The sequence below is a fragment of the Isoptericola sp. BMS4 genome (genome assembly GCF_011634835.1).
Taxonomy (GTDB): domain Bacteria; phylum Actinomycetota; class Actinomycetes; order Actinomycetales; family Cellulomonadaceae; genus Isoptericola.
Genome location: NZ_SIRP01000001.1, coordinates 512,729 through 569,397, shown reverse-complemented (window position 1 = coordinate 569,397; position 56,669 = coordinate 512,729). Strand labels below are relative to the sequence as shown.

Here is a 56,669-nt window from a genome sequence, read left to right as displayed (position 1 = left end):
GCAGGGCCTCCAACCGGTCCGCGACCTGGGCCGCGCAGCCCGCCAGGTCACGGGCGATCTCGACGCTCAGCCCCAGATAGCGTGCCGGGTCGAGCAGCTCGGCCAGCTCCCGGTCGTCGAACGCCGCGCCCACCACGTCGTCCTGGCGCAGCAGCTCCACGAACGGTCGGCCGCTCGTCGCCGCCGCCTGCGCCACCTCGAACACCACGTCGTGCGAGCGCTGCCGCCCGACCTTCTCCCCCAGCGCGAGCATGAGGGACTCCGAGCCGATCATGCCCTCCGAGAGCCGGATGTTCGCCCGCATGCGCTCGGGATCGACCTCCAGGCCGTCGACCACGACCTCCAGCCGGGCCAGCATGTCGCCGGCCAGCACCGCCGCCGACGCCGAGACGTCCTCGAGCAGCGCCGTCATCGCCCCGTTGGCCTCCTGGTCGTGCAGCATCGACTCGAGCGCCGGCGCCGCGAGCGCGCGCAGCTCCGCCGACATCGTCATCATGTCCAGGGCGAGCTGCGGGTTGCGCTTGTGCGGCATCGTCGAGCTCCCGACCGTGCCCTCGGGCACCGGCTCGAACGCCTCGGCGAACTCGGGCTGCATCAGCGCGTACACGTCCTTGCCGATCTTGCCGATCGTGCCCGCGAGCTGCGCCAGCACGAGCACCAGCTCGACGATGCCGTCGTTGACCGACCTGGACGGCACCCGCATCGGGTGCAGGCCCAGACGGCGGGCGACACCCGCCTCGACGGCCCGCCCCGCATCCCCGAACGACGCGAACGTGCCCGCCGCCCCGCCCATGAGCACGCAGAACAGGCGGTCGTCGAGGCGCTCGAGCCGCTCCGCGTGCGCGACCAGCTGGTCGATCCACACGGCCGCCTTGAACCCGAACGTCACCGGCACGGCGTGCTGGGAGTGGGTACGGCCCGCCATCGGCAGCTCCGCCGCCGCGTCCGCGAGCCGGCCCGCCGCTCGCAGGACGCTGCCCAGCCGCCGCAGGAGTGCCCGGTGCGCGTCCCGCAGCACCAGCACGTCCGCCGTCTGGGTGATGTTCTGCGTGGTGGCACCCCAGTGCACCCAGCCGCCGTGCTTCGACCCGACGGCCCGGGCGAACTCCTCGATGAGCGGCACCAGCGGATGGCTCGCCTCCGCCGTCGCCGACATGACGCGCTTGATGTCGAGCTTCTCGATCCGCGCCGTGAGGGCGATGGCTCGTGCCGACTCCTTCGGGATGAGCCCGGCGTCCGCCTCCGCCAGCGCGAGGGCGGCCTCGACGTCGAGCCTGGCCTGCCAGCGGTTCTCACGCGTGAACAGTCGGGCGACACCCGGGTCGGGCACCCGCCCCTCGGTGAACCTGCCGAACGGTGCGACGATCATGACTGCTCCCGGGGCTCGACGGCGGTGTGCAGCATGATCGCCCCGCACCGGCCCCGGTGTACACCGCCGCCGGTGCGGGTGTCGGTGGCCGGTCAGGGCGAGACCTTCGCCGACCCGGCAGGCCACCCGTTCTGCCTCTGCCGGTTCTGAGCACGGGCAGGGGTGCGCCCGCGGTCAGCCCGGCAGCACCAGCGCCGGGCGGTCCGGGTGGTCGACGCGCACGACCACGTCCGCCCTCCGCTCGGGGCGCACCTCCCGGCGGTACCGGCTGTACGCGGCCAGCGTCCACGCGTCGTCGAGCGGCGTGTTCCGTGTCTCCGTGGCGGGCCGCAGCGCCAGGTGCACCGCAAGGTCGACCTCGAGCCCGCGGCCCATCGCCAACGACCCGTCCAGGACGACGACGGTGCCGGGCGGCGCGTCCTCGTAGCCCGCGCGCGTCGAACGGCCGGTGTCCGGGTCGCGCAGGCTCGGCAGGTACCGCCCGCGCTCGACGACGGACCGCAGCACCTCGCGGTCGAGTCCGTCGACGTCGATCCACTCGGTGAGCAGGGCGTCCGGGTCGCGGTGCCCCCGCTCGAGGCGCAGCGACCGCGCCCGCAGGAAGTCGCGGCAGCGCACCCGCCCGACCGGGCGCCCCTCGACGCGCAGCGGCTCGACGAGGGCGTCCGCCACCGCCTCCGGCCGGGTGGAGGGGTGGCCGTCCACGAGCACCCGCACCGGTGCTCCGGCGGGCCTGTCGAGGATCCGCCCGACGACGTGCGCGACGACGCCGTCGGCGGTCACCGGCTGCACGTGCACCCGGTCATGCTGCCACGCCGGTCAGCTCGCGTGGTCCACGCAGCGGGTCGACGCCGGCCGCGCCTCCAGCCGCGCGGCGGGGATCGGCCGCCCGCACACCTCGCAGACGCCGTAGGTGCCGGCGGCCACGCGGTCGAGCGCGGCGAGGAGCCGCTCGCGCTCGTCGCGGGCGTCGGCGGCCAGGCGCGCGGCCTGCTGCCGCTCCCACGCCAGCGTGCTGCCCTCGGGGTCGTGCTCGTCGTCGGCGTTCGAGTCCCGGGCCGCCTCCACGAGGCCGGCGACCGCGCGCCGCTGCGCCGCCAGCCGCTCGTCGACGGCGGCGAGCCGGGCCTCCAGCCGTGCGCGGGCGTCGCTCATCGGAGCAGTCTCGCACCGGCACCGGATGTTCGTCGGGCCGTCATCGACGCGCCACCCGGCCGCACCCGGCGCGGACACCCGCCGTTCCTAGCGTCCCCGGCGACCGACCGCCGTGCCGCCCACGGCCGCACGGCGCCGCCACGCCGAGAGGACCGCCATGACGCCGCCGAGGACCACCCGCCGCCGCTCCCTGCTCTCCCCGCCGGGGACGCGCACCGTCTCCGCCGCACTCGCCTTCACCATCGCCGCCGCGGTGGCCGGCGGCTCCGTGGCCGCCACCCTCGCGGCCCCACCCGTCGCCGCCGCCGCGGTGCCCTTCGAGCCGGGCGACGTCGCCTACACCGAGGACTTCGACTCCGTCGCCGACGGCGCGCTGCCCGAGGGATGGGACGCCGTCACCGGCGAGTGGGCGGTGGCCGACGGCCGCCTCGTCGGCGAGCCGTCGAGCATCGGGCGCATCACGTTCGGCCCCCACCTGGAGAACTACCGCTTCGAGGCGACCGTCCGCTTCGACCAGGTGAACAACGCCGGCCGGTGGATGGCACCCATCCTCGACATCTCCCCCGACGGGTCCGTCCCGTGGTGGCAGGCGGCGATGCGGTCGCAGACGACGGCGAGCAACGGCATCGAGCTCGCCACGCGCACCGCCGCGAACTCGTGGAGCGTGCCGTACACGGCCTCCGCACCCACCGACGCCGGCGTCGGGAACGACGTCGAGATCGCGATCGAGGTGCAGGGCAACGACGCCACCTGGATCTTCGACGGCCAGGAGGTGCTGGAGGGCCGCATCGACCGCTCGGACGACGGCGTGCTCGGCTTCGCCGCCGACGGCGCCCGCGTGAGCATCGACGACGTCGTCGTCACCGAGCTGGCGCCCAGGCCCGTGGTGAACGACGACGGCGAGCTGCCCGCCACGGCCGCGCACCGCGGCTACTCGTCGGTCACCCCGGAGAACTCGCTCGCCGCGTACGCCGCCGCGATGAAGACGGGTGCCGAGTACGTGGAGATCGACGTGCACACCACCGCCGACGGCGTCCCGGTCGTCATGCACGACCAGACCGTGGACCGCACGACGAACGGCACCGGAGACGTGGCCCTCCTCGACGTCGGCTACCTGGCCGGGCTGGAGGCCGGGTCGTTCTTCAGCCCCGCGTTCGCCGAGCAGCCGGTGCCGACGTTCGCCGACGTCCTCGACCTCATGGGCACGGGCTCCTCGGACCTGCTGCTGGAGATCAAGGGCCCGGAGACCCGCGAGGAGGTCGACCGGGTGATCGACATGATCCTGGACGCCGGGGTCGAGGACCGTGTGGTGCTCCAGTCCTTCGACGAGAACGCCCTGCGGTACGCCCACGACAAGGCGCCGCAGATCCCGCTGGGCCTGCTCCGCGGCAGCCTGGACGCCGACCCGGTCGCCACGGCCGAGGCGCTGCACGCCACGTACTACAACCCTTCGGCGGGCGCGCTGCGCACCCGCCCGTCCGTCGTGCAGGACCTCAACGCGGCCGGCGTCGGCGTCTTCGTGTGGACGGTGGACTCGGCGGCCGACTGGGCCGAGCTCGCCGAACTGGGCGTCGAGGGCGTCATCACCAACCGGGCCGGCGAGCACGTCGGGTGGACGGCGGCGCGGGAGCAGGCCGGCGACCGACCCGAGGAGCCGAAGGCGCACGGACTCCTGGCCGCGCTGGCCGGGCTCGACCTGTCCACCGGGCAGGCGCAGCAGCTGTTCTCCGCCCTGCACGGCGAGGACTGGGACCGCCTGGCCCGCGTGGTGACGAAGCACGTGGACGACGCCGAGCAGCGGGACGCTCTGCTGGCGGAGATCGAGGCGCTGCGGTCCTGACCGGCCGCGCGGCCGGGTCGGCAGACCGTACCCGGGTCGGCAGACATGTGTGCCGACCCGGGTATGGTCTGCCGACCGGACGTCAGAACCCGCGGTGGGTCCAGCGGCCGGCGACGAGGGTGCCCGCCACGGGCGTCGCGCGCAGGGCCGTGGCGGCGCCGTCGACGTCGTCCCCGGTGCCGGCGGCGAGCGGGTCGGCGTCCAGCAGCGCGAGGTCGGCCGGGCCGCCGACCGCCAGCCCCACGTCCCGGCCGTCCACCGAGGCGGCGAGCGCGGCCCGCACGTCGATGCGCTGCTCCGGGTGCCACGGGTCCCGCCCGTCGCGGGACCGGGTGACCGCGGAGGCGATCGCGGCCCACGGGTCCAGCGGCGCGACGGGGGCGTCGGAGCCCAGCGCGAGCCGCACCCCGGCCGCCCGCAGCTCCGCCAGCGGGAAGGCGCGAGCCGTGCGCCCCCGCCACAGCTCCTCGGCGACGTCCCGGTCGTCCATCGCGTGCTCCGGCTGCACGCTCGCCGTCACGCCCAGCGCCGCGAACCGGGCGACGTCGTCACGGCGCAGCAGCTGCGCGTGCTCCACCGAGCCCGCCGCGCCGGACGCCTCGAACGCGTCGAGCGCCAGGGCGTTCGCCCGGTCGCCGATGGCGTGGATCGCGCACCGCAGGCCGGCGGCGTGCGCGCCGGCCATGAGGGGCACGAGGTGGTCGGTGCCGACGTTGAGGACGCCGTGGGTCGCCGGGCCGCCGCCCATCCCGTCGTACGGGTCGAAGCAGTACGCGGTGAGCGTGTTGAGGGACCCGTCGCTGATCACCTTGAGCGGCCCCTGGCGCACCAGCGCGTCCATGCCCGGCTCCGGCACGACGAGCGGGTCACCGTCGCGCAGCCCGGCGTCGAGCACGGCGTCGAGGTGCTGCTCCCACACGCCGGCGCGCACCCGCAGGCCGTCCCACCCGGCCGCGATCCGCCGGCGCCACACGGCGAGGTTGTCCGCCACCTCCAGGTCGACGACGCCGACCACGCCGCGCTCGGCCGCGGCCCGCGCGGCGTCCGCCACCAGGGCGTCGGCGACGCCGTCGTCCACCGTGACGATGCGCGGGCTGGCGGGCATCCACTCCTCCTCGCGCAGCAGCCCCGTGGGGTGCTCCGCGATGCCGAGGAACCGCAGCCCCGCCGTGGACGCCCACGCCGAGTGCAGGTCGCCGGAGAGCAGGACGACGGGCACCTCACCCGCGACCGCGTCGAGGAGCGCCGCCGTGGGCTCGTCCGGCCAGGTCGCCCACCGGAACCCGTAGCCCACCAGCGGCTGCCCGCCGGCGGGCGGGCGCGCGCGGTCGAGCCGGTCGCGCACCAGCTCGGCGGCGTGCGCGGCGCTCGTCGCCCACGACACGTCGAGCCGGTGGCGCACCATCGCCCACTGGGTGAGGTGGGTGTGCGCGTCCCACAGCCCCGGCACGACCGTGCGGCCCTCGACGTCGACCCGCTCCGCGGCCGCGACCGCCGGCCCGGCCCCGGCGGGCAGCACCGCCACGATCCGCCCGTCGTCGAGCAGCACGTCCACGGGCGCGTCCGGCGCTCCCGCCCGCCGCGCATCCGTCAGCAGCAGCGCGGTCACGGGTGCGCCGCGCCGGCGTGCGACCGCAGCGCCTCGACGACCAGCGCGTGGTCGTCGCCCTGCGCCAGGCCCGAGACCGTCACGACGCCGACGATCCCCACGCCGTCGACGCGCACCGGGAACGCGCCGCCGTGCGCGGCGTACTCCTGAAGGGGCAGCTGGTGCTTGGCGTTGAAGTCGTGCCCCTGCGCCCGCGCGCGCAGTCCCACGAGGTACGACGACGCGCCGAACCGCTCCACGACCCGCACCTTGCGCTCGACCCACGAGTCGTTGTCGGCCGTGGTGCCCTCGCGCGCCGCGTGGAAGACCTGCTGCGGTCCCTTGCGCACGTCGACCGTCACGGGAAGGTCGCGCTCGGTGGCAAGGTCGACCAGGTGGCGGCCCAGCCGCCACGCGTCGTCGTGCGTGAACCGGGCCAGCACGAGCTCACGCTCCTGCGCCTCGACCTGCTCCACCAGTGCTGTCACGTCGTCCGGGGTGCTCATGCCACTACGGTCGCACGGTCACACGCACCCGACGCCGTCGCCGTCGCGGTCCAGCGCCCGCGAGTACCCGGGGTCGCCCTCGTGCACCGGGGCGGCGCCCGCGGCCCGCGCCTCGTCGCAGTTCGCGTACGCCGTCGCCCCATCGCCGGAGCCACCGGCGTCGCCGGCGTCGCCGGAGCCGCCGTCGTCGGCCGGTGCGGGCGCCCGCCCGGCGGCGTCCGCGGCCGGGAGCTCCTCGCCCGGGCACGTGTCCAGCACCCGGGCGATGGCGTCGTGCTCCGCCTGCGTCACCCAGAGCTCGTAGGCCTGCTTCACCGCGACCTGCCGCGCCACGTACGCGCAGCGGAACGGCTTGTGCGGCGGCAGCCAGGTGGCGGCGTCCCCGTCGCCCTTGCTCTGGTTCAGCGAGCCGTCGGAGGCGAGCAGGTTGAGCGGGTCGTTCGCGAGCAACCGCCGCTGCTCCTCCGAGAGCTGCTGCGCGCCCTTCTGCCACGCGTCGGACAGCGCCACGACATGGTCGATCTGCACCTCGGACGAGGTGTCCTGCCCCCGCCGGAACTCGATCGTCGTGCCGGAGTACGGGTCGTCGAACGTGCCCGTGAGGACCACGCAGCTGTGCGTGCCCTCCCGGGTGGTGATGTCGTCCAGGTCGCGCCGCAGCACGTCGTTGCGGGTGTCGCAGCCGTTGTGGTCGACGTCGGCCCAGGCCGGGCCGAACTCGTCGCGGTCGTAGCCCGTCTTCGGGGCGCGGCCCTTGACGTCGAGCTCCTCCAGCGCCGACAGCGCCGTGCCCGGCGCGGACGCGGGGGCCTCGTACGGGACGGAGCAGCCGGCCGCGGCGGTCGCCGCACCGGCGAGCAGCAGGGCCGCGAGGCCCGTCCGGAGGGTGCGACGGTGGTCGGGCGGTGCAGCGGGCATCGGTGTCTCCTGGGTGCGGTGCGTGGCCGGGGACACTCTGCCCGAGCGGACGGCCCCGCACGGTGAGGCGTGCCGGGTGAGACACGGCACACGCCCTACGCTCGCCGTGTGACCCGACTGGTACTGATTCACGGCCGTGACCTCGACGGACACCTGCCGGCGACGATCGAGAAGCACTGGCTCACGGCGCTCGGCGCGGGCCTCACGGCGGCCGGGTCGCGGCTGCGGGTGCGCGACGACGACGCCGACCTCGTCTTCTACGGCGACATGCTCGCCCACCTCGTCGAGGACCACGACGCCACCGACCCGCCCGTCACGGTGGAGGTGCGCTCCGTCGACGGCGCGGAGCTCGGGCGCCGCGCCGTGCCCGACCTGCCCGTGGACGAGCTCCGCTTCGTGCTCGACGTCGTGCGCGAGACCCTGTCGGGGGCCGGGGTGACGCCTCCCGAGGAGCCGCACGCGGCGGCGGCCGCGCCGACCGCGCGGGTCGCGGCCTGGGCGGACGGGTGGGTCTCCGACTGGGCCGACGGGCTGCGCGAGGCCCTGGCGGGGGTGCTCGCCACCCTGGACCGCCTCCCGGGGCTGTCGAGCGCCGCGGTGCTGCTGTTCGCGCGCGACGTGTGGACGTACCTGCACGACGACGGCGTCCGCGCGGCCGTCGACGAGGGCGTCGCGGCCGCGCTGCCCCGGGACGAGCCCGCCGTCGTGGTGGCGCACTCGCTGGGGGCGGTCGTCGCGTGGTCGGTGCTGGCCGAGCGTGCCGCGGACCTGGAGGTGCCGCTGCTGCTGACGATGGGGGCGCCGCTGCCGGTGCGCGCCGTGCGCGAGGCGCTGCTCGACCAGGGACCGCTGACCTTCCCGCCCGGCGTCGACCGGTGGGTCAACGCCCGGGACCCGCGGGACCTGCTGGCCCTGCACGACATCACGCCGGAGACGTTCCCGATGCCGGCCGGGTCCCCTCCCGTGGAGGCGCTCGAGGTGGTCAACCGGGCTCCCGGCAGCCATGCGGCCGTCTCCCTCGACTCCGACGGCACGCCGACCGGCTACCTCGCGACGCCCGAGGTGGCAGGACGGATCGCGCGGGCCCTCACTGCGTGACGACGATGCGCGGGCGGCCGGGGCCGGCTACGGCGCGTCCCGCCAGCCCGGCAGCACCCGGTCCAGCGCGGCGGCGAGCTCGATCGAGTCGCCGTCCTTGCCCCCCGCACCGAGCACGAGCGGTGGTCGGCTCGGCTCCGGCCGGGCGCCGCGCAGCCGGTCGAGCGGGGTCAGGGGCGCGGTGAGCACGTAGAAGTCGCCGTCCGCGCTCACGCCCGCGGTGCGGTCCTGGCGCAGGTACCAGCCACGCAAGCGGGTGCGTGCCGTGCCGCGGCCACCGTAGCCCTTGACCTCCAGCGGCACCGGCTCAGGGCCGCGCTCGCGGGCGGCGGCGACGAACGCGCGCAGCAGCTCCTCCGCCGCCGCGTGCTCGGCGTCCTGGCGCGCCCGCAGGCGCTCCGCCTGCACGCGCGCCGCCTCCGTGCGCTGCCTGGCCCAGTCGTCGCTCACCGGGGCATCCTCGCACGCGCCCGAGTTGTCAGGGTGAGCGCGACGTCTCTCCCGCGCTCACCCTGACAGGTCTTGTCCGTCCAGAGCTACAGCTCGCGCTCGGCGTAGCCGACGAGCGCGTCACGGACGAACGTGGCACCCTCGACGCCGCCGTAGTTCGCGGCGAACCGCTCGTCGGCGACGTACATCTCGGCCAGGCCGACGACGTACTCCTTCGGCGGGCGCCCCTGCTCGTGTCCCGGCGTACCGGGGATCGAACCGAGCCACTCGGCGTGCCGGGCGGCGAGCGCCTGCGCCTCGTCCGACGCCGGGTCGACGCCGCGCCGTGCCGCGTCGGCCCAGTCCTCGCCGAGGCGCCGCATGCGCTCCTTCCAGGCGGCCTGCCCCTCGGCCCCGAGCCCGCGCCACCAGGCGTCGGAGCGGGCATAGGCGTCGGCGCCCCAGCGCTCGGTCACCTCGTCCTTGTACTGCGTGTGGTCGAACCCGTCGAGCATGTCCTCGGCCATGATCCGATCTCCCTTCTCCAGTGCGGTCAGCGTTCGCTCCACGGACGCGATCCGGCGCGACAGCCGGTCCTGCTCGGCGCGCAGCTGGTCGAGGTGCCCGCGCAGCGCGTGGGCCTCGTCCGTCTGCTCGTCGAGCACGCCGGCGATGTCGGTCAGCGGCAGGCCCAGGTCACGGAGGAGCAGGATGCGCTGCAGGCGCCGCAGCGCAGCGTCGTCGTAGTGGCGCAGCCCGCCGGCTCCGGTGCTCGACGGCGGCAGCAGGCCGATCTGGTCGTAGTGACGCAGGGTGCGGCTGCTGACGCCGGCGAGGCGGGCGACGTCCTGGATCGAACGGGTCATGACTCGACGCTAGAGGTTGACGTCACGTCAACCGCAAGGGGTGTCGGTCGACGCCACCCACGGGTCGGCGACGGGGAGCACGGTGCACCCCGTCGCCGCGGTGACCCGGTCACCTGGGCGCCACCCTGTGTCGTCAGCCGGCCAGCACGTCCCGCAGCCGGGCCGCGAACGCCGCCGGGTCGTTGCCCGGCGACCACTCGTTCGCCGCGAACCCGCCGTGGTCGCCGGGGAACTCCACGGGCTCGGCCCCCAGCGCCGCCGCGAGCGCCTCAGCGCCCCGCCGTGCCATCGTGCCCTCGCCCGCCTCGCCGCGGGCGGGGACGAGCCGCACCGTCGAGGTCCGCAGGGCGTCGAGGTCCGGCTCGAAGCCCGGCATCGTGGCCATGTTCCGGCCGAGCAGCAGGTCGTCGCGGGAGCCGTCGTCCTCGGTGGGCATGCCGAACGCCGCCGGGTCGGGGGCCGGGCGGCGCAGGTACTCCTCGGTGAGCGGCTCGGGCTCCATGACGAGCTGGACGAACTTCGCCATCGCCGGCCCGTACCCGTCGCGCCGGTAGGTCTCGACGATGTCGGCGGCGGCCTTCGCCTGCACGTCGCGGTCCTCCAGCAGCGCCCACAGGGGCGGCTCGTGCGCCACCACGGTGCCGAGCTCGTGCGGGTGGCGCGCCACCCACGACAGCGCGTTCACCGCGCCGCCCGACGATGCGAAGACGTCGACCGGCCCGGCGCCGACGACGGCGCGGGCGGCCTCGAGGACACGGTGGCAGTCCTCGGCGTGGATCTCGACCGACACCTCGCCGTCGGTGGCGAGCGTGCTGCGCTCGACGCCGCGCGGGTCGTAGGTGATGACGGGCCGGTCATCCAGGTGCTCGACGAGCTGGGCGAACCCGGACGCGCCCATCGGCGAACCGAGGACGAACAGCGCCGGGACGTCTCCCGGCGTGGCGGGCATGCGCACGTCGTAGGTCAGGACGGCGTCGGGCAGGTCGAGGGTGCAGGTCGTCGTCTCGGTCACGGTGTCCTCCGTCTGCTGGTCACGCGGATGGCGTGTCTCCACCTCAGACGGTGCCCGACTACGAAACTCGTCGCACCCGGTCCGACGTCCCGCGGGCGCGCGGGCCGCGGATCCGGTCAGTCGTCGTCCGGGGGCCCGTCCTCGTCGTCGACGTCGTCATCGTCGTCCAGCGAGAACGAACCGTGGAAGTGGACGTCGTCCGGGTCCACGCCCAGCCCCTCGGCGATCTGCAGCCGGAGCTTCTCCGCCATCGTGACGTCCTTCGACGCCTTGCTCATCGTCCGGTACGTCTCCGCGTCGACGCCGAACGAGGCGCGCGTCCAGGCGTCGAAGGCGCGCTCGTAGGCGGGCGTCGGTCCCTCGGTGGCGAACTCGAGCAGCTCGGTGAGCGGGAAGTGGCGCGTGGTCGCGGCGGTGTCGCCCGTGGCCGCGAGCTCGACCGACAGCACGCCCTCGCCCACCTCGTAGCGGACGAGCTCGGGCCGCCGGAAGTACAGCGTCCGCGGCGAGACCGCGCCGCCGGGCGCGTAGCTCTTGGCCGTCACGACGAGCATCTCGTCGCTGACCGGCTCGCTGTCGGGGGTGGGCGGGTACGAACGCGGCTCGGGGCGGGTGGTGCGGTGGGTCATCGTCCTCCTGATGTGCTCGCGTCGAGCATGCGTCGTCGTGGGCCACGTTGTCACGGCTGTTCTTCCACAGCGGACGCCCCGCGCCGCGGCGGACGTCACCGGACGAGCCCGCACCGTCGTGACGTCGTCCACAGCACCCGCTCGTCCACAGGCCGACGCCGTGCGCCCCCGGTCGTCCCCTCCGCCCTGCAGCGTGGGCCCGACCGCGGCCGCCGGGCCGCTCCCCGCGACGAAGGAGACCGTATGCCATCCGCACCACCGACCCTGCCGCTCGCCGAGGTGCCCGCCGAACGGTTCGTGTCGCCCGTGCTCGTCGACCTGCGCACCGCGTGGTCGCTGGAGCGCGACCTCGCGACGGCCCCCGGCACCGCGCACGCCCCGTGGTGCACGGACGACCACGGGTGGCTGCTCGACGCCGGGGCGGACGTCCCGCTCGAGCCGCTGCTCGGCGCGGGCGCGCTCGCCACGTCGGCGTTCTACCCGTTCAGCCTCCTCGACGGGCCCGCCGCCGCGCGGCTGCTCGACCTCATGGACGAGGCGCGGCTCGCGAGCGAGCGGCAGAACGACGGCCCCACCCTCGGGGCCGTGCTCCGCGCCGTCGCGGCCCACCCGGACCGGCTCCTGGCCCACGGGTACGTCGTCGGGCCCGCGCGGTGCGACGAACGTCTCACGGTCGAGGGCGTCCTCGTGCGCACCGACGCCGCGGTCGACCTCGCCTCCGACGCCGGGCCCGCGGCCCTGCTGGACCACGTGCGCACCACGCTGGGCATCGACGACATGCGGGTGCCCCCGCACGAGATCACCCCCTGGTGGGGCTTCGGCCTCCCCGACGACGGGCCGCCCGAGCACTGGTACCGGCTGTGGTGGGACTGAGCGGGCCTGTGGACGACGCGCCGCATGCCACGCCCGTGACGGCTAGCGTGCGGACGCATGGCCCACCTCGACCTCGACACGGACACGCTCGCCGACGCGGCCACCCGCCTCCGCGCCGCCGCCGAGGCGGTGGGCCTCGCGCGCGCCGGATCGGGGACCACCGCCACGACCGGCACGGCCGTCCTCGACACCGCCACCCAGGAGTTCTGGGCGGCATGGGGCACGACGCACCACGCCCTCGTCGCCGAGGTCGGCGCGCTCGCGGACGCCCTGGCCCGGGCCGCGGCCGCGTTCGAGGACGCCGAGCGCGTCACCGCCACCGAGGTCGCGGACCTGCTGGGCGGTCCCGCATGAGCGACGTCGAGTACCTCCCGCTGACCGGCGACAGCCCCGGCCTGCGCACGCTCGCGGACCGGGCGTCACGGGCGGCCTCGGCGCTGGACGACGCGCACGCCGCCGTCCGCCGGGTCTCCGGCGGGCTGGAGGGGCAGCGCAGCGACGCGGTGTCGGGGGCCCGGCACCGGCTGGCCCAGGTCCTGGAGCGGCTGACGGCGTGCGCGGGCGGGCTCGGCTCCGCGGCGACGGCGTTCGGCGGCCACGCCGAGGTCCTGGAGCGGGAGCAGGCGGCCGCGGGGCACGCCGTCGCGCGACGCGACGACGCGCTCGCCCGCGTGCGGCAGCACGAGACGCTGCTCGGCGCGGGAGGGAGTTTCACGTGGAACGTGACACCGGGGCTGGGCGACGCCTGGCCCGCCGCCACGCAGGGCGATCTGCTCGCCGCCCGGGCCGACGCCGTCGCCGCCGAGGCGCAGTGGCGCGCCGCGCGGGACGCCAAGCACGCCTCTGCGCTGCGGACCGCGGCCGTGCTGGGCGGCCTGGCCGAGGTCCGGGCCGTGCGAGCGGCCGCCCTCGCCGGCACGTCGACGGCGGACTACCGCGCGTCGTGGCTGGAGGGCCGGCGCGTGGCCGCCCTGCTCGGGCCGGCCGGCGGTGGCGGGCGGGACGACGAGCGGCGGCTGCTGCGCGGCGAGCTGCGCGAGGTGCTCGTCGCGCACGCCGACGACGCCGTGTTCTGGCCGTCGTTCTGGGACACCGCCACGCCCGGGGACGTCTACCGTGCGCTCGGGCCGAACTACCGCGACCCCACACCGCCCCCGGACGACGACCTGCGGGCCGCGCTGGCTCACGGAGTCGCGGACTGGGCGCGCACCGCGACGCCGGCCGAGCGGACCGCCTTCGGCGCGGCCGTCGTGGACGGCGTCGGACGGTGGAGCGGGTTCGAGGCGCGGGCGGGGATCGCGGCCGCGATGCTCCCGCCGACCCTGCCCGCCGGCGTGCACGGCGGTGCGTACGACGCCCTCGTCGCGCGCTGGGACGAGGCGGGCGGCGACCTGTTCGGCCGCGCGGGGACAGCGGTGGTCGGGACCGCGGTCGCGGCGGGACTGGCACGGCACCCCCGCCTGGCCTTCGACAAGCTCGCCCCGGCGGACGACGGCCGGCTCGCGCGGCACAGCCGGGCCTGGTTCGGGTGGGCGGCACCGGCCCTGTGGACGCCACGGCCCGGCTGGCCCGACGGCGGGGAGGCGGTCGCCCGCCTGTTCCGCACCGCTGTGCGCGAGGGCAGCGACTCGCCCCGGCGCGCCGACCAGGCCCGCGCGGCGCAGCTCGTCGCCCACGCCACCCGCGACATGCGGGGCGGCCTCCTGGCGACCCCGGTCTCCGACCGCGCCGGTCAGGACATCGCGACCGCCTACGAGCCCTACGTCCCCTCGTTCGCCGAGGCGGCAGAGGACCAGCAGCCCGGGGTCACCGACGACGTGCTCCTGGCCGAGAAGTCCGACGAGCGCCCCCGCACCGTGGTGCAGCCGGAGCTCGACGCCTTCGCCCTGGGGGACGTCATCACCGCGACCTCGCACGGCCCGCAGGGGGCCGACGCCTGGCTGGACGGCGCCGTCCGGCTGCGGGACGACGTGATCGAGCGCGCCGTCTCCGGCGCCTACGACGGCAGCTACACGTCGGTGCGGGACAACCTCGGCGACCGGTACCTGCACGACGTCGGCGAGATCGCGGGGGCGATGGAGGCCGACACCGTCAGCACCGCCCGGGAGCGGATGGAGCGGCGCGACGCCGTCGTCGACCTGATCGGGTACGGCACCGCGCCCCTGCACCCCGCCGCCTCGACCGGGATCACCTTCGCGGCAGGCACGGTCGCCGAGACGATGCCCGACCACGTGGAGATCGCCCGCGCCGAGGTGCTCGCCTCGGAGGCGGAGGTGCGCCGGCAGTTCGCCGACCCCGTGTACGAGGCCGTCGTCGAGCACGACATGACGCTCATCAACTCGGACACCGGCGAGCCGTACACGCGGGACGAGGCCGAGCTGCGCGCCGTGAACCTCGACCCGGACAGCCAGTCGGCGTGCGCCCTGTTCGGCGAGTCCTACGCCAGCTCGTCGGGCGCCGGGCGGAAGCCGGGCGAGGTGTCCTGCGAGTCATGACGCGCCGCGCTCGTGGTTCCTCCCCGCGCATCTCGGCAGACGCGGCTGCCGGCGCCGATCCCGGCGACGTCCCATCTCCCCCGCACGGGTCGGGCCTTCGATGCGGGCAGAGCGCGACCTCGTCCGCGCGGGCTCGCCCGCACTTCTGAGCGGGGCGGCCCTGGCGGGTTCAAGCGGTCGTCGCAACACGCGTCGTCAGGCTGTCAAGAGTAGGCGGTTGAGTGGGCTTCGGCGTGGGGTCGGACGGGGACGGCTTCGGCGTGGGGTCGGACGGGGACGGCTTCGGTTCGGACGGCGTCGGCTTCGGGCTCGGGCCGTCCGACGGCTTCGCCGGCGGGGCGGTGTGCGACCCGCCACCGCCCCCGGTGCCCCCGCCCGACGCGCGGTCTCCGCCGGCCGATCCGGTGCCCTCGCCGCCGGAACGACCTTCGTCCCGGTGGCCGCTGCCGGGCCCCTGACCGGCCCGCGGCCGGTCCGCGGCCTGCGAGCCGCCCTTGCCGCCGTCGGACGCACCGCCCGCGCCGACCACGTCGCTCGGGTGCCAGGCGCGGTCCGGGATCGGCCCGGCCGCGAAGAACTCGAAGTGCCAGGGCTCCGGCTTGGACCCGTCGAGCCGCGCCCACGACGGGTTGTCCCACCCGAAGTCGGGCCCGTGCACGCGCAGCCAGGCGTACTCCGCGGACCGACCGGTCGAGATCGGCGTCGACAGGTCGACCGCCAGGCCCCACCCGTGGTTCGACGTGCCCGGCACGGCCGCCAGGTACGGCTTGGTCTGCTTGAGCCGGACCTGGACGTCGTACGGGCGGTACGAGTCCGTCATCGGGATCGCGGTGCCGAACTCCTCCTCGTACTCCTCGTTGAGCGCCATCAGCTGCTCGGCCGCGTCGCAGCGGAGCATGTGACCCGGCGCGAAGTCCAGGGGGCAGAGCACCGACGTGGGGATCCGGCCGTTCGCGTACCCGGCCGTGCTCCCGGCGTACTTCTCGACGACGGCCCGCAGCCCGGCCGTGAGCGTGCCCCCGGACGCCGAGAACGCCAGGTCGCCCGCGACGTGCGCCGGGACGATGCTCGTCACCAGCGTGGCCGACGCCGGGTCCAGGAGGTTCGCGAGCCGGGCCGCCGCGACCACCACGTCGTCGAACGAGACGGCCTCCGGCCGGCCCTCCGCGACGTCCGGGCCGCCGTCGCCCGCGGCCGTGCTGCCGTCGTCCTCCGTCGCGGGCGTGCCGGCAGCGGCCACCGACTCGCCGGCGTCACCGGCCTCGCCCGGGACGCGCTCGCCCGCCGCGCCGCCCTGCTCCTCCGTGCCGGCCTCGCCGGCGGCGTCCGCCTTCGGGTCGTCCACCTTCGGGTCGTCCGCCTTCGGGCCGCCGGTCTTCGCGCCGTCCGACGTCGTGTCGTCCGCCTTCGCACCCTCGGAGGTGTCGTCGGCGGTCCGGGGGGCCTCGGTCGTCGCGCCGGCCGCCGCACCGCCGGACTTCGCACCGCCGGACTTCGCACCGCCGGACTTCGTGTCGCCGGGCGCGGTGTCCTCGGTCTCCGCGCCGTCCGACGCCGCGTCATCGGGCCCCCCGTCGCCGAGCGCCGTCGTGCCGGACGCCGTCGTGCCCGTCTCCCCGGTGCCCGCGGGGTCGGTCGTGGTGTCGTCGGTCGTGTCGCCGCCGGCGTTGCGGGAGGTGCGCTCCGCGGGCTCGGCACCGGCGTCCGTCCCGGACTCACGCTCCTCCGGCGCCGGCTCGCCCTCCGCGACGGACGCCGGCCGGTCGCCGTCGACCCCGGCGCGCGTGGCCGCCTCCTGCGCGAGATAGGTGCTGAGCAGCATGCCCAGCTCGGCGGCGGCCTGGTCGATCTCGGGGGTCCGCGCTCGACCCTCCTCGTGGGCCGCGCGCTCGGCGCGCTCCAGCACCTCGAGCACCTCGTCGACCGTGGCGGGCCGCTCTGCGGTCTCGGCCCGCACCACGCCGACGGAGACGCCGGCACCGACCGGGCTGCCGGCACCGATCTCGGGAAGGTCCTGCGCGGCGTCGAGCGCGCTGCCGCCGGGCATGCCCAGCACGGGCAGCGCCAGGAGACCCGCCGCCAGGACGCACGACGCCGTCCCGGTACCGACCAGCCGCAGCACCCGACGGGCAGACGACAGGGACGCCGGACGGCGTCCCTGGTCAGCGCCTCGCGCAGACGTCACGACCGCATACCTCCCTCGGCATCGATGCGTCAGCGCCCGCATCTTCGCACACCCGCCGCGAGCCGTGTGACGCAGGCGACATCCCGACACTCCCACTGTGCGCCGACCGGCGGTCGCGTGCCACCCCTCCGCCCGGGCGAACCTCTCTCCGCGCGGAGGCCCGGCTGCCGCGTGCCGGCCGCCCCGCCGACCGTCCCGAGCCGCGAGGCACACTGGGCCCATGAGCGTCGTCGACCTGAACAGCGACCTCGGCGAGAGCTTCGCGCTGCGCGGGCTCGAGGAGGACTCGCGGATGCTCGCCGTCGTGTCCAGCGCGAACGTCGCGTGCGGCTTCCACGCCGGCGACCCCCTGACGATCCGGCACACCGTCGCCGTCGCCCTCGCCCGCGGGGTCGCCGTCGGCGCGCACGTGGGGTACCGGGATCTCGACGGCTTCGGCCGCCGCGACCTGGACGTGCCGAGCCACGAGCTGCGGGCCGACATCCTCTACCAGCTCGGCGCCCTACGGGCCCTGGTCGACGCGGAGGGCGGGCGCCTCGCGTACGTCAAGCCGCACGGGGCGCTCTACCACGCGGCCGCGCGCGACGAGCGGGTCGCCCGCGACGTCGCGTCCGCGGTCGCCGAGATCGACCCCGGGCTGGTCGTGCTCGGCCAGCCGGGCACGACGGGACTCGCCGTCGCCGCCGGCATGGGGCTGCCGGTGGCGACCGAGGCGTTCGCCGACCGCGCCTACGCGCCGGACGGCACGCTGGTGCCTCGCGGCGTCCCGGGCGCCGTCCTCCACGACGCGGAGGTCGTGGCACGGCGGGTGCTGCGGCTCGCCACCGAGGGCATGGTCGAGGCGGTCGACGGCAGCGTCGTCGCGGTCGAGGCCGACTCGGTGTGCGTGCACGGCGACACCCCCGGCGCGGCGTCGATGGCGGAGCGGGTCCGTGCGGTGCTCGACGAGGCGGGGGTCACCGTGCGGGCGTTCGCGGGTCCGGCCGGCGCGACGGCGGGCGGCTGAGCGTGCGCGTCCGCCGGGCCCGCGACGACGTGCTGCTGGTCGAGCTGGACGACCTCGCGCACGCCGTGGCGCTGCACGCGCGGCTGCGGGCCGACCCCGTGCCCGGCGTCGGCGAGACGGTGCCCGGCGCGCGCACGCTGCTGGTGTCGTTCGACCCCTGGCGCGTGGACGCGGCCGGCCTCGCGGGCGCGCTCCGGGCCCTCGCCGGGACCGTCGCCCGGGCGCCTGACGTGGCCGAGGGCGGCGGACGGCTCGTCGAGGTCCCCACGGTGTACGACGGCGCGGACCTCGACGAGGTGGCGCGGCTGCTGGGCTGCGGCACCGACGCGCTGGTGCGGCGCCACACGGCGGCGGCGTGGACGGTCGGGTTCGTGGGGTTCGCGCCCGGGTTCGCCTACCTCACGGGCGACGACCCGGGCCTGTCCGTGCCGCGCCGGGCCACGCCGCGCACCCGCGTGCCGGCCGGCGCGGTGGCGATGGCCGGCCCCTGGTCGGGCGTGTACCCGCGCGAGAGCCCCGGCGGGTGGCAGCTCGTGGGCCGCACCGACGTCGTGACCTGGGACGCCGAGCGCGACCCGCCGACGCCCTGGGCCCCGGGGGACCGGGTCCGGTTCGTCGCGGTGCGCCCGCGGGCACGGGCCGCGCCCCGCGATCAGGTCGGCAGTCCCGGATCTGGTCGGCAGTCCGGACTGCCGACCAGATCCGGGACTGCCGACGGGACGGGCGGCGCCGGGCTGGAGGTGCTGGCCTCGGGCATGCAGACGCTGGTGCAGGACCTCGGCCGCCCGGGGCTCGCCCACCTCGGGGTGTCGGCGTCCGGCGCGGCCGACCCACGCAGCCTGCGCGCCGCGAACCGCGCGGTGGGCAACCCGCCCGGCACGGCGGCACTCGAGGCGGTGGGCGGCGGGCTGCGGATCCGTGCGCGCGGCCCGCTGGTCGTGGCGCTCGCCGGGGCCGACCCGGGCGCCGTCGTCCACCAGGCCCGCGTCGAGCAGGCGGACGAGCGGGCCGACCCGGTCCCGGTCGGCCGGGCGCTGCGGCTCGCCGACGGCGACGAGCTCGCCCTCGGTGCGCCGGCGCGGGGCTGGCGCACCTACGTCGCGGTGCGCGGCGGCCTCGACGTGCCGCCCGTGCTCGGCTCCCGGTCCACCGACGTCTTGTCCGGCCTCGGTCCCGCCCCGCTCGCACCGGGCACCCGCGTCCGTTGTGGGTACACAGATGGCAGGGAATCGGGGCGCGATGCGCGCCGTCTGCGTACCCACAGCAGGCCGGAGGTGCTGCCGGGGGCCGTGGCGACCGACGACGTCGGGGCGCCCGACCCCGCCGCGCTGCCCGCGCCCGGCGAGGTCGCGACCCTGCCGGTCGTGCTCGGGCCGCACGACGACTGGTTCGACGCCGCCGCCACCCGGCTGGGCGGCCAGGACTGGGAGGTGACACCCCGGTCGGACCGGGTGGGCCTGCGGCTCGACGGCGCACGCCCGCTCGACCGGGCGCCGTCGTCCCGCGACCGCGAGCTGCCCAGCGAGGGCTGCGTCACCGGGGCGCTGCAGGTGCCGCCCGACGGCCGGCCCGTGCTGTTCGGCGTCGACCACCCGCTGACGGGCGGCTACCCCGTCGTCGGAGCAGTGGCCGCCACGCACCTGTGGCTGCTCGGCCAGCTGCCGCCCGGCACGCTCGTCCGCCTCCGCCCGACGGTTGTGGGTACGCAGATGGCGTGATTCCGGGGGCGGAATCACGCCATCTGCGTACCCACAGCACGCGGGGCGGCGGGAGGGTCAGGCGCGGGCGCCCGCCTCCGCGGGCTCGCGGCCCGCGTCCTCGGCCGGCGCGTCCTCGGCCGGCGCGTCCTCGGCCGGCGCGGACGGCTCGGGCCCGCCGGACTGCTCGGCCTCGTCCTCGTCCTCGCCGAACAGGTTGTCCGCCGACGCGGCGCGGTACTGCTCGAGGTCGATGATCCCCTCCCGCTTCGCGACGATCGTCGGCACCAGGGTCTGGCCGGCGACGTTCACGGCGGTGCGGCCCATGTCGAGGATCGGGTCCACGGCCAGCAGCAGGCCGACGCCCGCCAGCGGCAGCCCCAGCGTCGACAGCGTCAGGGTGAGCATGACCATGGCGCCGGTGAGACCCGCCGTCGCCGCGGAGCCCACGACGGACACGAACGCGATGAGCAGGTAGTCGGTGACCGACAGGTCGATGCCGAAGATCTGCGCGACGAAGATCGCGGAGATCGCCGGGTAGATCGAGGCGCAGCCGTCCATCTTCGTCGTCGAGCCCAGCGGCACGGCGAACGACGCGTACTCGCGCGGGACGCCGAGGTTTCGCTCGGTGACGCGCTCCGTCACCGGCATGGTGCCCACGGAGGAGCGCGAGACGAAGGCGAGCTGGATCGCGGGCCAGGCGCCCCTGAACCAGGCGATCGGGCTGAGCCCGTTGGCACGCAGCAGCACCGGGTACACGACGAACAGCACCAGCGCGAGGCCCACGTAGATCGCCGCCGAGAACGAGGCGAGGGACCGCAGCGACTCCCAGCCGTAGGTGGCCACGGCGTTGCCGATGAGGCCCATCGTGCCCAGCGGCGCGAGGCGGATGATCCACCACAGCACCTTCTGCACGATGGCGAGCGCGGAGCGGTTGAACTCCAGGAACGGGTCCGCCTTCGGGCCGGACTTCAGCGCGGCGATGCCGATGACGAGCGCGACCACGAGGATCTGCAGCACGCTGAAGCTGACGCCGGTCTCGGCCGAGAGGGACCCGTCCGCGCCCGCCTCGACCGACGTGCGGGCGCCCAGGCCGAGCACGTTGGTGGGGATCAGGCCGTTGAGGAAGTCCAGCCACGTCCCGGTGCTGCTGGGCTCGGCGCCGTCCGCGGCCGAGAGCGTGGTGTTGTGGCCGGGCTGGAACGCCAGGCCCAGGCCGAGACCGATGGCCACGGAGATCGCCGCCGTGATCGCGAACCACAGCAGCGTCTGGCCGGCGAGGCGGGCCGCGTTGGTGACGGTGCGCAGGTTCGCGATCGACGCCACGATCGCCGTGAAGATCAGCGGCGGCACGATCGCCTTGAGCAGGGTGACGAACGACGAGCCGATGGTGTCGAGCGTCGTGGTCAGGCCGTTGGGCGTCTCGCCGTCGGCCTGCGGGCCGAGGGACAGCGCGAGCCAGCCGAGCAGCACGCCCAGCACGAGGCCGCCGATGATCTGGACCGAGAAGGACGGGAGGCGCAGACGACGCCGGGCGGGGGTCTCGCCGCCGGGGATCTTCGCCGTGGTGGAGCGGGGCACGAGGGAGCCTTTCGCCTCGGGTGCCGTAGGGCACCGGACAGGGTGGACGCCGTCGGGCAGGCGTCCGGGAGGGACAGGATGCGGGGACACCGCGGGACCGTGGCGGTCGGGGCACCGGGGATGGCCACCGGGCCGGGACCGCTCGTGACGGTCGGGGCTGCGCCGCCGGCGTCGGCGGTCAGCGAGGGGTCAGCGACACAGCGCGCTGGCGACGCGACGGAAGTCGACGACGAGGCGCGCGGTGAGGAGGTGCCTCACGGGGACGCTGACGCTCACGGGTGCTCCATGCGGGGATCGGGATCGATCGAGAAGTTCGATGGTGAGTATCGAACCCACGAATACGGGACCCTAACAGGCGCGCGACGCCCGGCCCAGGGTGTGTGAGGGGACTCATAGGCGTCGTACGGTCGGCGGGTGAACGCCGCACCGCTGTCCCACGACCCGCTCTGGCCCCGCGCGGGAGCCTGGCCCCCGCCGTCCGACGTCGCCGCCGAGGCCCGGCTCGCGCTGCTCGGCGTCCCGACGTGGCGCACCTCGTTGTCGCCGACGGGGGCGCACGCCACCCCCGCCGCCGTGCGCGAGGCCCTGCGCCGCTTCAGCCCCGCCCTCGTCGCGGGGCCCGTCGGCGCGCCGGTCGACCTGGAAGAGCTCGCCGTCGTCGACCACGGCGACGTGGAGGAGCCGGACGGCGACGACGGCGAGGCGCGGACGCGGGCGGCCGTGGCGTCCGCGCTGACGCGAGCGCACGCCCTGGTGGCGCTCGGCGGGGACAACTCGGTCACGGTGCCGACGGCGCTGGGCGCGTGGGGCGACGACCTCGCGACGGCCGGGCTGGTCACGTTCGACGCCCACTACGACCTGCGCGACGGCGTCTCCAACGGGTCGCCGGTGCGGCGGCTGATCGAGGCAGGGCTGGACCCGGCGCGGATCGTGCAGCTCGGCATCGCGGACTTCGCCAACTCGGCCGCCTACGCCCGGCGGGCGCGCGACCTGGGGATCACCGTGGTCACCGTGGACGACCTGCGCCAGCACCTGTACCGCAGCGGCCCGGGCGGGCTGGACGCCGTCGTGCGCTCGGCGCTCGGGATCGCCGGGGCCGGCGGGGGGCCGGTGCACGTGGACGTCGACGTGGACGTCTGCGACCGCTCCGTCGCCCCGGGGTGCCCCGCGAGCGTCCCGGGCGGGCTCGCGGCGTGGGAGCTGCGGGCCCTGGTCCGCGCCACGGCGTCGGACCCGCGCGTGCGGTCCGTCGACGTCGCCGAGGTGGACGCGACCGCGGACGCCCCCGACGGGCGCACGGTGCGCCTGGCCGCGCTGTGCGTGCTGGAGGTGCTGGCCGGCCTCGCCGCGCGGCGTGAGGACGTCTCGGCCGGCTGAGGCGGGCGGGGCCCCCGGCCCGGCCGCGGGACGTGGCGCTACGTCGGCGACCCGTCGTCCTCGTCCATCTGGACGGTGACCCGCGGAGGTGCGGGGCGCAGGACCCCGGCGAGCGCCAGAGCACCGCGCCATCCGAGCATCGTCGCGGCGAGGAAGCCGAAGGACACGATCTGGAACGTCGGGAAGACGCCTCGGTCGACGAGGACACGGAGCGCGACCCCGACGGCCCACGTGCAGCCCCACACCACGACGCCCGTGGGCCAGAGGCGCCACGGGCGCCGCCAGGCTCGTGCCGCGAGCCAACCGACCGCCGCGGCGACGACGAACGGCCAGGTCACGTGCGGCAGCCATACGCCGCCGGGCGCGACCGTGACGACGCCGAGCAGTCCGAGACCCAGCACGCAGACGACGTCGGCGGCCGCGGCGAGCACGACCAGCCCTGCGTACGCCCGAGCGCTGATCCGCCGGCCGGCCGACGGCCCGGACCCGCGGAAGCCGTGGTCGCCACCCGGCGCGGAGAGCATCCTTCGACGGTAACCCCGCGCCACGGCAGCCACCGGCACGTCGCGCGCTCGAGCTGCCGGCCGGCACCGGGAGGAGCCTTTCGGACATGTCTCGACAGGAAAGTGATCAGGATCTCAACCAGATGCATCCGGGAACGGCCGTCCGGCGGAAGCAGGGGTGTCAGTACGAGACACCCGGGCCACCGGGGTCCACGACCTGGAGGACACGATGGAACGCACCGCACGACGCAACGTCGCTCTCGTGGGAGCAACCTCTCTCGCGGCGCTGGGGCTGGCCGTCGTCGGCCTGGCCGCGCCGGCGGCCGCCGACACCGACGACGGCGCCGTCCTGTCGGTCATGCACGGGGTACCCGACACCCCGGTCGACGTCTGGGTGGACGACGAGGTCACCGTCGACGACTTCCAGCCCGGCGACATGGCCGGCCCGCTGGACCTGCCGGCCGGGACCTACTCCGTCGCCGTCACCGCACCGGACGCCGAGGACACCAGCGACCCCGTGATCGGGCCGATCGACCTCGAGCTCGAGGGCGGCGGGAACTACACGGCGGTGGCACACCTGGACGCCGACGGGCAGCCGACCGCCACGCTCTTCACCAACGACACGTCCGCGACCGCAGCGGGCGAAGGGCGCCTGACCGTACGGCACGTGGCCGCGGCACCGGCCGTCGACGTGCTCGCCGGTGGCGAGGCCGTCATCAGCGGGCTCGAGAACCCCGACGAGGACGTTCTCGACCTCCCCGCGGGCACGGTCTCGGCATCGGTCGCCGCCGCGGGCACCACCGAGCCCGTGCTGGGCCCGGCCGACATCGAGGTCGCCGACGGGGTCAGCACGATCGCGTACGCGTGGGGCAGCCTCGACGACGACACGCTGGCCCTGGCCACCCAGACGATCGACGGGCTCCACTCCTCGCCGGACGGCGTCCCTGCCGGGGTGTCGGGACTCGCAGCCGGCCCCGAGGCCCGGAACAGCGACTTCGCGCCGATCGCGCTGGTCGTGGGCGGCACGCTCGTGGGGGCCCTCATCCTGGCGTCGGCGGTCGGGCTCGTCAGCGCGATGCGCAGGCACGCACGCGAGAGCGCTCAGCAGCCTGTGGCGCAGGACCAGCACCGTCGATGACGTCACGGTCCCGCAGCACCACGTCGCGGGCGGCCGGCTCAGTCCCCGCCCGCGGCGTGGCCGTCGTCCTCGCCCTCCTGCTCACCGGCTGCGCGGGCGTGTCCGGGGCGCCCGGCCCCGACGCCAGGCCGGACGTCGTTCCCCACGCCAGGCCCGACACGGGGCCCGACACCGGCACGTCCGGGAGAAGGCCCGTCGACAGGCCCGACGTGCCGGTGCGTCCGGCCCAGGACTCCCCCGCGCCGGCGCCGCCCGCACCCGAGCGGGTCGAGGTCCCCGCCCTGCGCATCGACGTCCCCGTGCTGGCGGCCGGTGTGGACGACCAGGGCCGCATGGCGCTCCCCGAGTCCGCGGACGAGGCGGCCTGGTACCGGTTCGGCCCGGCTCCCGGCAGCCCCGGCGGCGCCACCGTGATCGCCGCCCACGTCGACGACGAGGACAGCGTCGGTCCGTTCGCCCGGCTCTCCGGTGCGGAGCCGGGCATCCCGGTGCACGTCCGCACCGAGGACGGCACGACGCACCACTACACGGTGACCTCGGTGCGGTCGACCCTCAAGCCGGACGTCTCGTGGAGCGGTCTGTTCGGCCGGACCGGTGACGCCCGTCTCGTCCTGGTGACCTGCGGCGGCGAATGGGACCCCGTCGCCCGCTCGTACTCGGACAACATCGTGGTGACGGCGGCTCCGCAGCGATGACGGCCCCGACGTCTCGCGCCGTACCCCCGGTGGTCCCGCTCCGGGCGCGCCTCCTACAATCGACCATGCCCGTCAGCGGTGGCACCGTGCACCGCCCGAGCCCGAGGAAGCGCCCTGAACGCCGACGACGACGCGCCCGACGACGCCGACCTTGCCGTGCGACAGCTCGGACGACGCTTCGCCCGGGGCGACGAGTCCGCTCTCTCGGAGGCCTACAGCACCTGGTCCGCGCTGGTCCACACGATGGCGCTCCGCTCCCTCGGCTCCCGCACCGACGCCGAGGATGTGACCCAGCAGGTGTTCGTCGCCGCCTGGCGGGGCCGGGCCGGGTTCGACCCCGAGCGGGCGCGCCTGCCGGCCTGGCTCGTCGGCATCACGCGCCACACGGTCGCCGACGCGCACCAGGCCCGCTCCCGCGTCCACCGGTCGGAGGACGCCGCCCGTCTCGTGTCAGCACCCGCACCCGGACCGGAGTCCGCCGTGGATCGTGTCGCGGACAGGATCCTCATCGAGGACGAGCTCCGGCGGCTCGGCGACCCGGGTCGGACGATCCTGCACCTGGCGTTCTTCCGTGACCTCACCCATGCGCAGATCGCGCACCAGCTCGACCTACCGCTCGGTACCGTCAAGAGCCACGTACGACGGAGCCTGATCCGGCTCCGCGACCGATTGGAGGTGGACGGTGCCACATATCGATGACGAGACGCTCGCTCTCCACGCCCTCGGCGAGGACGTGCTCGAACCCGAGCAGCGCGTCCACCTCGAGGGCTGCCCCGCGTGCGCGCGCACCGCCCAGGAGCTCGCCTCGGTCGTGACCGTGGCCCGGTCCCGGGAAGCGGACCCCGAGCTGGTGCCACCGGCGCCGGAGGTCTGGGAGCGGGTGCGCGCCGAGGTCGCGCCCACCGACGTGCCCGCGACCGCCGGGCGACGGGCACCGGGCGACGAGGTGTCGGTGCGGCGGGCGCGGCGCGCCTGGCAGCCGGTGGCCGCCGCCGCGTGCATCGCGCTGGTCCTCGGGGTCGTCGGCGGCATGCTCTGGGAGAGGCGGGCTCCCGAGCCGGGCGGGACGACGGTCGCGACCGCCGCACTGGACCCGTTGCCGGACTGGCAGGGGTCGTCCGGCGAGGCCGTCGTGACGGAGGCGGCGGACGGGCAGCGCCAGATCGTGGTCTCTCTCGACGCTCCCGTGCCCGACGGCACCTACCGCGAGGTGTGGCTGCTCACCCCCGACGTGAGCGGGCTCGTCAGCCTCGGCGTCCTCGAGGGCGACGAGGGAAGCTTCGACGTGCCGGAGGGCCTCGACCTCGGCGCCTACCCCGTCGTCGACGTCTCCGAGGAGCCGCTCGACGGCGATCCCGCGCACTCCGGCGACTCGGTCGTGCGCGGCTCGCTCACCGCCTGATCCCGGCCCCACGAGCCGCGCCGCGAGGCCTCGCCTCACACCGCCGGGCTCCGCCCGGCCCTCCACACGTGGTGCACCAGCGGCACACCGGGGCGGTACGCGAGGTGGACGCGCGAGGGCGCGTCGAGGACGACGACGTCGGCGCGCGCGCCGGGCGCCAGGAACCCGACGTCGTCCCGTCGCAGCGCCGCCGCCCCGCCCGCCGTCGCCGCCCAGAGGGCCTCGGCGACGGTCATCCGCATCTCGCGGACGGCGAGCGCCACCATGAGCGGCATCGAGCTCGTGTAGCTCGACCCGGGGTTGCAGTCGCTCGCGAGCGCGACGACGGCGCCGGCGTCGAGCAGCCGCCGCGCGTCGGGGTACGGGTGGCGGGTGGAGAACTCGACGCCGGGCAGCAGGGTGGCGACGGTACCCGGCCCGCCGTCGGCCCACGACCCCGCGAGCGCCGCGACGTCGTCGTCGGACAGGTAGGTGCAGTGGTCGACGGCGGCCGCGCCGAGGTCGACGGCGAGCCGCACGCCCTCCCCCGGTCCGAGCTGGTTCGCGTGCGCCCGCACGCCGAGCCCCGCCGCCGCACCCGCCTCCAGGATCCGCCGCGCCTGCTCCGGGCTGAACGCGCCGGTCTCGCAGAAGACGTCGACCCAGCGGGCGTGCGGGGCGCACGCGGCGAGCATGTCGCCGCACACGAGGTCGACGTAGTCGTCGGCCCCGTGGGTGTGCGCCGTGCCGGGGCCGTCGGCGAACTCCGCGGGCACGACGTGCGCGCCGAGGAACGTCACCTCGTCGGTGACCTCCCGCGCGAGCCGCACGGACCGCGCCTCGTCGGCGACGGTGAGCCCGTACCCGCTCTTGACCTCGAGCGTCGTCGTGCCCTGGGCGCGCGCCTCCCGGACGTGCCGCCGCAACGTCGCGCGCAGGTCGTCGTCCGACGCCTCCCGGGTGTCCGCGACGGTGGTGCGGATGCCGCCCGCGGCGTACGGGCGGCCCGCCATCCGGGCCTCGAACTCGGCCGACCGGTCGCCGGCGAAGACGAGGTGGCTGTGGGAGTCGACGAACCCGGGCACGACGGCGCGCCCCTCGACGTCGACGACCCGGTCGGGCGCCCGGCCGAGGACCCGCTCGACGGCGCCCGCGCAGTCGGCCGACGGGCCGGCCCAGGCGACGCCGTCGCCGTCGAGCAGCAGCGCGGCGTCGCGGACGACGCCGGTGGGGTCGTCGACCGGGTCGACACCGGCGGCCTCGGGCGCGTTCGTCGTGAGCTCACCGATCCCGAGGATCAGGGTCGCGCCGTGCTCGCGGTGCTCGACCTCCGGCATGTCACGCCTCCCGTGGCTCGGTCTCCAGCATGGGCACGCGCAGCCCGCCACGCGCGGCGGCGGCCGCCGCGTCGTCGTACCCGGCGTCCACGTGCCGCAGGACGCCGAGCCCCGGGTCGTTGGACAGCACGCGCGCGAGCTTCTGGGCCGCGAGGTCGGTACCGTCCGCGACGGACACCTGCCCGGCGTGGATCGAGCGGCCCATGCCGACGCCGCCGCCGTGGTGCAGCGACACCCACGTGGCGCCCGACGACGCGGCGGTCAGCGCGTTGAGCAACGGCCAGTCGGCGATGGCGTCGGAGCCGTCCGCCATGCCCTCCGTCTCCCGGTACGGCGAGGCGACCGACCCGGAGTCGAGGTGGTCCCGCCCGATGACGACCGGCGCGCTGACCTCGCCGCTCGCGACGAGGTCGTTGAACGCCAGCCCGGCACGGTCGCGCTCGCCGTGCCCGAGCCAGCAGATGCGCGCGGGCAGTCCCTGGAACGCGACGCGCTCCTGGGCGGCGCGGATCCAGCGGTGCAGGTGGTCGTCGTCACCGAAGAGGTCGAGGACGGCCCTGTCGGTGGCGGCGATGTCGCGCGGGTCGCCGGACAGCGCGGCCCAGCGGAACGGCCCCTTGCCCTGCGCGAACAGCGGCCGGATGTAGGCCGGCACGAAGCCGGGGAAGTCGAAGGCGCGGTCGAAGCCGCCGCGGCGGGCCTCGTCGCGGATGGAGTTGCCGTAGTCGAACACCTCGGCGCCCGCGTCACCGAAGCCGACCATGCCCTCCACGTGCCGCGCCATCGACTCCCGCGCCCGGTCCGTGAACTCCTCGGGCTTGGCTGCGGCGTAGTCGTGCCACTCGTCGACCGAGACGCCGAGCGGCAGGTACGACAGCGGGTCGTGGGCCGACGTCTGGTCGGTGACGACGTCGACCTCCACGCCGCGCCGCAGCAGCTCGGGGACCATGAACGCGCTGTTGCCGGCGACGCCCACCGACAGCGCGCGCCGCTCGGCCTTCGCCGCCTCGACCCGCCGCACGGCGTCGTCCAGGTCCGTCGCGACCTCGTCGAGGTAGCGCTCGCGCACCCGCCGCTCCAGGCGGGACCGGTCGACGTCGACCACCAGGCAGACGCCGCCGTTGAGCGTGACCGCGAGCGGCTGCGCGCCGCCCATGCCGCCGCAGCCGCCGGTGAGCGTCAGCGTCCCGGCGAGCGTGCCCCCGAACCTCTTCGCCGCGACCGCGGCGAGCGTCTCGTACGTGCCCTGCAGGATCCCCTGCGCGCCGATGTAGATCCACGACCCGGCCGTCATCTGCCCGTACATCGTCAGGCCCTGGGCCTCCAGGCGCCGGAACTCCGGCCACGTCGCCCAGTCGCCGACCAGGTTGCTGTTGGCGATCAGCACGCGCGGCGCCCACTCGTGCGTGCGCAGCACGCCGACCGGCTTGCCGGACTGCACCAGGAGGGTCTCGTCCTCGGCCAGCGTCGTGAGGGTGCGCACGATGGCGTGGTAGCTCGGCCAGTCGCGGGCGGCCCGGCCGGTACCGCCGTAGACGACCAGGTCGTCCGGGCGCTCCGCGACCTCCGGGTCGAGGTTGTTCATGAGCATCCGCAGCGGGGCCTCCGTCTGCCAGCTGCGGGCGGTGAGCGTCGTGCCGCGCGGGGCACGGACCGGCACCGGGGTGCCGAGGTCGTGAGTCATCGTCGTCTCCTTCGGGTACGGGGGTTCAGCGGAGCGGGCCGACGGCGGCGCTCGCGGCGGCGGCGACCTCGCCGTCGGCCACGAGGCGGGTGACGGCGTCGATCTCGGGGGCGAGGAACCGGTCCGGGCCGGGGCCGTCGACCACCGAGCGGATCAGGGCGTGCGCCGCCCCGGTCCCGGCTGCGGCCCCCTCGGTCCGCGACTTGTCAGGCTGAGCGCGGTGCATAGCTCGCGCAGGGTCTGACAAGTCGTCGAGGCGGAGGTCGAGGGCGCGGGCGGCGGTCATGAGCTCGATGGCGAGCACGCGGCCGAGTCCGTCGACGGCGCGGCGCAGCTTGCGCGCGCCGGCCCAGCCCATGGACACGTGGTCCTCCTGCATCGCGGACGACGGGATGGAGTCGACGCTCGCGGGCGCGGCGAGCCGCTTGAGCTCACTCACGATGCCGGCCGCGGTGTACTGGGCGATCATCAGCCCGGAGTCGACGCCCGGGTCGTCGGCGAGGAACGGCGGCAGCCCGTCGTTCCGGGCGGCGTCGAGGAAGCGGTCCGTGCGCCGCTCGGACATGGACGCGACGTCGGCCACGGCGATCGCCACGAAGTCCAGCACGTACGCGACGGGCGCGCCGTGGAAGTTGCCGTTCGACTCCACCCGCCCGTCCACGGTGACGACAGGGTTGTCGATGGCGGCAGCGAGCTCCCGCCCCGCGACGGCGGCGGCGTGGTCCAGGGTGTCCCGCGCGGCGCCGTGCACCTGCGGGGCGCAGCGCAGCGAGTAGGCGTCCTGCACGCGGGTGCACTCGGGGCGGCCGTCGTCGTCGTACGTCCGGTGGCTCGCGACCACCGGCGACCCGGCGAGCAGCGCGCGCAGGTTCGCGCCCGACGCCGCCTGCCCCGGGTGCGGACGCATCGCCACCAGGTCCTCCGCGAACGGCGCGTCCGAGCCGAGCAGCGCCTCGACGCTGGCGGCCGCCGCGACGTCCGCCGTCGTGAGCAGGCCGCGCAGGTCGTGGATCGCGAGGCACAGCATGCCGAGCATGCCGTCGGTGCCGTTGATGAGGGCCAGCCCCTCCTTCTCGCGCAGCTCGAGGGGCGCGATCCCGCAGGCCGCGAGCGCCTCGCCGGCGTCGCGGAGCTCGCCGTCGGCATCGTGCACCGATCCCTCCCCGAGCGCCGCGAGGGCGACGTGCGCGAGCGGTGCGAGGTCGCCGGAGCAGCCGAGCGACCCGTACTCGTGCACCACGGGCGTGAGCCCGGCGTTCAGCATCGCGGCGTACGTCTCGGCGACGACGGGGCGTGCGCCGGTGCGGCCGGTGGCGAGGGTCGCGAGGCGCAGCAGCTGCAGCGCGCGCACCACCTCCCGCTCGACCTCGGGGCCGCTGCCCGCGGCGTGCGAGCGCACCAGGCCGAGCTGGAGCTGGGCCCGCTTGTCGGCGGGGATGTGGCGGCGGGCGAGCGCGCCGAAGCCGGTGGAGACGCCGTAGTGCGGGCGGACGTCGCCGGCCAGGTCCTCGACGACGGCGCGGCTCGCGGCCATGGCGGCCAGGGCGCGGTCGGTGAGGCGCACGGTGGCGTCGTGGCGGGCGACGGCGACGACGTCGTCGACGGTCAGGGGGTCTCCGGTGACCTCGACGACGCGCCCCGCCGCGGGACGGCCGGCCGTCGGGGTGGGGCCGGGCGTGCGGTGCAGGGTGTCGGTCATACCGCCAGGACACACCACCCCGACCGGGCTGGACACCGCCGCCGGACGGGTTCAGTCTGGGATCCCAGACGCCGGTCGCCCGTGAGAGAGCGGGGCTGCACGCGCCCCGCTCCCTCCCGGTACGGCCGTGTCGGAACAACGGAGGTGGAGGCCGATGGGTGACGTCCCGGCGGCGCGGAGCGCGCTGCGGGTGCTGGCGTACCTGGCGGCCCAGGCCGGGCCGTCCCCGGCCGCGGCGGTCGCGCAGCACCTCGGCCTGCCGCGCTCCACGGTCTACCACCTGCTGTCCGTGCTGATGGACGAGGGGTACGTGACGCACCTGCCGGAGGAGCACCGGTACGGGCTGGGGACGGCGTCGCTCGCCCTCGGGTCGGCGTACGCGCGGCAGGCGCCGCTGGCCCGGCTGGCGCGCCCCGTCGTCGCGCGGCTGGTCGAGACGACCGGGGAGAACGCGCACCTGGCGGTGCTCAACGGCCGGGAGGTGCTGTACCTCGTGGAGCAGCGGGCGCCGCGCCGGCCCACGCTGGTGTCGGACGTCGACGTGCGGCTGCCCAGCCACCTCACCGCCAGCGGGCGCGCCGTCCTGGCCCGGCTGCCCGCCGCGCAGGTGCGGGCGCTGTTCCCGTCGTCGTCGGTCCTGGCGGACCGCACCGGCGTCGGGCCCCGCACGCTGCGCGACCTGCGCGAGGTGCTGCGAGAGACCCGGCGCCGCGGCCACGCCGTCGAGGACGGCGAGATCACCCCCGGCATCGCGTCGGTCGCGCACGCCGCCGTCGACCACACCGGCTACCCCGTCGCGGGCGTGGCGCTGACGTTCCTCTCCGAGGACGTCGACGACGCGCGCCGCGACGACCTGGCCGCAGCGGCCGGTCGCGCCGCGACGGAGATCGGCCGGCGCCTCGGCGCGCGCGCCTGACCGTCGTCGAGCGTCCCGGTTCGGACCTCATCCGGCCGCGATGAGGTCCGGATCGTGACGGTCGATGATCAGTCCAGCCACTCCTCGGCCGCGGCAACGAGCATCGCCACGCCGAGGTCGAGCGTCGGCTCGGGCACCGGCGCGAAGTAGGGCGAGTGGTTGGGGGCGACACCCTCGGGCAGGTTCCCCATGCCGGTGGCCGACGCGAGGTCGAAGCCGTCGAACAGCGCGGTGTCGAACCCGCCGAGGTTCCAGTAGACGAGCGGCGCGCCGGCGGCGGTCGCGAGGTCGCCGACGTCCTCCGACCCGGGCAGGGGCGGCAGTGTCACGACGACCGGCGTGCCACCGGCGGCCTCGACGATGCTCCGCCGCGCCTCGAGCGCGGCGCCGAGGGCCTCACGGGTGCGGGCGGTGGCGTCGCCGTCGTCGTTGACGGTGAGGTTGAACGTGGCGATCTCCTCGTACTCCGGGGGCCGGGGCGCGCCGGACGCGGCGGCCTCGGCGTCGACGATCCGGTGGATCGCCGTCAGCACGCGCTCGCGCACGGGAGCGGTGAACGTGCGGACGTTGACCTGCAGCTCGGCGCGGTCGGGGATGATGTTCGCCTGGGTGCCCGCCCGGACGGAGCCCACCGTGACGACGGCCTTCTCCCCCGCCCCGACCTCCCGCGACACGATGCCCTGCAGCCGCATCACGGTGGCGGCGGCCATGACGACGGGGTCGATGGTCGCCTCCGGGCTGGAGCCGTGCCCGCCCGTGCCGTGCAGCGTGATCCGCAGCGAGTCGGTCGCGGCCATCGCCGGCCCGGGCGTGAGGTTGACGACGCCCACGGGCAGCGGCATGACGTGCTGGCCGAGGACGACGTCGGGTACCGGGACCCGGTCGTACAGGCCGTCGGCGACCATGCCACGGGCCCCGCCGCCGACCTCTTCCGCGGGCTGGAACAGCACGACCAGCGTGCCCGCCCACTCGTCGCGCCGGTCGGCGAGCTCGGCGGCGGCGCCGAGCAGGCAGGTGACGTGCACGTCGTGCCCGCAGGCGTGCATGGTGCCGGACTCGTGCCCGTCGGGCGTCGTCGCCGTGTCCGTCGACGCGTACGGCAGGCCCGTGCGCTCGGTGACGGGCAGCCCGTCCATGTCGGCGCGCAGCAGGACGCACGGCCCTTCCCCGTGGGTGAGCACGCCGACGACGCCGGTGCCGCCGATCCCCTCGTGCACGTCGTAGCCCCAGCCGCGCAACCGGTCCACGACGATGCCGGCGGTGCGGTGCTCGGCGAACGCCAGCTCCGGGTGGGCGTGCAGGTCGGTGTAGATCGCGGTCAGCTGGCCGGTGGTCAGGGCCCGGGCGGTCGGGGTGCTCATGCGGTCATCCTGCCCGGGCGCAGCGCCCGGCGACATCCGGTACGGTGCACCGGCTGTGTTCAAGATCTCCACGTCGTTGCCGGGGAACGTTCAGGTTGACGGGGCAGAATCATGGTCATGACGTCAGCGACGACGATTTCGACGAGGGGCAGGACGACACGTCTGGCCGCGGTGAGCCTGCTCGCCGTGGCGATGATGCTCGGCGCCTGTTCCGCTCCCCCCGCGGAGGTCGAGCAGTACATCGCCGACGCGCAGAACCAGGCCAGGGCCATCGAGGGTGATCTGCAACGCCTGGAGAACCAGGTCGCCAGCGTCCCCGACGGGCTGCAGGCCGCGGTGACGTCCGCCGTCGCCTCCGCGCAGGCCGCGACCGACGAGGCACGGGGTGCCCTGGTGCGGGCGTCCGACTCCCGGGACGGCGCGGTCGAGTCGTTGAACGACGCGCAGGTCGCGCTCGAGGCCGCGTCCGCCGAGGTCCGGTTCGTCACCGCGCAGGCACGCGAGGACGGGATCGACGAGGTCGCGGACCTGCTGTCGCGGCTGCAGGAGCAGATCGACGCGCTGCGCGGCGAGACGGAGAGCGCCGCCGCCTGAGGGGGAGGTGCAGCGCAGCCGCAGACTCAGGCGGGTCGACAGCCCTGCTCTTGAGGCGCAGGTGCAGCTCAGGGCCGACGGCCCCTCACCGGGTGGTGGGGGGCCGTCGGGCTGCCGGGCCGGTGATACCGGTCCGAGAGGCGGCTCAGTACTGCAGACCGACCGCGGCGAGAAGCAGCGTGGTGCGCGCGTACTGGCTCACGTGCGGACCCTGCTGCGTCTCGAGCGCGCTGGTGAAGCCGCTCAGGTCCTCGCCGCGGAGCGCGCCGAGCAGACGGGCCCGGCCCTGCGCGTCGACGTCGCCGGACCGCACGAACGTGTCCACGAGCTTGGTCAGCGTCGCGCGCACGTCGCCGTCGTCGGCGAGGTAGCCCAGCCCGTTCGCCTCGGCGGCCGAGCCGGCGACCGGCTTCAGGAGGTCGACGTCGGGCAGACCGCCGTCCGCCCGGCGCGGCGCGGTCAGCTGCTCCGTGTCGAGGCTGACGAAGTCGTCGTCGGCCAGCGGGAGACCGCCGTCGACGGTCCACGAGTTGCCGGTCTCGTCCTCGGCGGGGGTGTCGTCGTTCGACGTCAGGGGCCCGGAGTACGCGAGGTTGCCGTGCAGCACCTCCCGGAAGCCGGCGACGTTCTCGGGGCTGGTGGGGCTGACGCGCTCGAGCATGTTGAAGTTCGCGCCGTAGCCGGGGTCGGACGCCGTGTTGTTGATCCAGGAGGCGGCCTGCCCGGGCTGGTGGTTGGCGTAGAAGTTGTTGCCGCCGTTGTCCACGGACAGGCTGTTGACCACGGTGTGCACCGGGATCGGGTCCGGCAGGCCGGTGGTCCGGTACGCGTAGCCGCCGACCTTGAAGCCGTTCTTGTCGCCGACGCCGTCCTGGTTGCCGTGGTGGCCGAACGACCAGTCGTTGATGTGGGCCACGCGGCCGGACGAGCTGATGCTGTCGAAGCCGTCGTCGCTGTTGTTCCAGGCGCGGTCGTTGATGAACCAGACGTCGTTCGCGTGCCCGCCGAAGCCGTCGGAGTTGCCGGCCGCCCGGGCGGTCGGGGCGACGTTGTCGTAGGAGTCGCTGTTCAGCACGACCCCGGTGCCGTCGATCGTGTAGTAGAACCCGGTGGCCTCGTTGCCGTAGGCCTTCATGTCGACGAAGTTGGCGCCGCCGGCGATGCGGAACGCCTCGGACTGCTTCTGGTCGCCGACCTTGACGCCCGTCACGTCGAACCCGACGAAATTGACGTCCGTGACCTCCGTGTCGATGTAGAACGCGGCCACACGCTGGTCGGTGGGCACGGAGCTGAAGTCGAAGACGGGGCGCGGGTCCCCGGGGTAGGCGGCATAGGTGATGCCGCTCTTGGATATGTCGTTGACGTAGTGGTAGACGTCCTCGAACGGGTTGTCGGTCTCAGGGACCTCGAAGCTGTCGTAGACGCCGCCGCGCAGGTAGACGACGTCGCCCGCGGACGCCGCCTCCTGCGCCCTCATCAGCGTCCTGAACGGTGCCGCCATGGTGCCCGGGCCGTCGTCGCTGCCGTCGGGCGCGACGACGTAGGTGTGCGCGCCCGGCGCCGGCGCCGGGTGCAGCGCGTCCAGGACGGACAGCGCGGAGCCGGACGTCGCGGGGCCGTGCGGCGTCGCGTCCGGGGCCGCATGGGCGGCGATCGCGGGAAGCAGGAGTGCTGCGGCGCAGGCGCCGGCGAGAGCAGTGCGTGGGGTGGTCTTCACAGGGCGTTCTCCTTTGAACTGGGCATGTCGACAGGGCGTCGCGCGGTCCCTCTTCCTCCTCGTCGTCGAGGTGGCCGTTCGCTCGCCGGGCAGCCTGGCCCGGAGCGCGAATGGATCGATTCAACCAGTCAGGTAAGCGCTTTCGCAAGGCCCTGGCCGGGTTGGCGGACTCCCCGACGTCCCGGGGGTGGTCACGGGGTGACCTGGGGTGACGCACAGGGCCGGGCCGCCCGGCCCGGTGCGGGCCAGGGCAGGTCAGGGCAGATCGAACGGCAGGTCGAACCCGTCCAGGACGCGGCGACAGGAGCACCCGTCGTCGTCCGGCAGCCCGGCGACGACGTCGCGCAGCACGCCGCTCAGGGAGACGACGTTGCGGGCGAACGCCTCCAGGACGGCCGCGTGGGTGACGGACTCGCCGCCCTCCACCCCGGCGTCCGCGTCGGTCACCAGCGCGAGCGTGGTGTAGCAGAGCGCGAGCTCGCGGGCGATCGCCGCCTCCGGCATCCCCGTCATCCCGACGACGCTGCCGCCCTGCTCCGCGTTGCGGACGGACTCGGCGCGGGTGGAGAACCGCGGCCCCTGGATGACGACCATGGTGCCGCCGTCGACGGCGGGCAACGGGCCGGAGCGTGCGGCGTCGACGGCGACGGCACGACCCCGCGGACAGTACGGGTCGGCGAACGGCACGTGCACCACCGCGCCGACGTCGTCGTAGACGGTGTGCTCGCGCCCCCAGGTGCGGTCGACCACCTGGTCCGGCACGACGACGGTGCCCGTCGCCAGCTCGGGCCGCAGGCCGCCGACGGCGGACGCCGAGATCACCTGCCGCACGCCGAGCGCGCGCAGCGCCCACAGGTTCGCTCGGTACGGGACGCGGTGCGGCGGGTACCGGTGGTCGGCGCCGTGCCGGGGCAGGAACACGACCGGCCGGCCGCCGAACGTGCCGCGACTGGGCACCTCGGACGGCTCGCCGAACGGCGTGGCCACTCCGGCGGGCTCGGGGTCGTCGAGCAGGCGGTACAGGCCGGAGCCGCCGAGGATGCCCACGGGGGCGGTGCTGGAGTCGGTCACGTCCGCCACGGTAGACCGCGGCGGGGCGGCGGCGACGGGCCGCGCGGCCACCGGGCCGCGACGTCAGCAGATCGTCACATCCTCCGGGCCGTCCGGAGCCGCCCGGACCGCGCGCCTCGGGGATGCTGGACGCATGCGCATCCTCGTCACGGGCGGGGCGGGCTTCATCGGCACCGCCACGGTCCGCACCCTCACCGCCGCCGGGCACGACGTCGTCGTCCTCGACTCGCTGCGCGCCGACGTGCACGGCGACCGGGCCGCCCCCGACCTGCCCGCCGGCGTCCCGCTGGTCCGCGCGGACGTGCGCGACGCCGCGGCCGTGCGCGACGCGCTCGCGGACGCGGACGCCGTCGTGCACCTCGCGGCCAAGGTGGGCCTCGGGGTGGGGATCGACGACATCGACGACTACGTCGCCTCGAACGACCTCGGCACCGCCGTCCTGCTGCGAGCCGCGGCGGAGCAGGCCCCGCACGTCGTGTACGCGAGCTCCATGGTGGTCTACGGCGAGGGCGCGTACCGGTGCGCCGAGCACGGCGGCGTCCACCCGCCGCCGCGGGCGGAGGCCGACCTCGCCGCCGGGGTGTTCGACCCGCGCTGCCCCGCGTGCGGGCGCGTGCTGGTGCCGGGCCTGGTGGCGGAGGACGCGCCCCTCGACCCCCGCAACGTGTACGCAGCGACCAAGGCGCACGGCGAGCGGCTGCTGGCCGCCTGGACCCGCGCCACCGGGGCGAGCGCGACCGCGCTGCGCTTCCACAACGTGTACGGGCCGGGGATGCCGCGCGACACCCCGTACGCGGGCGTCGCGTCGATCTTCCGCTCGGAGGCGGAGCACGGGCGGGCGCCGCGCGTCTTCGAGGACGGCGGCCAGCGGCGCGACCTCGTGCACGTCGACGACGTCGCGGCGGCGGTCCGGGCCGCCGTCGAGCGGCCGCAGGGCGCCGGCCGGGTGGAGGCGTTCAACGTCGGTTCGGGGACGGTGAGCACGATCGGCGAGGTCGCGCGCCGGGTCGCGGAGCTCCTCGGGGCCCCGGAGCCCGTGGTGACGGGCGAGTGGCGCGCCGGCGACGTACGGCACGTGACGGCGTCGAGCGAGCGCGCCGGCCGGGTGCTCGGGTGGCGCGCCGCGGTGGGGCTCGACGACGGTCTCGCCGAGCTGGTGGGCGGGACGGACAGGGTGGGACGAACCGGGACGTAAGCCGACCGTAAGGCCACGACCAGCCCGTTTCGAAGGCCTGCGGGGCGCCCGGCTCATACGCTCCAAGAGTGACCAGCACCCCGGGCGCCACTGCCGCCGGCGACGCCCCGGCGCAGGACGCCGCGCCGACCGTCGACGTCGTCCTGCCGTGCCTCGACGAGGCCGAGGGGCTCGCCTGGCTCCTGCCCCGGCTGCCCGCCGGGATGCGGGCGGTCGTCGTCGACAACGGGTCCACCGACGGGTCCGCGCGGGTGGCGCGCGAGCACGGGGCCCGGGTCGTGACGGCCGCGCGCCGGGGATTCGGGGCGGCGTGCCACGCGGGCCTGGAGGCGGCGACGGCGGACGTCGTCGCGTTCTGCGACGCGGACGCCAGCCTCGACCCGGCCGACCTGCCCCGCGTCGTCACCCCGGTGCTGTCCGGCGACGCCGACCTCGTCCTCGGGCGCCGCGTGCCCGGGCGGGGCGCGTGGCCGTGGCACCTGCGGCTCGCGAACCAGGAGCTCGCCCGCCGGGCGCGCCGCCGCACCGGGGTGGCCGTGCACGACCTGGGGCCGATGCGCGCCGCCCGGCGGGAGGCGCTGCTCGCCCTGGACCTGCGGGACCGTCGGTCGGGCTACCCGCTGGAGATGCTCGTCGCCGCGGCGGACGCCGGATGGCGGGTCGCCGAGGTCGACGTGCCGTACCGGGCGCGGCTCGGCCGGTCCAAGGTGACCGGCACCCCGCTCGGCGCGTGGCGCGCCGTGCGCGACATGTCCCGGGTGCTGGCGGCATGAGGCCCGTCGAACCGCCGCGCACGGTCGTGGTGCTGGCCAAGGAGCCGGTGCCGGGCCGGGTCAAGACGCGCCTCGCGCCCCGGGTCGGGCCGGAGGGCGCGGCCGACGCCGCCGCGGCGGCGCTGGCCGACACCCTGGACGCGGTCGCGGCGCTGCCGGTCCACCGCGTGCTGGTCCTCGACGGCGCCCCGGGGCCGTGGGTGCCGCCGGGCTTCGACGTCCTGCCGCAGACCGGCGGCGGGCTGGACCGGCGGCTGGCAGGCGCGTTCGACGACGTGCTGCGGCGCCACCCGGGGCCGGTGCTCCTGGTCGGGATGGACACCCCACAGCTCGCGCCCACGCTGGCGGCCGTGGACCTGCACGGCCACGACGCCGTGCTGGGGATGGCCGAGGACGGCGGGTTCTGGGCCGTCGGCCTGCGCTCGGGCGACCGCGCCCTCCTCGACGGCCTGTTCGTCGGGGTGCCGATGTCCGAGCCGACGACGGGCGCGGCCCAGCTGGCGCGGCTGCGCGCGCACGGGCTCGACGTCGGGCTGCTGCCCACGCTGCGCGACGTCGACGGGCCCGACGACGCGCGGGCCGTCGCCGCGCAGGCGCCGGCGTCCCGGTTCGCCCGCCGGTGGCGGGAGCTCGACGCCGCGACGGCGACCGGTGCGGGGAGCGCCTCGTGACGACGACGCCCGTGGACGCGCTGAGCCCGCTCGTCCTCTACGAGGCGGCGCTGGAGGGCCACCCGGTGGTCGCGGTGGACGGCGTCGGGGACCGGCCGCTCGACGCCGCCCGGTGGGCGGGCGCCGCCACCCCGTCGGACGACGTGCTGCTGGACCGCTGCGTGGGCCCCGTCCTCGACGTCGGCTGCGGCCCGGGCCGGCTGGCCGCCGAGCTCGCGCGACGCGGCGTGCCCTGCCTGGGGATCGACGTCTCGCGAGACGCCGTGCGCCGGGCGCGCGACCGCGGCGCGGTGGTGCTGCGGCGGGCCGTCGAGGGGGCCCTGCCCGGCGAGGGGCGGTGGCGGACGGTGCTGCTCGCCGACGGCAACATCGGCATCGGCGGCGACCCCGTGGCCCTGCTGGCCCGCTGCCGCGAGCTGCTGCGGCCGGGCGGGCGCGTCCTCGTCGAGACCGACCCCGACCCGGACGCGGACGACACCTCCCCGGTGGTGCTGCGGGCCGCGGACGGCCGGCTCAGCCGCCCCCTCCCCTGGGCCCGGACCGGCGCCCGGCGGCTGCCGGCCCTGGCTGCGGCGGCCGGGCTCAGCGCGGTGGAGGAGTGGACCCTGGGCGGCCGGACGGTGGTGGCGCTGCGCCGCGCCGACGCCGCCTGACACCCACCACGACGCCCAGCAGCACCCCGGCGCCGATCACGAGCACCGCCGTCGTGATCGCCACCGCCGGGTCCTGCGGCACGACGGACCAGTGCCGGCGGTCCGCGGCGCCCGCGACCTGCGCGACGGCGAGCACCGCGAGCGCCCCCGCGGCGAGGAGACCGCCACGCAGCGGCGCGCGCCAGGCGGGGGGCACGCGGGGCAGCAGCAGCGCGCCGAGGCACACGGCGACGGGCGCGAGCAGGGCGTCGTGGACGACAACGCCGCCCGCGAGCCACGTGAGCGCGGACAGCCACTGCCCCTGCGGGACGGTGGACCAGGCGGTCCAGCCACCGAAGGCCACGAGCCCGGCGCCGGCGACGACGAGCACCGCACGCGCCCGGCGCACCGCGGGCGACGGCGCCTGCGGCACGGCCCGGCTCATGCCGCACCGCCCTGTGGCGCCGCCGGCTCGACGGTCAGGCGGGAGACCCACTTGGTCTGCAGCACCCCGGGACGGTTCGGCGCCACGACCCGCGCCGGGAACCCGTGGTCGAGGTCGAGGTCCTCGCCGCCGAGCCGCAGGGCGAGCAGCGTGTCGTCCGCGGCCACGTAGGCGGCGGGCAGGAGCGACTCGCGGTACGACCCGCCCGGCTGCAGGCTCTCGACCCGGACGTCCTCGGCGTCGGTGCCGCCGACGAGGCGGGCCAGGTCGCGCACGCGCACGCCGTCCCACGTGGCGGTGGCGCTCCAGCCCTCGACGCAGGCGATGGGGACGACGGCGGTCGCCAGGCCCATCGCGAGCAGGTCGGGGCGGGAGAGCGACCGCGTGCCGTCGGGCCCGCGCAGCTCGAGCCGCCAGGCGGGGTCGGCCGCCGTCTCCGCCACCCCGGCGTCGCGCGCCGTCTTGTTGACCGGCAGCCCCTGCGGGCCGACGCGCGGGTCGCGGGGGGCGAGGACGGCGAGCGGCGCCAGGGGCCGCGCCGTCTGGCCGACCGTGAGGGCCACGACGCCGAGGGTGGCGGCCGCGACGGCGGCGAGGAACCCGCGCCGCGTCGTGGCGCCGTCGTCGGCGCGGTCGTCACCGCCGTCAGGCTCCGGAGCCGCGGTCTCGCCGGTGGTCCGGCCCCACCCGTCGTCGGCGCGCATCTGCGCGAGCGGCGCGCGGAGCGCCGCGAGGATCGTGGGCAGCTTCACGCCGACGTGCACCACGACCGACCCGGCGACGACCCACGCCGCGGCGTAGTGCACGGCGACGAAGCTGAACCGCCACGGGTACACCTGGAACACGTTGAGGACGCCGGTGACGATCTGGAACGTGGTGGCGGCGACGAGCACCGCGACGGAGCCACGCTCGACGGCGTGCCGCCAGCCCCGCAGCGCCGGCCGCTCGAAGAGCCGCGGGTAGGCGGCGTACAGCTTGGCCAGCAGCAGCGGGACGCACGCGAAGCCGACGGCGACGTGCACGCCCTGCGTCACCCGGTACGCCCACGCGGGCGACGGGCCGAACGCCCACCAGGAGACCGGGTCCTGGTGCAGGTGGGACACGAGACCCGTCGCGAAGAGGATCAGCACGGCGGTGCCGAGGAGCGCGCCCACGCGGGCGACCACCCGCGGGTCGTGCACGGCCGAGCGGAAGTCGTCGGTCCGCGGCACGGGCAGGTGCGGCCGGCCCCGGTGCGGGCCGGGCGCCTCGCGTGCCTCGGACGACGTCATGTCTCGACTCTAGGGACGGGGTGCGTCCCGGGGGCGGCCGGAGTGCTTACGGTCTCGTGACGCCGTCACCAGGGCGAGCGCAGCACGACGGCGAGCAGCAGGGTCGCCGCGGCCTGCGCGGCGAGCCAGGTGCGCCAGGCGGCGGCGCGGTCCGGGTCGACGACCACGGCCGCGGCGGGCGCGACCCAGCAGGCCAGCGGCAGCCAGATCCGCTCCACCTCGCCGCGCTCGATGCCGCTGAGCGCGCCGAGCAGCGCGGAGGCGGCCGCGACGACGACGAGGGCGCGCGTGGTCCGGTCGAGGGCACGGACGCACACGAGGCCCGCGGTGCCCGCCGGCCCGACGAGCACCCCGAGCAGCACGAGGTCCGCCACCAGGAAGTACAGGTAGGGCCGGCCGGTGCCGGAGCCCGCGCTCCACTGCTCGTGCGTCGCGGCGACGCCGTCCCACAGCCAGAAGCCGCCCGCGCCGGCGGCGAGCACCAGGGCCAGCACGACGACCGCGGCGACGACGGTCGGCGCGTACCGGCGCGTCGCCCAGGGCACGACGAGCGCCACGACCCCCATGTGCAGCAGGCCGTAGGACAGGAACGGGCAGGCCCCGAGCAGCAGCCCCGCGCCGAGCGACGCCGCCACGCGCACCCCCGGCCGGGCCGTCGTGGACGCCACGGCGAGGGCGGCGACGCCCCAGGCGAGCACCCCGGCGAAGAAGGCGTCGGCGGAGGTGGCGACCCACAGCGCGGCCGGGGCGAGCACCACGGCCGGGAGCGCCCGCCGAGCCGTCCCCTCCCCCGCCGCGCCGCCGAGCCGGCGCAGCGTGACCGCGACGGCGACCACGGCGCTCGCCCCGACGGCGACGATCAGCGCCGTGGCCCACCCGGGGCCGCCGAGCCCGAGACGGTCGAGCCCGGCGAGCGTGAGGACGAAGCCCGGCGGGTGGCCGCGCACGTGGATCGGGTAGCCGTCGATGCGCTCGACGAACGTGGCGAGGAACCCCGCCGGGTCGGCGGCGGCGCCCGGGACGACGGGCAGGTACTCGTGCTCGCCGCGGACCGGCGTCGTCAGCCCGTCCCACGACGTCGCGGCGCCGAGGGCGACGGCGAGGGCCAGCGCGGTGGCCCCACCGGCCGCGAGCACCGCCGGCCAGCGCAGCGTGCGGGCCAGGCGCGGCCCCCACGTCACGACCGCCGCCGCCACGCCGACTGCCACGACGGTGCCGGCGCCGGCCCGCACGTCCCAGTGCCCGACGAACGGCTCCGCCCCCGTGAGCAGCACGACCCCCTCGCCGCCGCGCAGCGCCCGCGCCCAGGCGGCGAGACCGGCGACGGCCAGGACGAGGGCGAGGAGCACGCCGACGGGCGCGGCCCACGCGGGACGGCGGACGGACGACGGACTAGGCACGGCACCCCCTCGCTCGTGGCCAGCCCAGGCTAGCGGGGCGAGGACGCCAGGCGGCGCTGCTCCGCCTCGCTCAGCGCCACGTCCTGGGCGGCGAGGTTCTCCGCCAGGTGCGCGACCGACGTCGTCCCCGGGATCGGCACCACGTGCGGCCCCCTGTGCAGCAGCCACGCGAGCGCGACCTGCTGCGGCGTCGCGCCGTGCGCCCGGGCGACGTCCGCGAGCGCCGGGACGCTCGCGGGGTCGAAGTTGATCGGGAAGAACGGGACGAACGCGATCCCGAGCTCTCGCGTCCGTTCGACGACCGGGTCGTGCTCCCGGGCCGCGAGGTTGTACAGGTTCTGCACGGCGGCGATGGGGGCGGTCTCGCGGGCCGCGTCGAGCTGTGCCGTGGAGACCTCGGAGAGCCCGAGGTGACGCACCTTGCCCTGCCGGACGGCGTCCGACAGGGCGCCCACCTGCTCGGCGATCGGGTACAGCTCGTCGACGCGGTGCAGGTAGAGCAGGTCGATGGTCTCGCGCCGCAGCCGGCGCAGGCTGAGCTCGATCTGCTGGCGCAGGTAGTCGGGGTGGCCCAGCGGCACCCAGGCGTCCGGGGAGGGCCGCAGCACCCCGACCTTGGTCGCGACGACGACGGGAGCGTCGACCGGGGCGAGCGCCTCGGCGACCAGCTCCTCGCCCGCGCCCAGGGCGTAGGCATCAGCGGTGTCGACGAGGTCCACGCCGCGCTCGACGGCGGTGCGGATCACGCCGAGCAGGGCGTCGCGGTCCGTGGGAGCCTCCCAGACGGGAGCGGCCGCCCCGTGCCGCGCGGTGAGGTGGTCGGCGTAGCGCATCGTCCCGAGTCCGAGGCGTCGTACGGGAAGGTCTCCGCCGACCAGGAGGTTCGTGTCGATGTTCGTGTTCGTCATGGCACCGACGCTCGGTGCTCACACGCATGAGAGGGGCAAGCGGACGTGTCGGAGGTCACACTGCGGATCGGGGACGTCGCCCGCGCCACGGGCACGAGCCCTCGACTGCTGCGCTACTACGAGGAGCAGGGGCTGCTCGCGCCCGCGCGGTCGTCGACCGGGCAACGCCTCTACGTCGCGGACGACGTCGATCGCGTCGCGCGCGTCCGTCGGCTGCTCGACGCCGGTCTGACGACGACCGTGATTGCACAGGTCCTCGCGTGCGCGTGCGGCGGGACCGGCGACGTCGAGCCGTGCCTCGACCCGTTGCTGCGCGACGAGCTGGCCCGCATCGACTCCCGGCTCGCGCAGCTCACCGAGCACCGCGACCGTCTGGCCCGCATCGCCCGGCACGACGCTCCCGCGCGGCCCTCCGGCGTCGCCAAGGACCCAGCTCTGCTCCTGTCGGCACGCTCCTGACGTCCGGTGACGCAGCCCGCCCTGCCGACCTGCGAGGCATGCACGGACCTACTCTCACATTTTGAGAGTAGTTGCGAGCAGCGTCAGTCCGGGTCGCTCGGGTCGAGCGGCTCGTCGGGGTCGAGGTTCACCGTGCCGCGCCGCCAGTACCCGGCGACGGACACCTGCTCGGCGGGCAGGCCGAGCTCGCGGCGCAGGTAGCGGCGCACGGGCACCAGCTCCCCGGCCTCGCCGAGCGCGACGACGAGCTCGCCGTCCTCGACGCCGCCGAGCGACCGCACGGCCTCGGCGAGCTGGCCCGGCCCGTCGGTGCGGTACAGGATCTCGACGTCCGCGCGCCCCAGCTCCGCCTCGACGAACGACTCGTCGACGTCGTCGCCGATCTCGACGATCGCCGTCACGGGGACGCCGGGCACGGCGTCCACCCAGCGCGCCGCGGCGGGCAGCCCCGTCTCGTCGACGACGACGGTCAGCCGCGCCACGCTGTCCGGCACGCCGACGCTCACCGCCGGGCCGGCGAGGACGACCTCGTCCCCCTCGGCCGCGCGGGACGCCCACGCGGAGGCCGGGCCGTCGTCGCCGTGCAGCACCCAGTCGACGTCGACCTCCGCCACGCCGTCCACGACGCGGGTGGCGCGCACGGTGACCTCGCGGGAGATCGACACGACGCCCGCGGGGCGCTGCAGACCGCCGTCGGGGGCGAGCGTCGGCGCGTGCAGCTCCCCCGTGGCGGGGTCGGGCAGGAAGACCTTGACGTGGTCCTCCGGGCCGGGGGCGCGCAGGGCCGCGAGGGAGGACGGCGCGGTCGGGTCGGCGCCGGCGACGTCGCGGAACGTCGTGCGGCGCATCGACCCCGTGAGCTCGCGGACGGCGTGCACGCGCACGCGGCGAGGAACCAGGTCGAGGCGGGTGCGGGGACGAGTGGACACCCCTCGATCACATCACGTCGGCCTGCCGCCAGGACAGCGGCCTCCGAGGGGTGCCGGACCGAGCCTGGCGCCACGGCCCCTGGTCCGGGAGACTGACCGGGTGAGCGATCCGTACAGCGCCGACCAACCGTCCACGCCGCAGCAGGCCGGGCCCGACCCGTACGGGTCGGGGCAGCAGCCCGGCCCGCAGCCCGAGCAGCCGGGCCACGGAGCCCCGGGGGCGCCCGCGCACGGGGCGCCTCAGCAGGGGTATCCGCCGCAGGGCCAGCCCCCGGCCTACCCGCAGGCGCCCTACCCGCCGGCCTACGGCTACGCGCCGGACCCGCCCGGCAAGACGATGGGCATCGTCGGGTTCGTGCTGGCGTTCGTCATCGCCCCCGCCGGGATCGTGGTCTCCGCGATGGCGCTGTCCGAGTCGAAGAAGGTCGGCTACGACAACGTGCTCGGCAAGTGGGGGCTGTGGCTCTCGATCATCTTCACGGCGCTGTGGGTGCTGTACGTCCTGTTCATCGTGCTCGCCGTGTTCGGTGGCATGTTCGCCGCGTTCTCGAGCTACGACGCGTACTCAGCGGGCCAGCTGTCCGTGTGAGGCCACGCCCGGGCCCGCGCGGCGGGCACCGGGCGTCTCGCCCTCGTCCACCGGCCAGGCCGAGCGCACCAGGTACCGGGAGTTCGCCCATGCCACGTAGAGCAGCGGCGCGGCGAGCACACCGACGGCGAGCGCGGGGCGCAGCGCGAACGCGCCCGCCAGCGTCGCCAGGCTCGCCGCGCTGAGGACGCTGAGGTACCAGCGCCGCACGGCCAGGTAGAAGGCCGCCCGGAGCACGGCCGCCAGCCGCAGCTCCGAGCGGTCCGTGACGAGGACCAGCGCCACCGGCGCGCCCACGAGCGTCACGACCACGAGCATCGCGAGCACCGGGAGCACGACCGCGCCCAGGGGCTCGCCCCACAGGCCGACCGCGTCCACGACGACGACCACGCCGACGGCCGAGACGACCGCCCCGACGAGGCCGGCGCGCACGCCCGCCGCGCGCAGGCCCCGCAGGAACGTGGCCACGACGGCGATCCGGCCGTGGGCCGAGAACTCGCGGAACACGGTCATCGCGGCGGCCACGCCCGGGAAGGCGAACGGCAGCGCGAGCGCGAGCGCCGGCCACGACGTCGTCGGGTCGGTCGTCACCAGCAGCACCAGCAGCGGGAGCGACGCGACGGCCAGCAGCAGGTTCGTCGCCAGGACGACGTAGGCGAACTCGAAGACGGTCGTCAGCGTCTCGTGGGAGAGCAGCTTGCGCGTGCGCATCCGCCCCTCACCCCTTGAGCCCGCTGGTCGCGATGCCCTCGATGAAGTACCGCTGGCCCATCAGGAAGACGATGGCGATCGGCAGCACCGAGATCACCGAGCCGGCCATGATCAGCGCGTAGTCCGCGTTGTACTGGCCGATGAACGTCTTCAGACCGATCTGCAGCGTCCACAGGTCGGGGCTGCGCAGGTAGATCAGCGGCCCGAGGTAGTCGTTCCACGTGTTGGTGAACGTGATGAGCACCAGGCTGGCGATCGCGGGGACCGACAGCGGCACCATGATGCGGCGCCAGATCCCGTACTCGGACAGGCCGTCGATGCGCGCCGCCTCCGACAGCTCCTCGGGCACCGTCTCGTAGAACTGCTTCATGAGGAACACGCCGAATGCGCTGAACGTCTGCAGCGCCAGCATCGCCCACAGCGTGTTCGACAGGCCCATCTTCGACAGCATGACGAACTGCGGGATCATGTACGCCTGCCACGGCACCGCGATCGTGGCCACGTAGAGCATGAACAGGGCGTCGCGCCCCGGGAAACGCGTCTTGGAGAACCCGTAGGCGGCGAAGCTGCCGGTGAGCACCTGCAGGAACGTCACGCCGACCGACAGGATCAAGGTGTTCTTGATCCACGTGGTCATGTCGGACTTCTCCCAGATCTCCACGTAGTTCTGCCAGACCACGGGGTCGGGGATCCACTGGACCGGGACGGTGAAGACGTCGTTGTTCGCCTTCAGCGACGAGATCACCATCCACACGAACGGCAGCAGCACCGCCGCGGCGGCTACCACGAGGGCGACGTGCGCCACGACGCGCCCGGCGGTGGGGCGGGTCCGGGACGGGGTGACGCGCACGGCGGCCCCGGTGTCGGGCGTCACGCGCCGGACCTCGGTCGTCGTCGACATCAGTCCTGCCTCCTTCGGTTGATCACGAACTGCACGGCGGTCACCACCAGGCAGAGCAGGAACAGGGCCACCGAGACGGCCGAGGCGTAGCCGAAGTCGTTCTCGACGAAGCCCTTCTTGTAGATGTACTGGGACAGCACGAGGGTCGACTGGCCCGGGCCGCCGTCGGTCAGCAGCAGGATGAGGTCAAGCACCTTGAGGCTGCCGATGGTGAGGATGACGGTGACGAAGAACATCGTGGGCCGCAGGCTCGGCAGGGTGATGTTCCAGAACCGCTGCCACGCGCCCGCGCCGTCCATACGGCCGGCCTCGTACAGCTCGCGGGGGATCGTCTGCAGCCCGGCGAGGAAGAGGACCATGAAGTAGCCCATCTCCCTCCAGACGCCGACGAGCACGACGGCGGGCATGGCCCACGTCGCCGACGTGGTCCAGCCCGGCCCGTCGATCCCGAACAGGTCGAGGAACTGGTTGATCGGGCCGGTCTCCGGGCTGAACAGCATGTTCCACACGACGGCGATGGCCACCATCGACGTGATGTAGGGGAAGAAGGCCGCGGTCCGGAAGAACGCCACCCCCCGCAGCTTCTGGTTGAGCAGCAGCGCCAGCCCCAGGGACGCCACGAGGGTCAGCGGGATGTGCAGGCCGGAGTAGTACAGCGTGTTGAGCAGGGCGCGGTGGAAGCTCGCGTCACCGAGCATCCGCGTGAAGTTGTCCAGCCCGACCCAGGGCGCCTGGCCGAAGACGTTCCAGCCGGTGAGGGACAGGTAGAACACCGCGATGACAGGGATGAGGGTCAGGACCGCGAACCCGAGGAAGTTCGGCAGGACGAAGGTCCAGCCGATGAGGGCGTTGCGGCGCTTGAGCCGGGCCCCGGGCCGCCGGGCTCCGCGTGCGGGCGCCGGTGCCGGGGCAGTGGTGGAAGTCGTGGTCGCCATGAGAGCTCCTGGTGAGGGGGCGGTCAGCCGGTGATGCCGGCCTCGTTCGCCGCGCGCTGCTCGGCCTCGGCGATGGCGTCGTCGATGGATGTGCTCTCGGACATCACGGCCGAGTGGAGGTCGCCCATGATGGTCTGCACCGTGGCGATCTTCGGGTCGACGGGATTCTCCGGGCGGGTGTCGTGGACCTGGAAGGTCTGGCGGGACAGCTCGTCGGTCGGCGCGCCGTCGGCCCCGAAGTACGCCTCGGTGACGGCGTCGGACTGGTAGGCGGGCGTGATGCCGATCTCGGCGAGCGCGACGGCCGCGTCCTCGCTCGCGACATAGGACAGGAACTCCTTCGCCGCGTCCACCTTGCCCTCGTCGATGGCGGCGTTGACGCCGATCGACGTCGGGTCGCCGAAGGTCACCGGCTCGTCGAGCGTGCTCTCGTCGAGCTGCGGCGCCGGGGCGAGGCCCCACGCGAAGTCGTCGGCCTCGCCGTCGGCCTGCTGCGCCAGGAGGGTGGCCACGTACCAGCTGCCCATCGGCATCATGGCGGCCTTCTGCTTCCCGAACTGCGCCTGATAGGTGAGGCTGTTCGTGGTCGCGGTCCCGTAGTCCACCTGGGCGCCACCGTCCTGCAGGGCCAGCGCACGCTCGTAGTACGGCTTGAGGTAGCCGTAGTCGCCGGAGAGCAGGTCGGCGCCGGGGGTCTGGTTGTTCGCGAAGCCCTGGAGAGCGGACTGCCAGGTGTGCTGGTAGGCGCCGTCGGCGTCGGTGCCGTCGCTGATCTGCTGCGCCACCTCGGCGTAGTCGTCCCAGGTCCAGGTGCCGTCGGGGTAGTCGACGCCCGCGGCGTCGAAGAGGTCCCGGTTGTAGAAGAGGAACCAGGAGTCCTGGCGGAACGGGACGGCCCAGGTGCTGCCGTCCACCTGCCACGAGCCGAGCCCCGCGACGTGCTCGTCGAGGCCGTCGGCCACGTCGGAGACGTCCAGGAGCTGGCCGCCCGACTGGTAGGTGACGAACGCGGACACCGTCTTCTGGGCGTACAGGTCCGGCGCGGCACCGGCGGACAGGTCCGCCGTCATCTGCGTCTCGTAGTTGTCGGTGTCGTACTCCTGGATCGAGACCTCGACGTCGTCGTGAGACGCGTTGAAGTCGTCGACGAGCAGCTGGAACTCGGGGGCGCTGGTGCTGGCCCAGGTGCCGAGCGTCAGGTCGACGACACCGTCCGCGTCGGCGGCGGGCTCGGAGCCGCCGCAGGCGGAGACTGTCAGACCGACGGCGAGGATCCCCGCGGTCGCGGTGAGGGGGCGCTTCATGTCGATTCTCCTTCGAATGCGGTCGGTGATGCTGGTCGCCGGCGTCTGCGGCGGCGACCGTCTACGACATCTCGGTGGCGAGGTCGTGCCGGGTGGTGCGGCCGTCGGGCCAGGCGACCCGGACGACGGTGCCGTCGAGGTCCGCGCGGGCCGGGGCGTCGGCGCCCACCGTCCCGGACAGGGTGAGCAGCACGCCGCTCCAGGCCCCGGTCTCGACGGGCTGAGACAGCCAGGGGACGGCGGTGGGGCCGAGTGGCGTGGCGTCGTGGCGCTCGGCGATGCCGGACCGCCAGCCGCCGAGGACGGGAGCGAGCGTCGACGTGGTCCCGCCGGCGGCCGCGGCGACGGCGCCGGGCACCGCGGCGTCCGCGGGGGCCGCGTCGTCGCCCGACACGGGCCAGCCGCCGACCCGCAGCACCGGGACGTCGTCCCCGTCTCCCGGCGCGAGGGACTCCACCCGCACGAGCCGGACCTCCCAGCAGCCGCGGACCAGGGAGACGACACGCAGGTCGCCCACGCGACGCGGGGTGCCGGGTACCCCCAGGGCGTGCCCGATGCCGAGCCCGCGGGTCTCGTCCTCGTCGACCCGGTGCACGGTGCCGCCCGAGGCGGCGATCCCGACGGCGTCGCCGCCCTCGCCCTCGATCCGTGGCGTGGTCGACCACATCCCCGTGCGGTGCGTCGGGCGGGACCGCTCGTCGAGCAGGACGACGGCCTGGTCCAGCGGGGCGGACCACGACTCGCGGTCGAGCATCGGGAACGTGGCGGTCGAGTAGCCGAACCGGGCGTAGAGCGGCGAGTCCGAGCCCGGCTCGCCCTCGCGCCCGTGGTCGGTGCCGTGGTTGACGACGCGCACGAGACCGTCGGCGGCGGTGCCGGAGACGATCCAGCCGGCCGGCGCGACGGCGGTCAGCGTGTCGGACTCCTCGACGGGCAGCGGCTGGGCGGGCGCGGTCCACGCAGGGTCGTCGTCCTCGAGCGCCAGCCCGAGCAGGCCCTTGGCCGCCCAGTAGGGCGACCCGGTGCCCGAGTACGACTGCGCCATCGGGCGCCACGGCCCGTACCAGCCGATCGAGAGCAGCCCGTCGGCGTCCGGAGCGCCCCGCGAGACGAAGTGGTCCACCTGGCTCATCGCGGCGTGCCGCAGCAGGCCGGGCGACGTGGACGGGACGCGCGCCAGCGCACCCGCCCAGAACGGCGCCGCGGAGGCGAAGCGGTAGATCAGGCTGCGGCCCTCGACCAGCGGCGATCCGTCGGCGCCCACCAGCCGGACCGCGTCGCGCAGGTAACGGTCGAGCCGGGCGACGTCGGTCTCCCGGCGGGCGGCCGCGAGGTCCTCGGCACCCGTCATCCGTGCCCACAGCACCGGGTAGAGCTGCATCGCCCAGCCGGAGTAGTGGTCGAAGGCCCGGGTGGAGCCGTCGGCGTACCAACCGTCACCGGCGTAATATGCGTCGTGCCGCGCGAGGTCCTCCTCGACGTCGTCGCGCGACCACGGGCCGCCCACCGAGCGCAGGAACGTCTCGACGACGACGCGGAACCAGAGCCAGTTGTTCGCGGGGTACGTGCGGTCGCCCACCACCTCGGCGAGGTAGTCCACGACCCGTTCCTGCACACCACCGTCGAGCCGGTCCCAGATCTGCTCACGGGTCATGTCGAGGACGAGCGCGAGCGACGCGGCCTCGACCTTCGCCTGGCCGTGCTCCGACGGGCGGACCCAGCGCTCGGGCGCCGCCGGGTCGGTGCCGGCGTCGAACCCGGCGGCGTACCACTCGGCGAGGTGGTCGGGGTCCTGCCCCCGCGCGCCCGCGAGCCGGAAGCCGGCCACGAGGAGCGTCCGGGCGAAGCCCTCCAGGCCGTCGACATCCGTGCCGTAGCCCCCCGGCGCGCCGGGCAGCGTGATCCGGGCGTGGCCGGGCGAGCCGTGGGAGCGGGCCGCGCGCAGCATCCGGTCGGCGAGGGCGGCGAGGTCCGCCCGGGTCCGGACCCGGGGCGTGTCCACGGTGTTCATGCGCTGACCTCCAGGTGTTCGCGGGTGACGGGGGCGAGCGGGGCCTCGCCGTGGACGAAGCGCTCCAGCTCGTCGAGGGCGGCGTCGCTGAGCCGCAGCACCTCCGACCCGAGCGAGCCGGCCACGTGCGGCGTCACCATGACGTTCGGCAGCGCCGTGAGCGGCGACGTCGCGGGCAGCGGCTCCGGATCGGTGACGTCGAGGACGGCCTGCAGCCGCCCGGTCACGCACTCGCGCTCGAGCGCGGCCGTGTCGACGAGGGACCCGCGGGCGGTGTTGACGAGGGTGGCGCCGTCGCGCATGAGGGCCAGCTCGTCGGCGCCGATCATGTGGCGCGTCGACGGCAGGGCGGGCGCGTGCAGGCTGACCACGTCCGCGGACGCGACGAGCTCGCGCAGCCCGACCAGGCGGGCCCCGGCGGCGGCCACGTCCTCGGCGCGCACGGTCGGGTCGCTGACGAGGACCGCGCCGGGCTCGAGGACCTCCTGGACCAGTCGGGCCACCCGCCGCCCGATGCGGGAGAAGCCGACGATGCCGATCGTCCGCCCCCGGTTCGACAGGCCGTCGTGCAGCCGCCAGCCGCCCGGGGTGGAGCCCGCCCGGGCCGCCATCGCGGGGACGCCCTTGCCGGCCATGATGATGGCGGCGAGGGTGAACTCGGCGACGGGGCGCGCGTTCTCCTCCGCGGCGGTGGTCACGCGGATGCCCCGCTCCCAGATCTCCGCGGGGAGCAGCTCGCGCACGCTCCCGGCGGCGTGCAGCACGGCCCGCAGCCGGGGTGCGGCGTCGAGGTGCTCGACCGTCAGCGCGGGGGCGCCCCAGGAGGTGAGGAGGACGTCCGCGGTGGCCAGCCGGCGGCGGGCCAGGTCGTCGTCGAGGTGCTCGAGCACGACGGGGTCGCCGACGCGGGCCAGCGAGCGCAGCCGCTCCACCTGCGGCGCGCGGAACTGCAGCCCGAAGGTCGTGCGGCTCATCAGCACCACGACCTCGTGCTCGCGTGCGCCCACGTCCTACCTCCTCGACCGTGACGACCCCGTCCCGGTGTTGTGTCTTGTTCCGATCGACTCAGATCGAAGCACGGCTGTGATCGCTCACACGATCGCGAATGACGAGTGAACCGGAGGCGTTCGATCGTGTCAAGACCATGACTCGATCCTGTACGATCATGATCGATCAGGCACTGATGGCGACACCGACCGGAGGACGCACCGTGACCGCACCCGCTCTCGCCAGCGAGCGCCGTGAGCAGATCCTCGAGATCCTCGCCGCGGAGGGCTCCGCGCGGCTCAGCGCCCTCGCCGATCGGCTCGGGGTCACCCCCGTGACCGTGCGCCGCGACGTCTCCCAGCTCGCCGACCAGGGCCTGGTGCAGCGCGTGCACGGCGGGGTGTCGCTCACGGCGAGCGCCCGCCCGACGCCGGCCCCCGCGGCGGACGGGGCGCCGTCCCTGCGCCGGGCGCCGCAGCCCGCCGCGACCGACGGCGCCGGCACGACCATCGGCATCGTCGTGCCCTCGATGGACTACTACTACCCGGGGGTCCTCAGCGGCGCGCGTGCCGCGGCCGAGGAGCTCGGCATCCGGCTCGTGCTCGGGGTCTCCAGCTACCGGATCGACGAGGACCGGCGCCAGGTGCAGCGCCTCGTGGACGACATCGGCGTGGACGCCGTCCTCACCGCGCCCGCGATCGACCAGCCCGACGGCGGCGAGCTCGCGTCCTGGCTCGCGGGCCTCGACACCCCGGTCGTGCTGCTCGAGCGCTCCCCCCGCCGCGCGACCCAGCACGCGGTCCTGGAGTCCGTCGTCACCGACCACGCCCTCGGTGCCGGCCTGGCGGTCGAGCACCTCGCGGGCCTCGGCCACCGGCGCATCGGGCTCGCGTCCCGCACCAGCCCGACGATGGCCGCCGTCCGGGACGGCTGGCGCGCCGCGGTGCGCGACCTCGCGCTGCCGGCCGGGCCGGACCTCGACGTCGTCTCGTACGACCACTCCGGCAGCCGCGAGTCGATCGACCGCGCCCTGGACGCGATGCTCGACGCCCGGTGCACCGCCGTGCTCGTGCACGCCGATCCCGAGGCGATCACGCTGCTGGAGCGGTGCGACGACCGCGGCATCTCCGTCCCCGACGACCTGTCGGTGATCGCCTACGACGACGAGGTCGCGGCCATCGCGCCGCAGCCCATCACGGCCGTCCGGCCGCCCCGGACCACGGTCGGGCGCCTCGGCGTGCGCCTGGTCGCGGAGCGGCTCGCCGACCCGGCCCGGCCCGCGCAGCGGGTGGTCCTCAGCCCGCAGCTGCGGCCCCGTGCGACCACGGCGCCGCCACGGCGGTGACAGCCCGCCGTCAGGCCCGACCAGTGGCCTCCGCCGGCTCCGGCCGGTGCACCCCGCGGGGCCGGTAGCCGAGCTCGTCGGCGACGCCCGCCAGGTCGGCGAGGAGCCAGACGATCGCCAGCCACATCTCCGAGCCCTGCAGCCCGGGGGCCGTCGCGGCGGCTCCGGCGGTCGAGGGGTGCGGGGCCTGGAACCCGAACCCCTCCCCGTCGACCCACCGCCCGAGCGCGCCGCCGAGCAGCCCGCGCGCGAGCTCGACGACCTCGTCGCCGCGGTGCCCGCTGCCGCGGGTGAGCCACAGCGGGTGGGCGACGTCGAGGACGTTGCACGCGTTCTGCCGCTCGGGGCGGAACCACCGGGGGTCCCGGGCGTGCTCCAGCACGGTGTCCACCACGCGCTCCGGATACGGCACGGGGACGCCGAACTGGGCGAACGTGCCCCGGCTGGCGCGGTAGTAGCCGTTGACCACCCGCAGCAGGCCCCTCGTGTCGTCGGGAGCGCCCCACAGCCCCGTGCGGGGGTCGGCGCGCGTCAGCAGCCAGCCGAGGAGCGCCTCGCGGGCACCCGGCGCTCCGGGCACGCCCTGGCGGCGGTTCCAGTGCATCGCGGTGCCGAGGATGTCGGTCCAGTTTCCCGCCGCCCACGCGTCCGCCGCCCAGTCCTGGCGCTCCAGCCCCGCGACGACGTCGCCCGGGCTCGCGTCCGCGACCACGCGGACCGGGTGGGCGAAGGCGCTGCCCAGCAGGTCGAGCGCGTAGCCCACGGAGAGCACGTGGTAACCGGCGGCGGGGTCGAACAGGCCGGGCCGCGGCGGGACCGGCGCGAGGTCGGGCCCGAGCTCGCCCACCAGGCCGGTCGCCGGGTCCTGCCACGACCGCAGCCGCTCGACCTGCTGATCGGCGGGCAGCTGGGGCGGCGGGCCGGCGAGCAGCAGGTCCGCGATCTCGACGGCGTCGCACTGCGCGCGCACGGTGGCCGCGGCGTCCGGCTTGTCGGCGAACAGGCCGACGGCGGGATCCCAGCAACGGTCGAGCACCGCGCGAGCCTGCTCGCGGGCGCGGTCGCCGAAGGCTCGGGCGGTGCCGGCGAGGGAGCCGACGGGTGCCGTGGCCGACGGCGGGGGCACGCGCCAGCGGATGCGGCGCGCGGGGTTGCCGCCCACGACGGCCCCGGCGGGCACGTCCTTGGTCACGACCGCCCCGGCGGCGAGCACGGCCTTGTCCCCCACGGTGACGCCGTCGAGCACGACGACGTGCGACCCGACCCAGACGTCGTCGCCGACGGTGACGCCGACCGACTGCAGCGGCTGGCGGTGCACCTCGAGGTCGGGCTCCATGGTGTGGTTGAAGCCGAGCAGCGACGAGTGCGCCCCGATCCGCACGCCGTCGCCGAGGCGCACGTCGCCGCGCACCACCGCGTACGGGTTGACGCTGCAGTCCCGGCCCGCGCGGACGGTGCCGCTGAGGTACGCCCCGGCAGCCACGTACGTACGGTCGCCGAGCTCGAGCTCCTCGTTCGTCACCGACGCCAGCTCGGAGACGAAGCACGCCTCGCCGAACGCGTAGCCGCGCTCCGCGGCGAGGCCGCCCTGCAGGCGCCGCTGCCGCTCCCGCTGCTCCTCGCCGGCCTCCGCCCAGAAGCCCCAGGGCGTGAAGTCCAGCGCGCTGCGGCCGAACTCGGCCGTCAGGTCCTCGTGCGCTCCCGTCTCCACAGCGTCCACCTTCGCCTCTCGCGTCCTGCTCGTCGGTACCGGTCCGAGCACGAGTCTCGACCACGGCCCGTGTTGCCTCGCACGGATCCGCCGGATATGAACACACTCGAACACCCGGGTCGACGCCGGACAGTCCTGAGGGAGGAGCCGCGATGACGACGCAGCCCGCCCGCGGGTTCGGCACCACGCGCCGCGAGCACATCATGCGCGAGCTGCGCACCCACGGGACGGTGGCGACCGGTGCGCTCGCGGACCAGCTCGGGGTGTCGGCCATGACGGTCCGCCGGGACGTCAACGCGCTCGCCGCGAAGGGGCTGCTCGTGCGGGTGCACGGGGGCGCCGCACTGCCGGAGCCGGCCGCGGGGGTCGTCGACGGCCCCGCCCCGGACGCGACCGCGCCCCGGGGTTCGCGGCTCACGATCGGCCTGGTCGTGCCGCAGCTCGACTACTACTTCCCTCGCCTGGTCGCCGGCGCCCGGGCGGCCGCCGCGCGCGCCGGCGCCCGGCTCGTCATCCGCACCACCGCCTACGACCCCGACGAGGACCACCATCAGTGCCGCCGCCTGGCCGGGTCGCCGGGAGCGCCCGGCGTCGACGGGCTCGTCGTCGTGCCCACGATGACCGGCGGCCGCGTCGCCGAGCTGCTCGCCTGGCTCGACCGCCTGCCCACCCCGGTCCTGCTCGCGGACCGCCGGCCGCCGGAGATCAGCCCGTTCAAGAGCCTCGAGTGGGTGGCGTCCGACCACGCCTCCGGGGCGGCGACGGCGGTGTG

At 75.6% G+C, this 56,669-nt stretch carries 53 protein-coding genes (2 of these 53 running past the window's edge); 22 read left to right on the top strand and 31 right to left on the bottom strand.

The window, feature by feature from the left end; genetic code table 11:
- The 3 genes from EYB28_RS02485 to EYB28_RS02475 form a co-directional block, all read right to left on the bottom strand.
- Positions 1-1,369: the 5' portion of an adenylosuccinate lyase family protein gene (locus EYB28_RS02485; RefSeq protein WP_166844558.1), read on the bottom strand. 29 nt of this gene lie to the left of the window's left edge; the window shows 1,369 of its 1,398 coding nt (coding positions 1-1,369); it begins with the start codon at positions 1,367-1,369; its stop codon lies off the left edge, out of view.
- Between the two features lie 174 nt (positions 1,370-1,543).
- The gene (locus tag EYB28_RS02480) at positions 1,544-2,167 is read right to left on the bottom strand and encodes a uridine kinase (RefSeq protein ID WP_166844556.1); all 624 of its coding nucleotides are present in this window, start codon (positions 2,165-2,167) and stop codon (positions 1,544-1,546) included.
- Between the two features lie 21 nt (positions 2,168-2,188).
- Entirely contained in the window at positions 2,189-2,524 is a 336-nt protein-coding gene (locus tag EYB28_RS02475) for a TraR/DksA family transcriptional regulator (RefSeq protein ID WP_166844554.1), read from the bottom strand.
- Positions 2,525-2,681: 157 nt separating this feature from the next.
- Here EYB28_RS02475 and EYB28_RS02470 point away from each other — a divergent pair, with 157 nt between their 5' ends.
- Positions 2,682-4,364 carry a glycerophosphodiester phosphodiesterase family protein gene (locus EYB28_RS02470; protein WP_166844552.1) on the top strand — a complete coding sequence of 561 codons (1,683 nt, stop codon included), beginning with the start codon at positions 2,682-2,684 and terminating at the stop codon, positions 4,362-4,364.
- 82 nt (positions 4,365-4,446) lie between these two features.
- Here the strand turns inward: EYB28_RS02470 and EYB28_RS02465 are convergent, their stop codons facing one another.
- Genes EYB28_RS02465 through EYB28_RS02455 form a run of 3 tightly spaced genes read right to left on the bottom strand, consistent with a single transcriptional unit; the run spans position 4,447 to position 7,376 of the window.
- Complete coding sequence (locus tag EYB28_RS02465) at positions 4,447-5,973, bottom strand: amidohydrolase (protein ID WP_166844551.1); 1,527 nt, start codon at positions 5,971-5,973, stop codon at positions 4,447-4,449.
- Complete coding sequence (locus EYB28_RS02460) at positions 5,970-6,458, bottom strand: heme-degrading domain-containing protein (RefSeq protein WP_166844549.1); 489 nt, start codon at positions 6,456-6,458, stop codon at positions 5,970-5,972. Before EYB28_RS02460 ends, EYB28_RS02465 begins: the two co-directional genes overlap by 4 nt.
- 18 nt (positions 6,459-6,476) lie before the next feature.
- Positions 6,477-7,376, bottom strand: a complete 900-nt coding sequence (locus tag EYB28_RS02455) for a DUF1524 domain-containing protein (RefSeq protein WP_166844547.1) — start codon at positions 7,374-7,376, stop codon at positions 6,477-6,479.
- A gap of 108 nt (positions 7,377-7,484) precedes the next feature.
- Between EYB28_RS02455 and EYB28_RS02450 the strand changes: the two genes are divergently transcribed.
- Positions 7,485-8,474 (top strand): hypothetical protein, encoded by a 990-nt coding sequence (locus tag EYB28_RS02450; protein ID WP_166844545.1) that lies wholly within the window; start codon positions 7,485-7,487, stop codon positions 8,472-8,474.
- Positions 8,475-8,501: 27 nt separating this feature from the next.
- Here the strand turns inward: EYB28_RS02450 and EYB28_RS02445 are convergent, their stop codons facing one another.
- From EYB28_RS02445 to EYB28_RS02430, 4 genes are all read right to left on the bottom strand, one after another.
- Positions 8,502-8,924, bottom strand: coding sequence for a hypothetical protein (locus tag EYB28_RS02445; protein ID WP_166844543.1), 423 nt, complete (start codon positions 8,922-8,924; stop codon positions 8,502-8,504).
- 86 nt (positions 8,925-9,010) lie between these two features.
- The gene (locus EYB28_RS02440) at positions 9,011-9,769 is read right to left on the bottom strand and encodes a TipAS antibiotic-recognition domain-containing protein (protein ID WP_166844541.1); all 759 of its coding nucleotides are present in this window, start codon (positions 9,767-9,769) and stop codon (positions 9,011-9,013) included.
- Positions 9,770-9,902: 133 nt separating this feature from the next.
- Positions 9,903-10,781, bottom strand: coding sequence for an alpha/beta fold hydrolase (locus EYB28_RS02435; RefSeq protein WP_166844539.1), 879 nt, complete (start codon positions 10,779-10,781; stop codon positions 9,903-9,905).
- A 116-nt stretch (positions 10,782-10,897) separates the two neighbouring features.
- Positions 10,898-11,410 carry a hypothetical protein gene (locus EYB28_RS02430; RefSeq protein WP_166844537.1) on the bottom strand — a complete coding sequence of 171 codons (513 nt, stop codon included), beginning with the start codon at positions 11,408-11,410 and terminating at the stop codon, positions 10,898-10,900.
- A 243-nt stretch (positions 11,411-11,653) separates the two neighbouring features.
- Between EYB28_RS02430 and EYB28_RS02425 the strand changes: the two genes are divergently transcribed.
- From EYB28_RS02425 to EYB28_RS02415, 3 genes are read left to right on the top strand one after another with little or no spacing between them, the layout of a single operon-like run.
- Complete coding sequence (locus EYB28_RS02425; RefSeq protein WP_166844535.1) at positions 11,654-12,283, top strand: hypothetical protein; 630 nt, start codon at positions 11,654-11,656, stop codon at positions 12,281-12,283.
- A 57-nt stretch (positions 12,284-12,340) separates the two neighbouring features.
- Entirely contained in the window at positions 12,341-12,637 is a 297-nt protein-coding gene (locus EYB28_RS02420) for a hypothetical protein (RefSeq protein WP_166844532.1), read from the top strand.
- Complete coding sequence (locus tag EYB28_RS02415; protein ID WP_166844530.1) at positions 12,634-14,778, top strand: hypothetical protein; 2,145 nt, start codon at positions 12,634-12,636, stop codon at positions 14,776-14,778. Before EYB28_RS02420 ends, EYB28_RS02415 begins: the two co-directional genes overlap by 4 nt.
- Positions 14,779-14,947: 169 nt before the next feature.
- On the opposite strand, the gene EYB28_RS02410 is transcribed toward EYB28_RS02415, so the two are convergent.
- Entirely contained in the window at positions 14,948-16,963 is a 2,016-nt protein-coding gene (locus EYB28_RS02410) for a M15 family metallopeptidase (protein ID WP_166844529.1), read from the bottom strand.
- Between the two features lie 220 nt (positions 16,964-17,183).
- Between EYB28_RS02410 and EYB28_RS02405 the strand changes: the two genes are divergently transcribed.
- Positions 17,184-17,969, top strand: a complete 786-nt coding sequence (locus EYB28_RS02405) for a LamB/YcsF family protein (RefSeq protein ID WP_166844527.1) — start codon at positions 17,184-17,186, stop codon at positions 17,967-17,969.
- Between the two features lie 2 nt (positions 17,970-17,971).
- Positions 17,972-19,687 carry an urea amidolyase family protein gene (locus EYB28_RS02400; protein WP_166844525.1) on the top strand — a complete coding sequence of 572 codons (1,716 nt, stop codon included), beginning with the start codon at positions 17,972-17,974 and terminating at the stop codon, positions 19,685-19,687.
- 57 nt (positions 19,688-19,744) lie between these two features.
- Here the strand turns inward: EYB28_RS02400 and EYB28_RS02395 are convergent, their stop codons facing one another.
- The gene (locus tag EYB28_RS02395) at positions 19,745-21,247 is read right to left on the bottom strand and encodes a cation:dicarboxylate symporter family transporter (RefSeq protein ID WP_370459429.1); all 1,503 of its coding nucleotides are present in this window, start codon (positions 21,245-21,247) and stop codon (positions 19,745-19,747) included.
- Between the two features lie 414 nt (positions 21,248-21,661).
- Here EYB28_RS02395 and EYB28_RS02390 point away from each other — a divergent pair, with 414 nt between their 5' ends.
- On the top strand, positions 21,662-22,624 hold the full coding sequence (locus EYB28_RS02390; protein WP_166844523.1) for an arginase family protein: 963 nt from the start codon (positions 21,662-21,664) through the stop codon (positions 22,622-22,624).
- A gap of 38 nt (positions 22,625-22,662) precedes the next feature.
- On the opposite strand, the gene EYB28_RS02385 is transcribed toward EYB28_RS02390, so the two are convergent.
- Positions 22,663-23,148 (bottom strand): DUF3054 domain-containing protein, encoded by a 486-nt coding sequence (locus EYB28_RS02385; RefSeq protein ID WP_166844521.1) that lies wholly within the window; start codon positions 23,146-23,148, stop codon positions 22,663-22,665.
- A 208-nt stretch (positions 23,149-23,356) separates the two neighbouring features.
- Here EYB28_RS02385 and EYB28_RS02380 point away from each other — a divergent pair, with 208 nt between their 5' ends.
- The 4 genes from EYB28_RS02380 (at position 23,357) to EYB28_RS02365 (ending at position 26,362) form a co-directional block, all read left to right on the top strand.
- Entirely contained in the window at positions 23,357-24,265 is a 909-nt protein-coding gene (locus tag EYB28_RS02380) for a DUF4397 domain-containing protein (protein ID WP_166844519.1), read from the top strand.
- The gene (locus tag EYB28_RS02375) at positions 24,262-24,960 is read left to right on the top strand and encodes a class F sortase (protein WP_166844517.1); all 699 of its coding nucleotides are present in this window, start codon (positions 24,262-24,264) and stop codon (positions 24,958-24,960) included. The genes EYB28_RS02380 and EYB28_RS02375 overlap by 4 nt, the downstream gene beginning before the upstream one ends.
- A gap of 78 nt (positions 24,961-25,038) precedes the next feature.
- Complete coding sequence (locus tag EYB28_RS02370) at positions 25,039-25,659, top strand: RNA polymerase sigma factor (protein WP_240930356.1); 621 nt, start codon at positions 25,039-25,041, stop codon at positions 25,657-25,659.
- The gene (locus tag EYB28_RS02365) at positions 25,643-26,362 is read left to right on the top strand and encodes an anti-sigma factor (RefSeq protein WP_166844515.1); all 720 of its coding nucleotides are present in this window, start codon (positions 25,643-25,645) and stop codon (positions 26,360-26,362) included. Before EYB28_RS02370 ends, EYB28_RS02365 begins: the two co-directional genes overlap by 17 nt.
- Positions 26,363-26,397: 35 nt before the next feature.
- On the opposite strand, the gene hutI is transcribed toward EYB28_RS02365, so the two are convergent.
- The 3 genes from hutI to hutH are packed head-to-tail and all read right to left on the bottom strand — an operon-like array spanning position 26,398 to position 31,061.
- The gene (gene hutI / locus EYB28_RS02360) at positions 26,398-27,678 is read right to left on the bottom strand and encodes an imidazolonepropionase (protein ID WP_166844513.1); all 1,281 of its coding nucleotides are present in this window, start codon (positions 27,676-27,678) and stop codon (positions 26,398-26,400) included.
- Between the two features lies 1 nt (position 27,679).
- Complete coding sequence (gene hutU / locus EYB28_RS02355; protein ID WP_166844511.1) at positions 27,680-29,362, bottom strand: urocanate hydratase; 1,683 nt, start codon at positions 29,360-29,362, stop codon at positions 27,680-27,682.
- A 25-nt stretch (positions 29,363-29,387) separates the two neighbouring features.
- Complete coding sequence (gene hutH, locus EYB28_RS02350; RefSeq protein ID WP_166844509.1) at positions 29,388-31,061, bottom strand: histidine ammonia-lyase; 1,674 nt, start codon at positions 31,059-31,061, stop codon at positions 29,388-29,390.
- Between the two features lie 154 nt (positions 31,062-31,215).
- On the opposite strand from hutH, the gene EYB28_RS02345 reads away from it, so the two are divergent.
- The gene (locus EYB28_RS02345) at positions 31,216-31,977 is read left to right on the top strand and encodes an IclR family transcriptional regulator (protein WP_166844507.1); all 762 of its coding nucleotides are present in this window, start codon (positions 31,216-31,218) and stop codon (positions 31,975-31,977) included.
- Positions 31,978-32,045: 68 nt separating this feature from the next.
- Here the strand turns inward: EYB28_RS02345 and EYB28_RS02340 are convergent, their stop codons facing one another.
- Positions 32,046-33,338: an amidohydrolase gene (locus EYB28_RS02340; protein WP_166844505.1), complete on the bottom strand. Its 1,293-nt coding sequence runs from the start codon at positions 33,336-33,338 to the stop codon at positions 32,046-32,048.
- A 117-nt stretch (positions 33,339-33,455) separates the two neighbouring features.
- On the opposite strand from EYB28_RS02340, the gene EYB28_RS02335 reads away from it, so the two are divergent.
- A complete protein-coding gene (locus EYB28_RS02335; RefSeq protein ID WP_166844503.1) occupies positions 33,456-33,932 on the top strand; it encodes a hypothetical protein in 477 nt (158 codons plus the stop codon).
- A gap of 145 nt (positions 33,933-34,077) precedes the next feature.
- On the opposite strand, the gene EYB28_RS02330 is transcribed toward EYB28_RS02335, so the two are convergent.
- Complete coding sequence (locus EYB28_RS02330) at positions 34,078-35,649, bottom strand: right-handed parallel beta-helix repeat-containing protein (RefSeq protein ID WP_205710819.1); 1,572 nt, start codon at positions 35,647-35,649, stop codon at positions 34,078-34,080.
- A gap of 255 nt (positions 35,650-35,904) precedes the next feature.
- Positions 35,905-36,720, bottom strand: a complete 816-nt coding sequence (locus tag EYB28_RS02325; RefSeq protein WP_166844501.1) for an S-methyl-5'-thioadenosine phosphorylase — start codon at positions 36,718-36,720, stop codon at positions 35,905-35,907.
- Between the two features lie 133 nt (positions 36,721-36,853).
- Here EYB28_RS02325 and EYB28_RS02320 point away from each other — a divergent pair, with 133 nt between their 5' ends.
- The 4 genes from EYB28_RS02320 (at position 36,854) to EYB28_RS02305 (ending at position 40,012) form a co-directional block, all read left to right on the top strand.
- Positions 36,854-37,915 (top strand): NAD(P)-dependent oxidoreductase, encoded by a 1,062-nt coding sequence (locus EYB28_RS02320; RefSeq protein WP_166844499.1) that lies wholly within the window; start codon positions 36,854-36,856, stop codon positions 37,913-37,915.
- A gap of 68 nt (positions 37,916-37,983) precedes the next feature.
- Entirely contained in the window at positions 37,984-38,688 is a 705-nt protein-coding gene (locus tag EYB28_RS02315; RefSeq protein WP_166844497.1) for a glycosyltransferase family 2 protein, read from the top strand.
- On the top strand, positions 38,685-39,359 hold the full coding sequence (locus EYB28_RS02310) for a DUF2064 domain-containing protein (protein WP_166844495.1): 675 nt from the start codon (positions 38,685-38,687) through the stop codon (positions 39,357-39,359). Before EYB28_RS02315 ends, EYB28_RS02310 begins: the two co-directional genes overlap by 4 nt.
- Positions 39,356-40,012 carry a bifunctional 2-polyprenyl-6-hydroxyphenol methylase/3-demethylubiquinol 3-O-methyltransferase UbiG gene (locus EYB28_RS02305; protein ID WP_240930355.1) on the top strand — a complete coding sequence of 219 codons (657 nt, stop codon included), beginning with the start codon at positions 39,356-39,358 and terminating at the stop codon, positions 40,010-40,012. The genes EYB28_RS02310 and EYB28_RS02305 overlap by 4 nt, the downstream gene beginning before the upstream one ends.
- On the opposite strand, the gene EYB28_RS02300 is transcribed toward EYB28_RS02305, so the two are convergent.
- From EYB28_RS02300 to EYB28_RS02285, 4 genes are all read right to left on the bottom strand, one after another.
- On the bottom strand, positions 39,942-40,436 hold the full coding sequence (locus EYB28_RS02300; protein ID WP_166844491.1) for a hypothetical protein: 495 nt from the start codon (positions 40,434-40,436) through the stop codon (positions 39,942-39,944). The genes EYB28_RS02305 and EYB28_RS02300 overlap by 71 nt on opposite strands.
- Complete coding sequence (locus EYB28_RS02295) at positions 40,433-41,707, bottom strand: molybdopterin-dependent oxidoreductase (protein WP_166844489.1); 1,275 nt, start codon at positions 41,705-41,707, stop codon at positions 40,433-40,435. Before EYB28_RS02295 ends, EYB28_RS02300 begins: the two co-directional genes overlap by 4 nt.
- Before the next feature lie 65 nt (positions 41,708-41,772).
- Complete coding sequence (locus EYB28_RS02290; RefSeq protein ID WP_166844487.1) at positions 41,773-43,107, bottom strand: hypothetical protein; 1,335 nt, start codon at positions 43,105-43,107, stop codon at positions 41,773-41,775.
- 29 nt (positions 43,108-43,136) lie between these two features.
- Positions 43,137-44,015, bottom strand: coding sequence for an aldo/keto reductase (locus tag EYB28_RS02285; protein ID WP_166844486.1), 879 nt, complete (start codon positions 44,013-44,015; stop codon positions 43,137-43,139).
- A gap of 45 nt (positions 44,016-44,060) precedes the next feature.
- On the opposite strand from EYB28_RS02285, the gene EYB28_RS02280 reads away from it, so the two are divergent.
- Positions 44,061-44,474, top strand: a complete 414-nt coding sequence (locus EYB28_RS02280) for a MerR family transcriptional regulator (protein WP_205710818.1) — start codon at positions 44,061-44,063, stop codon at positions 44,472-44,474.
- Positions 44,475-44,557: 83 nt separating this feature from the next.
- Here the strand turns inward: EYB28_RS02280 and EYB28_RS02275 are convergent, their stop codons facing one another.
- Positions 44,558-45,403, bottom strand: a complete 846-nt coding sequence (locus EYB28_RS02275) for a siderophore-interacting protein (protein WP_205710817.1) — start codon at positions 45,401-45,403, stop codon at positions 44,558-44,560.
- A 100-nt stretch (positions 45,404-45,503) separates the two neighbouring features.
- On the opposite strand from EYB28_RS02275, the gene EYB28_RS02270 reads away from it, so the two are divergent.
- The gene (locus EYB28_RS02270; RefSeq protein WP_166844484.1) at positions 45,504-45,992 is read left to right on the top strand and encodes a DUF4190 domain-containing protein; all 489 of its coding nucleotides are present in this window, start codon (positions 45,504-45,506) and stop codon (positions 45,990-45,992) included.
- Here the strand turns inward: EYB28_RS02270 and EYB28_RS02265 are convergent.
- The 6 genes from EYB28_RS02265 to EYB28_RS02240 form a co-directional block, all read right to left on the bottom strand.
- A complete protein-coding gene (locus tag EYB28_RS02265) occupies positions 45,969-46,703 on the bottom strand; it encodes a ferredoxin-NADPH reductase (protein ID WP_166844482.1) in 735 nt (244 codons plus the stop codon). The two genes, EYB28_RS02270 and EYB28_RS02265, sit on opposite strands and share 24 nt — an antisense overlap.
- A 7-nt stretch (positions 46,704-46,710) precedes the next feature.
- On the bottom strand, positions 46,711-47,604 hold the full coding sequence (locus EYB28_RS02260) for a carbohydrate ABC transporter permease (protein ID WP_166844481.1): 894 nt from the start codon (positions 47,602-47,604) through the stop codon (positions 46,711-46,713).
- Positions 47,604-48,539, bottom strand: a complete 936-nt coding sequence (locus EYB28_RS02255; protein WP_166844479.1) for a carbohydrate ABC transporter permease — start codon at positions 48,537-48,539, stop codon at positions 47,604-47,606. Before EYB28_RS02255 ends, EYB28_RS02260 begins: the two co-directional genes overlap by 1 nt.
- A 23-nt stretch (positions 48,540-48,562) precedes the next feature.
- Entirely contained in the window at positions 48,563-49,843 is a 1,281-nt protein-coding gene (locus EYB28_RS02250; RefSeq protein ID WP_166844478.1) for an ABC transporter substrate-binding protein, read from the bottom strand.
- Between the two features lie 61 nt (positions 49,844-49,904).
- Positions 49,905-51,854, bottom strand: coding sequence for a DUF2264 domain-containing protein (locus tag EYB28_RS02245; protein ID WP_166844476.1), 1,950 nt, complete (start codon positions 51,852-51,854; stop codon positions 49,905-49,907).
- Positions 51,851-52,861 (bottom strand): hydroxyacid dehydrogenase, encoded by a 1,011-nt coding sequence (locus EYB28_RS02240; protein ID WP_240930354.1) that lies wholly within the window; start codon positions 52,859-52,861, stop codon positions 51,851-51,853. The genes EYB28_RS02245 and EYB28_RS02240 overlap by 4 nt, the downstream gene beginning before the upstream one ends.
- Positions 52,862-53,064: 203 nt before the next feature.
- Here EYB28_RS02240 and EYB28_RS02235 point away from each other — a divergent pair, with 203 nt between their 5' ends.
- Positions 53,065-54,186, top strand: a complete 1,122-nt coding sequence (locus tag EYB28_RS02235; RefSeq protein WP_240930353.1) for a substrate-binding domain-containing protein — start codon at positions 53,065-53,067, stop codon at positions 54,184-54,186.
- A gap of 10 nt (positions 54,187-54,196) precedes the next feature.
- Here EYB28_RS02235 and EYB28_RS02230 read toward each other — a convergent pair whose 3' ends face one another.
- The gene (locus EYB28_RS02230; protein ID WP_240930352.1) at positions 54,197-55,897 is read right to left on the bottom strand and encodes an acyltransferase; all 1,701 of its coding nucleotides are present in this window, start codon (positions 55,895-55,897) and stop codon (positions 54,197-54,199) included.
- 152 nt (positions 55,898-56,049) lie between these two features.
- On the opposite strand from EYB28_RS02230, the gene EYB28_RS02225 reads away from it, so the two are divergent.
- Positions 56,050-56,669: the 5' portion of a substrate-binding domain-containing protein gene (locus EYB28_RS02225; RefSeq protein ID WP_166844475.1), read on the top strand. It continues 502 nt past the right edge of the window; only the first 620 of its 1,122 coding nucleotides appear in the window; it begins with the start codon at positions 56,050-56,052; its stop codon lies off the right edge, out of view.

Coding starts and splice junctions, on each gene's coding strand:
- EYB28_RS02430 (WP_166844537.1), bottom strand. CDS start 11,410: ATGACCCACCGCACCACCCGCCCCGAGCCGCGTTCGTACCCGCCCACC.
- EYB28_RS02250 (WP_166844478.1), bottom strand. CDS start 49,843: ATGAAGCGCCCCCTCACCGCGACCGCGGGGATCCTCGCCGTCGGTCTG.
- EYB28_RS02300 (WP_166844491.1), bottom strand. CDS start 40,436: ATGAGCCGGGCCGTGCCGCAGGCGCCGTCGCCCGCGGTGCGCCGGGCG.
- EYB28_RS02405 (WP_166844527.1), top strand. CDS start 17,184: ATGAGCGTCGTCGACCTGAACAGCGACCTCGGCGAGAGCTTCGCGCTG.
- EYB28_RS02425 (WP_166844535.1), top strand. CDS start 11,654: ATGCCATCCGCACCACCGACCCTGCCGCTCGCCGAGGTGCCCGCCGAA.
- hutI (WP_166844513.1), bottom strand. CDS start 27,678: ATGCCGGAGGTCGAGCACCGCGAGCACGGCGCGACCCTGATCCTCGGG.
- EYB28_RS02335 (WP_166844503.1), top strand. CDS start 33,456: ATGACGTCAGCGACGACGATTTCGACGAGGGGCAGGACGACACGTCTG.
- EYB28_RS02375 (WP_166844517.1), top strand. CDS start 24,262: ATGACGTCACGGTCCCGCAGCACCACGTCGCGGGCGGCCGGCTCAGTC.
- EYB28_RS02470 (WP_166844552.1), top strand. CDS start 2,682: ATGACGCCGCCGAGGACCACCCGCCGCCGCTCCCTGCTCTCCCCGCCG.
- EYB28_RS02440 (WP_166844541.1), bottom strand. CDS start 9,769: ATGACCCGTTCGATCCAGGACGTCGCCCGCCTCGCCGGCGTCAGCAGC.
- hutH (WP_166844509.1), bottom strand. CDS start 31,061: ATGACCGACACCCTGCACCGCACGCCCGGCCCCACCCCGACGGCCGGC.
- EYB28_RS02345 (WP_166844507.1), top strand. CDS start 31,216: ATGGGTGACGTCCCGGCGGCGCGGAGCGCGCTGCGGGTGCTGGCGTAC.
- EYB28_RS02420 (WP_166844532.1), top strand. CDS start 12,341: ATGGCCCACCTCGACCTCGACACGGACACGCTCGCCGACGCGGCCACC.
- hutU (WP_166844511.1), bottom strand. CDS start 29,362: ATGACTCACGACCTCGGCACCCCGGTGCCGGTCCGTGCCCCGCGCGGC.
- EYB28_RS02310 (WP_166844495.1), top strand. CDS start 38,685: ATGAGGCCCGTCGAACCGCCGCGCACGGTCGTGGTGCTGGCCAAGGAG.
- EYB28_RS02245 (WP_166844476.1), bottom strand. CDS start 51,854: ATGAACACCGTGGACACGCCCCGGGTCCGGACCCGGGCGGACCTCGCC.
- EYB28_RS02460 (WP_166844549.1), bottom strand. CDS start 6,458: ATGAGCACCCCGGACGACGTGACAGCACTGGTGGAGCAGGTCGAGGCG.
- EYB28_RS02320 (WP_166844499.1), top strand. CDS start 36,854: ATGCGCATCCTCGTCACGGGCGGGGCGGGCTTCATCGGCACCGCCACG.
- EYB28_RS02475 (WP_166844554.1), bottom strand. CDS start 2,524: ATGAGCGACGCCCGCGCACGGCTGGAGGCCCGGCTCGCCGCCGTCGAC.
- EYB28_RS02295 (WP_166844489.1), bottom strand. CDS start 41,707: ATGACGTCGTCCGAGGCACGCGAGGCGCCCGGCCCGCACCGGGGCCGG.
- EYB28_RS02455 (WP_166844547.1), bottom strand. CDS start 7,376: ATGCCCGCTGCACCGCCCGACCACCGTCGCACCCTCCGGACGGGCCTC.
- EYB28_RS02255 (WP_166844479.1), bottom strand. CDS start 48,539: ATGGCGACCACGACTTCCACCACTGCCCCGGCACCGGCGCCCGCACGC.
- EYB28_RS02265 (WP_166844482.1), bottom strand. CDS start 46,703: ATGCGCACGCGCAAGCTGCTCTCCCACGAGACGCTGACGACCGTCTTC.
- EYB28_RS02380 (WP_166844519.1), top strand. CDS start 23,357: ATGGAACGCACCGCACGACGCAACGTCGCTCTCGTGGGAGCAACCTCT.
- EYB28_RS02285 (WP_166844486.1), bottom strand. CDS start 44,015: ATGACGAACACGAACATCGACACGAACCTCCTGGTCGGCGGAGACCTT.
- EYB28_RS02385 (WP_166844521.1), bottom strand. CDS start 23,148: ATGCTCTCCGCGCCGGGTGGCGACCACGGCTTCCGCGGGTCCGGGCCG.
- EYB28_RS02340 (WP_166844505.1), bottom strand. CDS start 33,338: ATGAGCACCCCGACCGCCCGGGCCCTGACCACCGGCCAGCTGACCGCG.
- EYB28_RS02260 (WP_166844481.1), bottom strand. CDS start 47,604: ATGTCGACGACGACCGAGGTCCGGCGCGTGACGCCCGACACCGGGGCC.
- EYB28_RS02415 (WP_166844530.1), top strand. CDS start 12,634: ATGAGCGACGTCGAGTACCTCCCGCTGACCGGCGACAGCCCCGGCCTG.